Source organism: Kitasatospora sp. NPDC089913, from assembly GCF_044748625.1.
In the GTDB taxonomy this organism is placed as follows: Bacteria; Actinomycetota; Actinomycetes; order Streptomycetales; family Streptomycetaceae; genus Kitasatospora.
The window spans coordinates 1-56,963 of sequence record NZ_JBIVGI010000003.1; the positions used below are offsets into that span (position 1 = coordinate 1).

At 73.3% G+C, this 56,963-nt stretch carries 46 protein-coding genes and 1 pseudogene (1 of these 47 running past the window's edge); 21 read left to right on the forward strand and 26 right to left on the reverse strand.

Annotated features, from left to right (window positions below; all coding sequences use genetic code 11):
• Nucleotides 1–124: 124 nt before the first annotated feature.
• The 8 genes from ACIPYS_RS06595 to ACIPYS_RS06630 all read right to left on the reverse strand — a co-directional run bounded on the left by ACIPYS_RS06595 (nucleotide 125) and on the right by ACIPYS_RS06630 (nucleotide 10,746).
• On the reverse strand, nucleotides 125–4,456 hold the full coding sequence (locus tag ACIPYS_RS06595) for a hypothetical protein (protein ID WP_400744012.1): 4,332 nt from the start codon (nucleotides 4,454–4,456) through the stop codon (nucleotides 125–127).
• A 233-nt stretch (nucleotides 4,457–4,689) separates the two neighbouring features.
• Entirely contained in the window at nucleotides 4,690–5,889 is a 1,200-nt protein-coding gene (locus ACIPYS_RS06600) for an ABC transporter permease (RefSeq protein ID WP_231978922.1), read from the reverse strand.
• A 98-nt stretch (nucleotides 5,890–5,987) separates the two neighbouring features.
• A complete protein-coding gene (locus ACIPYS_RS06605; RefSeq protein ID WP_400744015.1) occupies nucleotides 5,988–6,674 on the reverse strand; it encodes an ABC transporter ATP-binding protein in 687 nt (228 codons plus the stop codon).
• Nucleotides 6,671–8,134, reverse strand: a complete 1,464-nt coding sequence (locus ACIPYS_RS06610) for a peptidoglycan-binding protein (protein WP_400744018.1) — start codon at nucleotides 8,132–8,134, stop codon at nucleotides 6,671–6,673. Before ACIPYS_RS06610 ends, ACIPYS_RS06605 begins: the two co-directional genes overlap by 4 nt.
• A gap of 117 nt (nucleotides 8,135–8,251) precedes the next feature.
• A complete protein-coding gene (locus ACIPYS_RS06615; RefSeq protein WP_400744021.1) occupies nucleotides 8,252–9,208 on the reverse strand; it encodes a hypothetical protein in 957 nt (318 codons plus the stop codon).
• A gap of 127 nt (nucleotides 9,209–9,335) precedes the next feature.
• Complete coding sequence (locus tag ACIPYS_RS06620; protein ID WP_093863667.1) at nucleotides 9,336–9,812, reverse strand: hypothetical protein; 477 nt, start codon at nucleotides 9,810–9,812, stop codon at nucleotides 9,336–9,338.
• 230 nt (nucleotides 9,813–10,042) lie between these two features.
• A complete protein-coding gene (locus ACIPYS_RS06625) occupies nucleotides 10,043–10,330 on the reverse strand; it encodes a hypothetical protein (protein ID WP_093863668.1) in 288 nt (95 codons plus the stop codon).
• The gene (locus ACIPYS_RS06630) at nucleotides 10,327–10,746 is read right to left on the reverse strand and encodes a DUF1622 domain-containing protein (RefSeq protein ID WP_093865382.1); all 420 of its coding nucleotides are present in this window, start codon (nucleotides 10,744–10,746) and stop codon (nucleotides 10,327–10,329) included. The genes ACIPYS_RS06625 and ACIPYS_RS06630 overlap by 4 nt, the downstream gene beginning before the upstream one ends.
• A gap of 122 nt (nucleotides 10,747–10,868) precedes the next feature.
• Here ACIPYS_RS06630 and ACIPYS_RS06635 point away from each other — a divergent pair, with 122 nt between their 5' ends.
• Nucleotides 10,869–11,123, forward strand: coding sequence for a hexameric tyrosine-coordinated heme protein (locus ACIPYS_RS06635; protein WP_093863669.1), 255 nt, complete (start codon nucleotides 10,869–10,871; stop codon nucleotides 11,121–11,123).
• Between the two features lie 175 nt (nucleotides 11,124–11,298).
• Nucleotides 11,299–11,745: a DUF4265 domain-containing protein gene (locus tag ACIPYS_RS06640; protein WP_400744027.1), complete on the forward strand. Its 447-nt coding sequence runs from the start codon at nucleotides 11,299–11,301 to the stop codon at nucleotides 11,743–11,745.
• A 206-nt stretch (nucleotides 11,746–11,951) separates the two neighbouring features.
• Here ACIPYS_RS06640 and ACIPYS_RS06645 read toward each other — a convergent pair whose 3' ends face one another.
• Nucleotides 11,952–12,188, reverse strand: a complete 237-nt coding sequence (locus tag ACIPYS_RS06645) for a hypothetical protein (protein WP_093863671.1) — start codon at nucleotides 12,186–12,188, stop codon at nucleotides 11,952–11,954.
• A gap of 745 nt (nucleotides 12,189–12,933) precedes the next feature.
• On the opposite strand from ACIPYS_RS06645, the gene ACIPYS_RS06650 reads away from it, so the two are divergent.
• Entirely contained in the window at nucleotides 12,934–13,659 is a 726-nt protein-coding gene (locus ACIPYS_RS06650; protein ID WP_400744712.1) for an alpha/beta hydrolase, read from the forward strand.
• Between the two features lie 71 nt (nucleotides 13,660–13,730).
• Nucleotides 13,731–14,285, forward strand: a complete 555-nt coding sequence (locus ACIPYS_RS06655; RefSeq protein ID WP_400744030.1) for a hypothetical protein — start codon at nucleotides 13,731–13,733, stop codon at nucleotides 14,283–14,285.
• 253 nt (nucleotides 14,286–14,538) lie between these two features.
• Here the strand turns inward: ACIPYS_RS06655 and ACIPYS_RS06660 are convergent, their stop codons facing one another.
• The 3 genes from ACIPYS_RS06660 to ACIPYS_RS06670 form a co-directional block, all read right to left on the reverse strand.
• Nucleotides 14,539–15,015, reverse strand: a complete 477-nt coding sequence (locus ACIPYS_RS06660; RefSeq protein ID WP_400744033.1) for a tetratricopeptide repeat protein — start codon at nucleotides 15,013–15,015, stop codon at nucleotides 14,539–14,541.
• A 65-nt stretch (nucleotides 15,016–15,080) separates the two neighbouring features.
• Nucleotides 15,081–16,553: an MFS transporter gene (locus ACIPYS_RS06665; RefSeq protein WP_400744036.1), complete on the reverse strand. Its 1,473-nt coding sequence runs from the start codon at nucleotides 16,551–16,553 to the stop codon at nucleotides 15,081–15,083.
• A gap of 246 nt (nucleotides 16,554–16,799) precedes the next feature.
• A complete protein-coding gene (locus ACIPYS_RS06670) occupies nucleotides 16,800–17,387 on the reverse strand; it encodes a CDP-alcohol phosphatidyltransferase family protein (RefSeq protein ID WP_400744039.1) in 588 nt (195 codons plus the stop codon).
• A gap of 763 nt (nucleotides 17,388–18,150) precedes the next feature.
• Here ACIPYS_RS06670 and ACIPYS_RS06675 point away from each other — a divergent pair.
• The 4 genes and pseudogenes from ACIPYS_RS06675 to ACIPYS_RS06690 all read left to right on the forward strand — a co-directional run.
• Nucleotides 18,151–18,282, forward strand: a pseudogene (locus tag ACIPYS_RS06675) (hypothetical protein); the annotation flags it as partial.
• Nucleotides 18,283–18,319: 37 nt separating this feature from the next.
• Nucleotides 18,320–18,694, forward strand: a complete 375-nt coding sequence (locus ACIPYS_RS06680) for a hypothetical protein (RefSeq protein WP_400744042.1) — start codon at nucleotides 18,320–18,322, stop codon at nucleotides 18,692–18,694.
• Between the two features lie 174 nt (nucleotides 18,695–18,868).
• Complete coding sequence (locus tag ACIPYS_RS06685; protein ID WP_400744045.1) at nucleotides 18,869–19,468, forward strand: hypothetical protein; 600 nt, start codon at nucleotides 18,869–18,871, stop codon at nucleotides 19,466–19,468.
• A 31-nt stretch (nucleotides 19,469–19,499) separates the two neighbouring features.
• Nucleotides 19,500–20,153 carry a hypothetical protein gene (locus ACIPYS_RS06690; RefSeq protein WP_400744048.1) on the forward strand — a complete coding sequence of 218 codons (654 nt, stop codon included), beginning with the start codon at nucleotides 19,500–19,502 and terminating at the stop codon, nucleotides 20,151–20,153.
• Between the two features lie 766 nt (nucleotides 20,154–20,919).
• Here ACIPYS_RS06690 and ACIPYS_RS06695 read toward each other — a convergent pair.
• The gene (locus ACIPYS_RS06695; protein WP_400744050.1) at nucleotides 20,920–21,480 is read right to left on the reverse strand and encodes a kinase; all 561 of its coding nucleotides are present in this window, start codon (nucleotides 21,478–21,480) and stop codon (nucleotides 20,920–20,922) included.
• Between ACIPYS_RS06695 and ACIPYS_RS06700 the strand changes: the two genes are divergently transcribed.
• Nucleotides 21,479–22,087, forward strand: a complete 609-nt coding sequence (locus tag ACIPYS_RS06700; RefSeq protein ID WP_400744053.1) for a trypsin-like serine protease — start codon at nucleotides 21,479–21,481, stop codon at nucleotides 22,085–22,087. The genes ACIPYS_RS06695 and ACIPYS_RS06700 overlap by 2 nt on opposite strands.
• Before the next feature lie 962 nt (nucleotides 22,088–23,049).
• Nucleotides 23,050–24,318 (forward strand): acyltransferase family protein, encoded by a 1,269-nt coding sequence (locus tag ACIPYS_RS06705; RefSeq protein ID WP_400744055.1) that lies wholly within the window; start codon nucleotides 23,050–23,052, stop codon nucleotides 24,316–24,318.
• A 331-nt stretch (nucleotides 24,319–24,649) separates the two neighbouring features.
• Here ACIPYS_RS06705 and ACIPYS_RS06710 read toward each other — a convergent pair whose 3' ends face one another.
• From ACIPYS_RS06710 to ACIPYS_RS06720, 3 genes are all read right to left on the reverse strand, one after another.
• Complete coding sequence (locus ACIPYS_RS06710) at nucleotides 24,650–24,829, reverse strand: hypothetical protein (RefSeq protein WP_400744058.1); 180 nt, start codon at nucleotides 24,827–24,829, stop codon at nucleotides 24,650–24,652.
• Nucleotides 24,830–25,319: 490 nt separating this feature from the next.
• A complete protein-coding gene (locus ACIPYS_RS06715; RefSeq protein ID WP_400744061.1) occupies nucleotides 25,320–27,536 on the reverse strand; it encodes an RICIN domain-containing protein in 2,217 nt (738 codons plus the stop codon).
• Between the two features lie 32 nt (nucleotides 27,537–27,568).
• On the reverse strand, nucleotides 27,569–29,017 hold the full coding sequence (locus tag ACIPYS_RS06720; protein ID WP_400744064.1) for an RICIN domain-containing protein: 1,449 nt from the start codon (nucleotides 29,015–29,017) through the stop codon (nucleotides 27,569–27,571).
• A 578-nt stretch (nucleotides 29,018–29,595) separates the two neighbouring features.
• Here ACIPYS_RS06720 and ACIPYS_RS06725 point away from each other — a divergent pair.
• Nucleotides 29,596–30,870, forward strand: coding sequence for a ThuA domain-containing protein (locus ACIPYS_RS06725; protein WP_400744066.1), 1,275 nt, complete (start codon nucleotides 29,596–29,598; stop codon nucleotides 30,868–30,870).
• Between the two features lie 737 nt (nucleotides 30,871–31,607).
• Here the strand turns inward: ACIPYS_RS06725 and ACIPYS_RS06730 are convergent.
• Entirely contained in the window at nucleotides 31,608–32,327 is a 720-nt protein-coding gene (locus ACIPYS_RS06730; protein ID WP_093863684.1) for an ABC transporter ATP-binding protein, read from the reverse strand.
• Between the two features lie 363 nt (nucleotides 32,328–32,690).
• On the opposite strand from ACIPYS_RS06730, the gene ACIPYS_RS06735 reads away from it, so the two are divergent.
• The 3 genes from ACIPYS_RS06735 to ACIPYS_RS06745 all read left to right on the forward strand — a co-directional run bounded on the left by ACIPYS_RS06735 (nucleotide 32,691) and on the right by ACIPYS_RS06745 (nucleotide 40,043).
• Entirely contained in the window at nucleotides 32,691–36,113 is a 3,423-nt protein-coding gene (locus tag ACIPYS_RS06735) for an FtsX-like permease family protein (RefSeq protein ID WP_400744068.1), read from the forward strand.
• Nucleotides 36,110–38,935, forward strand: coding sequence for an FtsX-like permease family protein (locus tag ACIPYS_RS06740; protein WP_400744071.1), 2,826 nt, complete (start codon nucleotides 36,110–36,112; stop codon nucleotides 38,933–38,935). The genes ACIPYS_RS06735 and ACIPYS_RS06740 overlap by 4 nt, the downstream gene beginning before the upstream one ends.
• Before the next feature lie 115 nt (nucleotides 38,936–39,050).
• The gene (locus ACIPYS_RS06745; RefSeq protein WP_400744074.1) at nucleotides 39,051–40,043 is read left to right on the forward strand and encodes an ABC transporter ATP-binding protein; all 993 of its coding nucleotides are present in this window, start codon (nucleotides 39,051–39,053) and stop codon (nucleotides 40,041–40,043) included.
• 111 nt (nucleotides 40,044–40,154) lie between these two features.
• Here the strand turns inward: ACIPYS_RS06745 and ACIPYS_RS06750 are convergent, their stop codons facing one another.
• The gene (locus tag ACIPYS_RS06750) at nucleotides 40,155–41,078 is read right to left on the reverse strand and encodes a phytoene/squalene synthase family protein (protein WP_400744077.1); all 924 of its coding nucleotides are present in this window, start codon (nucleotides 41,076–41,078) and stop codon (nucleotides 40,155–40,157) included.
• Between the two features lie 194 nt (nucleotides 41,079–41,272).
• On the opposite strand from ACIPYS_RS06750, the gene ACIPYS_RS06755 reads away from it, so the two are divergent.
• Nucleotides 41,273–41,848 (forward strand): helix-turn-helix domain-containing protein, encoded by a 576-nt coding sequence (locus ACIPYS_RS06755; RefSeq protein ID WP_093863689.1) that lies wholly within the window; start codon nucleotides 41,273–41,275, stop codon nucleotides 41,846–41,848.
• Between the two features lie 121 nt (nucleotides 41,849–41,969).
• On the opposite strand, the gene ACIPYS_RS06760 is transcribed toward ACIPYS_RS06755, so the two are convergent.
• From ACIPYS_RS06760 to ACIPYS_RS06775, 4 genes are all read right to left on the reverse strand, one after another.
• Entirely contained in the window at nucleotides 41,970–42,860 is an 891-nt protein-coding gene (locus ACIPYS_RS06760) for a dihydrodipicolinate synthase family protein (protein WP_400744081.1), read from the reverse strand.
• Nucleotide 42,861: 1 nt separating this feature from the next.
• Nucleotides 42,862–43,683: an aldolase gene (locus ACIPYS_RS06765; protein ID WP_093863691.1), complete on the reverse strand. Its 822-nt coding sequence runs from the start codon at nucleotides 43,681–43,683 to the stop codon at nucleotides 42,862–42,864.
• Between the two features lie 281 nt (nucleotides 43,684–43,964).
• Complete coding sequence (locus ACIPYS_RS06770) at nucleotides 43,965–44,150, reverse strand: hypothetical protein (RefSeq protein ID WP_093863692.1); 186 nt, start codon at nucleotides 44,148–44,150, stop codon at nucleotides 43,965–43,967.
• A gap of 150 nt (nucleotides 44,151–44,300) precedes the next feature.
• Nucleotides 44,301–46,049 (reverse strand): AMP-binding protein, encoded by a 1,749-nt coding sequence (locus ACIPYS_RS06775; protein ID WP_400744086.1) that lies wholly within the window; start codon nucleotides 46,047–46,049, stop codon nucleotides 44,301–44,303.
• A 704-nt stretch (nucleotides 46,050–46,753) separates the two neighbouring features.
• Between ACIPYS_RS06775 and ACIPYS_RS06780 the strand changes: the two genes are divergently transcribed.
• Together ACIPYS_RS06780 and ACIPYS_RS06785 are read left to right on the forward strand one after the other, a co-directional pair.
• Nucleotides 46,754–47,386: an AAA family ATPase gene (locus ACIPYS_RS06780; protein ID WP_231978058.1), complete on the forward strand. Its 633-nt coding sequence runs from the start codon at nucleotides 46,754–46,756 to the stop codon at nucleotides 47,384–47,386.
• A 201-nt stretch (nucleotides 47,387–47,587) separates the two neighbouring features.
• Nucleotides 47,588–48,346 (forward strand): thioesterase II family protein, encoded by a 759-nt coding sequence (locus tag ACIPYS_RS06785; protein WP_093863695.1) that lies wholly within the window; start codon nucleotides 47,588–47,590, stop codon nucleotides 48,344–48,346.
• Between the two features lie 158 nt (nucleotides 48,347–48,504).
• On the opposite strand, the gene ACIPYS_RS06790 is transcribed toward ACIPYS_RS06785, so the two are convergent.
• Nucleotides 48,505–48,942 carry a MarR family winged helix-turn-helix transcriptional regulator gene (locus tag ACIPYS_RS06790; RefSeq protein WP_093863696.1) on the reverse strand — a complete coding sequence of 146 codons (438 nt, stop codon included), beginning with the start codon at nucleotides 48,940–48,942 and terminating at the stop codon, nucleotides 48,505–48,507.
• Between the two features lie 176 nt (nucleotides 48,943–49,118).
• Nucleotides 49,119–49,874, reverse strand: coding sequence for an N-acyl homoserine lactonase family protein (locus ACIPYS_RS06795; protein WP_400744090.1), 756 nt, complete (start codon nucleotides 49,872–49,874; stop codon nucleotides 49,119–49,121).
• A gap of 323 nt (nucleotides 49,875–50,197) precedes the next feature.
• Here ACIPYS_RS06795 and ACIPYS_RS06800 point away from each other — a divergent pair, with 323 nt between their 5' ends.
• Nucleotides 50,198–52,045: a S8 family peptidase gene (locus ACIPYS_RS06800; RefSeq protein ID WP_400744093.1), complete on the forward strand. Its 1,848-nt coding sequence runs from the start codon at nucleotides 50,198–50,200 to the stop codon at nucleotides 52,043–52,045.
• A 147-nt stretch (nucleotides 52,046–52,192) separates the two neighbouring features.
• Here the strand turns inward: ACIPYS_RS06800 and ACIPYS_RS06805 are convergent, their stop codons facing one another.
• Nucleotides 52,193–53,008 (reverse strand): DUF4389 domain-containing protein, encoded by an 816-nt coding sequence (locus tag ACIPYS_RS06805; RefSeq protein WP_400744096.1) that lies wholly within the window; start codon nucleotides 53,006–53,008, stop codon nucleotides 52,193–52,195.
• A gap of 383 nt (nucleotides 53,009–53,391) precedes the next feature.
• Here ACIPYS_RS06805 and ACIPYS_RS06810 point away from each other — a divergent pair, with 383 nt between their 5' ends.
• The 3 genes from ACIPYS_RS06810 to ACIPYS_RS06820 are packed head-to-tail and all read left to right on the forward strand — an operon-like array spanning nucleotide 53,392 to nucleotide 56,701.
• Entirely contained in the window at nucleotides 53,392–53,826 is a 435-nt protein-coding gene (locus tag ACIPYS_RS06810) for a hypothetical protein (RefSeq protein WP_400744099.1), read from the forward strand.
• Nucleotides 53,823–55,760 carry a GMC family oxidoreductase gene (locus tag ACIPYS_RS06815; protein WP_400744102.1) on the forward strand — a complete coding sequence of 646 codons (1,938 nt, stop codon included), beginning with the start codon at nucleotides 53,823–53,825 and terminating at the stop codon, nucleotides 55,758–55,760. The genes ACIPYS_RS06810 and ACIPYS_RS06815 overlap by 4 nt, the downstream gene beginning before the upstream one ends.
• Nucleotides 55,757–56,701 carry a hypothetical protein gene (locus tag ACIPYS_RS06820; RefSeq protein ID WP_400744104.1) on the forward strand — a complete coding sequence of 315 codons (945 nt, stop codon included), beginning with the start codon at nucleotides 55,757–55,759 and terminating at the stop codon, nucleotides 56,699–56,701. Before ACIPYS_RS06815 ends, ACIPYS_RS06820 begins: the two co-directional genes overlap by 4 nt.
• 112 nt (nucleotides 56,702–56,813) lie before the next feature.
• Here ACIPYS_RS06820 and ACIPYS_RS06825 read toward each other — a convergent pair whose 3' ends face one another.
• A protein-coding gene (locus ACIPYS_RS06825) for an NlpC/P60 family protein (protein ID WP_400744107.1) crosses the window boundary here: on the reverse strand, nucleotides 56,814–56,963 show its 3' portion. The gene runs 861 nt beyond the window's last position; the window shows 150 of its 1,011 coding nt (coding positions 862–1,011); its start codon lies off the right edge, out of view — the gene reads right to left on this strand; its stop codon occupies nucleotides 56,814–56,816.

Here is a 56,963-nt window from a genome sequence, read left to right on the forward strand (position 1 = left end):
CGAGCGGGGGGCGCGGTGCTGGGGGGCCCCCCCCGGAACGGGGCCCCCCCCCGGGCGCCGGGGCCCCCCCCCGATGGGGGCGGGGGGGGGCCCCGCACCCCCCACGGCACCTTCGGTCGCGGAATCAGGGAAGGTTCGGTGTGCAGGACACGAAGGGATCACACCCCGCATAACCGGGAGTCCCGACGTAGAACCGGTCGTTCTCCAGCACGCGAGCGCCCTTGAACAAGTGCCAGCCCATGGGTGACGCGATCCCGGTGTTGTGCTTCAGTGGAATGGCTCCTCGCCCGCAGACAGCGGTCAGGTACCCGGCCGAGTCCACGGTCGGCAGCGCGAACCGCGGATCGAATGCGAGCTTGTACGGTCCGTTTCCCATCCGGGACGCGTACAGCTGGGCACAGTCGTTGCCGGTGAACCCGGTCGGCGGGTTCTGGCCGCCGCCGCCCTGTTTGCTCGCCGCGAAAGGGTACTCGTCGCAGCTGGGGCTGTCCGTGGCGACAGCGGGGGCCGTCCAGCTCCCGGGGCAGATGACGGCGCGGTTGGCCGTTCTGTTCGCCTCGCTGCTCTCCCGGTTGAGCGGCCGTTTCCACTCGGCGCTGCCGGGGTGGGTCGCCAGGCGCTTCTGCAACCACCAGTACAGCGCGCCCGCCGCAGGATACCTCTTCGTGTTGAGCTTGAGGACCGGCACGACGTCCTTCATCACGCAACCCGGGCGGCGGGCGGGGACCTCATTGTCGCAGCGCACTTCGTAGGCGAGGTTGTTGAGGCCACCGCCCGTGGTCTCGGGGAACTCGGGCACCCGCGGCGAGATCGCGACGCCCATGTCGATGCTGGTGCTGCCGGTCGTACCTGTCGGGACGGTCCACTGGTGGCGCACCCAGGTCTTCGCCGTGTGGTAGTCGCCCGGCACCCACAACCAGCCGCCCTCCGAGCCGGTGACGGTTGTGCTGCAAGCGGGGGCGCACTGGAACGAGAGCATCGGCGAGGTTTCACCCAGTGCCGTGAAGCCCGGCAACGGCGTCCAGGTGTACTGCTCGTCGAAGTAGGTCTCGTTGAACGTGAGTTTCACCATGTGGGTGACACCCCAGACCAGGGTGCCGATCGGTTCCTGGTTCTGCAGGTACGTGAGGGTGACCGTCCGGTTCACGCACGCGTCGAACCGGCTCATGGTCGAGGGCGTGCTGATGCTGGAGACACAGCCCGGCAGCAGGTCGGGGGACGCCGCGGCCAGTCCGGCGCCGGGCGCCGGCTCTCTGCTCCGGGTCTCGGCGACTTGCACGAGTTCCTCCGGCGTCATCGGATCGACGCGTATGCAGGTCTGACGCCCGGTCGATCGATCGATGGGACCGCAGGTGTTCTCCGGAGTGTTGGCACGCCAACCGGCGCCGCCGCCCACACCGAGGTTGATGACCTGACGCTCGTCCTCCAGATAGGAGCTCTCGTACTCGATGTCGGGGGCGTTCTCGTCCGCCTCGGGGAGGTTGAAGTCCGCGAGCATGACGTAGTTGCCCGGGACGAAGGCGACGGCGTCGAAGGCGATGTCTGCGTCCCCGGTACCCCCGGGAACGATGTTCGTCAGCCGGACCTCGGGAACGGTGTTGCCGAAGGCGAAGGCGCCCAGCGGAACCCAGCGGTTCTTGCCGGTCCCTGCCGTCTGGTCGATCGCGACGCGTGCGGGCCCGGCGTCGGTGACCACCTCGTACACGGCCTGCCGGGTCTGCGCGCCGTGGTCGGGGACGTGCACGTAGACCTTGGCCTGCCTGGTTTCGATCGGGCGGTTGAGGCGCCATGATCCGGACGTCCTCAGGAGTCGGCCCTTCGCGTCGTCGGCGCGGGTGTGGGAGAAGAAGAAGTGCCCTCCGAAGCCGGCGCCGAGCTGGTGGAGGTCGGCCTTGGCGGGGAACGTCGCGGCGTTCGGATCGCTGCCGAACGTCATGGTGAAGGTGCCCGCGTTCGGAGCCGGACGCGGGCAGCCAGGACGTACCGAGGGCACGTCGTCGGCCACGTCGTCGATGACCAGCGCGCCCGCCGGCAGGCCGTCCAGGGAACACGCGGGCGGGTAGGCCGTGCCGTCGGGTTCCTCCTTGTACGTGTCGTTGAACCGTACGAGTTCGTTCCCGCAGGAGTAGTCGCAGTCCGCTTTCCAGGTGACCGGCTGGTTCCACCAGCACTTGAGGTCATCGCGCGCGCACGGCCCCTGTCCAGGGCTGTTGCTGGAACCGTCCGAGATGTAGCCCGGCATGCAGTTGTTCTGCGCCGTGCAGAACCAGGACTCCTCCGGCTTCGCCGCCGCCCGGAGGTTCTTGGCACTCCCGGGTGTCAGGGCACTCCCTTCCTTGCCGTTCCACCACGCCTGGCGGTATCCACTCACCATTTTTCCCGGGGACTCAAGACCTTCCAGCGGGTGTCCGGCCCAGCCGATGACCTTCTCCTGGTAGGGCCAGTCCTGCGGATGAGCGGCATCCGAGTAGTCGTCGGTGCCGTCGAGGTGCTCCAGGAAGGGCAGGCGTCCGGCGTCCCACTCGGGGTTGGCGGGGTTGTTGGCCCAGCCGACACCCCAGGGGCCTCCGTCGCCGCTCCGGGGGTAGAACCCGGAGTTGTACGCCCACAGCGCGAAGTACCAGTTCTCGATCTTCGATGCGTAGCCGTTGTTGACGGTCAGTCCGGCGGCGCGGGTCTGGTTCCACTTGTTGGAGAGGATCTGCAGCCCGGCCGCGATGTTGGTGACGTAGTCGAGCGCCACCGCGCGCTGGGTCTGGTAGGGCAGGGCGGTCTCGCCCGGCCGTTCCTTCCCGGCCAGACGCATGCCGTCGGTGACCTGGGTGACACCGTACCCGCAGTCGGCCTTCGACCAGTTGACGTCCCAGTCGTTGGCCGGATTGCCGTCGTAGTAGTCGATGCCGTAGTAGTTGCCGATGAGCGGGTTGCCGGTGACACCGGGAACCGCCGAGCGCGCGGCCTGCCACAGGTTCGATTCCTGTGCGGCGACGCCGAGCATGATCTGTGCCGGTACCCGCCCGTTGCCGTCGAGGATGGGCCGGGGGAACAAGGCCTGCGGCTGGTAGGCCGGCATCCCCAGGTTCTTCCAGTTCGCCGGGCGGACGGTGTTCTGGTTCAAGGTGCCCTGGACGGCTTGGTCGACCGCCCACTCGACCTGGCGGGGCTTGGGCTGGACAGCCTGGTTCCGGGGATCGTTGCGCGGCACCGCGCAGGTGCGCTCGGACTCGACGGTCTCGGTGGGGTCGGCCGTCGTCGCGCCGGGCACGGCGGCACCTGCGGCTCCGGGTGCCGGGACTACCCCGAGTTTCGGCGAAGGAGCCGCACCCTGGGCCCTGTTCGGACTCGGCACGGCGCCCGGGTCTACGGTTCCCGCGCCGATCCGGCCGCCGTCGGTGCGACCCAACGCCACCATGACCGGCCGGGGAGACCTGGCCTCGTCGGGGCCGAGTCGCGAGTCCCTGCCGTCGGCCCACTCGCTGAGGGTGACGACAGTCTCGCCCTTGGTGCTGACCCTGGCCTCCTTCGGTGCCGTGGGCAGCAGCCTGGTGCTGGTGGGCGGCTTCTCCGTGCCCCTGGTCACGGGGCCGGTCACGTACACGGTGCCTGCGGCGTCGCGGGTGAGGCCCGTCGCGGTCAGCGGTCCCCGGGCCAGCTCCGTCGGCCTTGTCCTTCTCACATCGGGTCTCCTGATCAGGTCCCCGGCGACGCGTCCGACCACGGCCGAGTCGGTGGTGCGGCCGGTCCCCGGCCCGTCCACGGACCTGTCCGCAGTGCTCCGGGCGGCGGTATCCGAGTCGAGGAACACCACGCCGCCGTCCTTGTCGGCGGTGAGGCGGAACGGCACACCGACGGTCCGTGAGACCGGGGTGGTGGCACCGCTGGTCTCGACCTTGACGAGGGCGCCCGCGCCCGCGGCGACGACGGAGCCGTCCTTGACCGGGACAGCGGAGGTGAGCTGCCCCTCGGTCTCGATCGGGGCGGCGATCCTTCCCGTCGCTGCGTCGACGCGGATCAGCCGGGTGCCGGCCCTGTCCTCCCCACCGGACTGGGTGAGGACGGCTGTCTCGTCGACGCCGCAGCCCGGGTTGTAGTAGGAGAGCGAGGCCTGCAGGTCCAGCTTCGTCACGGTGCCGTCGGCCAGATCGACGATCGCGGTGAACCCGCCGCGGGCCATCAGCTCGGGCCTGTTGGTGAAGGTCCGCGGCGCGTAGACGACGACGGCATGCCGGCCGGAGCCGGTCACACAGGCGTTGCCGATCCACAGGTCGGTGTCGAAGCCCGGCTCGGACAGCGAGGCGGCGGTGCGCCACGCGTAGCCGTCCCTGGCGTCCGCGACGACGATGTGGAAGCCCTCGGCGTCGCCCGTGGTGGTCCACGCCCGGTCCTCGGAGGACTTCGGCGCCGTGGGTGCCGCGTCCGCCGGGACGGTGTTCGCCGAGAGCGCGGCGAACGCCATGAGTGCGGCGGCGCCGAGCGCTGTCCAGGTGTGACGTGTTCGCAGCCGTTCACGTTTTTGTGCGGTTCTGCCCCGTGGTCGCATGGATTCCTCCCGTGTCCGGGCACAGGTGTGCCCGCCGCCGCGCGTCGACCGGTGGGCCGCCTGTCGCGGTGGTGTGCGAGGCCGCCGCGAAGAGCGGCGGGTGGGAAGTGACGCGGGGAGGGCGTCCTGCGGAGCGGGTCGGACCTGGGCTACCTCCGCAGGGCTTCGACGGGTTCGACGCGGGCGGCGCGCCAGGCCGGATAGAGCCCGGCCAGCAGGCCGGTGGCGAGCCCGATGGCGGGGGCCGCCGCGACCGTGCCCGGCGCGACCACGGGTGTCCACTCGCGCGTGGTGCTGGTCACGATCACCGTGACGACGCCCAGGCCGGTCCCCACCAGCCCGCCGAGCGCGCCGAGTGCCGCGGACTCGGCGAGGAACTGGCCCGCGACGTGCCGTCCGCGTGCGCCGAGGGCGCGCCGCAGGCCGATCTCGCAGGTGCGTTCCATGACCGCGACCAGGGTGGTGTTGGCGATGCCGACGGCGCCGATGACCAGGCAGATGCCGGCCAGCAGGAGGAAGAGCGCGCTCAGGTCGGACGCGACCCCGTTACGCAGGGTGCGCGGATCCGGTGGTGGGACCGGTTTGAAGTAGTCGGGGTGGTCGGGGCGCAGCGCGTAGGGGGCCTCGTCGGCGACCTGCCGGGCGGCGCCGATCCTGGTGGTGATGAGCATGGTGGCGCGCCGGCCCTCCTGGGGCGGCCCCCAGACCCGCTCCGCGGCGCTTCGCGGGACCAGGACGGAGAGCAGCAGGTCCGCCTCGCGGTCGGTGTCGGCGACGATCCCGACCACGGTGAACGGGACGTCACCGACGAAGACGGCGGGCCGGGTCTCAAGAGTGGCGATCCCGAGGCGTGCGGCGACGCCCTGGCCGAGGACCGCGACCTGTGTGGCCCGGGAGTCGTGGAAGGCGTCCCAACCGCGCCCTTCCGCGAAGTGGGCGCCGGCGGCGTCGAGGACTCCGGCGGAGGCGGCGACGACCTGGACGGGCTGGCCGTCCGCGTCCCGGCCGACCGGGGCCGCACGGACGGTCGCGCCGGGCGGCAGCCGAACGGGCCAGTGGACTCCTGCGCCGGTCACGCCGTTGAGTGCGCGTACCCGCTCGTCGGCATCCGGGGTGAACGCGAGTGGCAGCATCGCGGGATCCGCCCCGCCGGTGTCCTCGACGGTCACCTCGGTCGCGGCCAGGCGGTCGAAGCGTTCGCCGATCTGCCCGGTCGCGGTGGCGGTGAGACCGAGAACCGCGACGAACGTGCCCACGCCGAGCACGGTGCCCAGCGCGGTCAGCGCGGAGCGTGCCGGGCGTTGCAGCACGCCGGCGACTGCTTCGGTGGCCAGGTCGCGCCACCGCATACGCGAGCGCGGCGTCCGAGCGGCGCCGTGGTTGCCGGGACGGGTGTCCGGTGGGTCGGCCGAGGCGCTGTGGGGAGTGCCAGGTGGCTCGGCGCGGGTCATCCGGGTGATCCGGCGAGTTCGGACAGGACGCCGTCGCGGATGGCCAGGGTGCGGGTGCCGCGCCGGGCGACCGCGGCGTCGTGGGTGATCAGCAGCACGGTGACGCCGTCCGCGTTGAGCTCGTCCAACAGCGCGAGGACGTCCGACGAGGTGGCGCTGTCCAGGTTGCCGGTGGGTTCGTCGCACAGCAGAAGTGCGGGCCGGGGCGCCAGTGCGCGGGCGATCGCGACGCGCTGTCGTTCCCCGCCCGAAAGTGTGGTGGGCAGGGCGTGGAGGCGGTGGGCCAGTCCGACGCGTGTCAGCGCATCGCGGGAGCGGACGCTGCGCTCCGTTCGGGGGACCGCTCCGTAGAGCATCCCCAGTTCGACGTTCTCCGCCGCGCTGCGGTGTGGCAGGAGGTGGAACGCCTGGAACACGAACCCGATGCGGGCTCCCCGAATTGCGGTGCGCGCACTGTCCTTGAGGGTGCCGGTGTCGGTCCCGTCCAGCCGGTAGGTGCCGCAGGTCGGCCGGTCGAGCAGACCGGCGACGTTGAGGAACGTGGACTTGCCGGACCCCGAGGGACCGATCACCGTGACGAACTCGCCGCGCTCGACCACGAGATCGGCGGGACGCAGGGCGAGAACCGGAGGTGGGCCCGGGTAGGTCAGGCCGACGCCGTCGAAAGTGAGGACCGGCGTCACCGGTCGCCTCCGGTCCCGGTGTCGGTTGCGGCACCGCGCCGGACGCCGACCACCACCCGCTCGCCGGGCCGAAGTCCGACCGGATCGGCGGGGGCGACCTGGATGAAGCCGCCACCGGTCGCGCCGGGTCGTACTTCGACCGGACGCCGGGATCCGTCCGCGGCGAGGACGGTCACCAGGGTCCGGCCATCGGCACCCGCGGAGACCGCGGCCAGTGGGACGACCAGCACGTCCCCGTCCGAGGACGCGGCCTCGACGGTCAGGCGTACGTCCTGTCCGGCCAGCGCCGGGTCCAACGGCACCGTGGGAGTCACCGTCGTCGCGTAGGCCCTGCCTCCTGCGGCGGAGGACCCACCGGGTCCGGCCGCCGGTCCGCCCGCCGGGTCGGGGGTGTCGGCGGTGTCCGGGGTGTCGGCGACCGCGGTCACCGAAGCATCGGCCTGCGCGCCGGTGAGTTCGGACAGTATCCGGACCGGCATCCCCGACCGGACCAGGTCCTTCTGGTGCGGGGCGAGCCGCGCGACGACCAGCAGAGCGCCGGAGGAGAGGGTCACGGCGCGTTCCTTGACCGGCTTGCCGACCACGGCGTTGACGGTGTCCACCCGCGCCATGTCGTCCCGGACCAGGACGACCTCACCGGCCGGGACCATCGCACCGGCGCGGGACTCCAGCTCCGCCCGCTCCTCGCGGGCGCGCTCCAGGTCGGCTTTCGCATACGCCACGGCCCGTCCGGCCGAGTCCGGACCCGACCTCGGCCCGGCCCCCGGCTCCGGCCCGGGACCTGCGGGCGGGACCCCTCCGGCCGCGCGTTCGGCCGAGGTGACCCGCTCCCGGGCCGTCCGGAGCTGCTCCGGTGACACGTCCGGGGACTGCGGTGCGTCGTACCCCAAGCGGCGGTAGAGCTCCTCGACCGCCCTGCGGGTGCCCGGTCCGTACCTGCCCGCCTCGTCCGCACCGGTCTTCAGGCCCTGTCGGGCGAGCGAGCGTTGGAGCTGCTCGACGTCCTTGCCCTCGCTGCCCGGCTTGAGATCCCGGTAGACGGGCAGTTCGCCGGTCAGCACGAACACCGGCCGTCCGGAGACCTCCAGCAGTACCTGACCGGCGCTCACCGCGTCGCCGGGACGCACCCGCACAGCCGTGACCACCGTGCGGCTGCCGGTGTCCTTGCCACCGGCGACGACCTGTGGGGACACCTCGACGCTCTGCGTCGCGGCCACCCTGCCGCGCAGCACGACCGTGTCGACGAGTCGTCGGGACTCCACCGCCGCGGTGATCACCGACGGCGGCGGGGCAGCCGCCTGCGCGGCCCGTTGCCCGGGCGAGGTGATGAACCGCGTCGCGGCCGTACCGCCGATGCCGGCGGCCACGGCCGTCGCGACCAGCGCGGCCAGGAACCGGTGCCCGCGCCGGGGCGCGGGCACCGGTTCCGGCCCGGCGGCATCCGCCACGTGCCCGTCCACTCCGGTCCTCCTGTCTGCGTCGTCTCCGCTGTCCGCTCGACCGCCGGTGGAGAGGCGGAGCGGAGTCGCCCCGTCGCCGGTCGGCCGCCGCCGGTCCGTTGCCCGACCGGCGTTCGATCAGCGTTCGATACCGGCGACGATGTCGGCGGCGGTCCTGATCCGTGCACTGTGGCGGTCCTGGGCCGCTTTGAGTGCCGGGGCGTTCGCCTCGAGTGCCTTCTGTTCGAACACGGTCTCCACCGCGAACCAGATTCCCGGCAGGTTGGCTTCCTGCTTGCACCCCACATCGGCCCTGGCGACCTGGAACTCCTGCGGGGTCGGCTCGGCTGCGGTCCAGCGAGGATCCTCGTTGGCCTTCCAGATGTCCTGGTAGTCGTAGCCCGACTTCTTCATGCACGCGGACCATGCGGCCATCGCCTCCACGACGGGCTTCTCCTGCTTGGACCGTTCGAAGGAATCGATGATCAGTCGTTCCGTGAACCGCTGGTCGTCCGCGCTGCTCGGGCCGCCGCCCCGGTTGAGGAGCCGATTTGCTTCGCCCGCGCAGCCGCCCGCCGGAATGGAGCGCCCCCCGTAGCTCGACTCGCCCTTGCCGAGGAAGACCAGGTTCAGCACCTTCGTGTCGACGTTCCCGCCAGGGCCGCCCTCGTCGCCGGGCCGCTTCTCTTCCGTCACCGGGCCGGGGGCGTGATAGCCGAGGCGTTCGACCTCGGCGGCGTCGATGACCCCGTACCGGCGGCTCTCGCTCGGTGCCGTCGACGGGTCGACGGCATCCCCGGGGGGCACCCGCCAGTCCAGGCCGAACGTGGCCATGCAGCTGCGCACCCGCAGGTTGAACGCCTTCGTCTCCGCGTTGATCTGCGCCGTTGTCGGCAGGTATGGAGTCAGCGGCAGGACGATGTCCTTGCCCCTGGTCACGGGCCTGGCCGAGAACGCGTTGATCCGCAGGATTTCGGCCGCCGCCGGATCCGGACCCTTGGGCGGGCGGTCCGTCGACGGAGCGGAGCCGTTCCCGCCGCTCGCGCAAGCGCACGTGACCGTCAGTAGGGCAACCGCCGCAACACGCTTCATCATTCGAGATTCTCCAGGGCACTCGGACCGGGCAGCGCGCATGGTTGAACAGGGGTGGGTCCGGGAGGACGCCCGTTGCCACCAATGGGGCACGGGGCGGGAAGGGGCACGGGCCCGGGCAGTGCGGCCGTCAGGCGCCGAACTTGTGCGAGTTCATCCGGTCGTTGGCGTTCATGCCGTTGCTGAGCGTGAAGTTGAAGAAATTGGCTTCGCTGCCCGCCTGGCCCGCGGGTCGCAATTGGAAGCTCGGCCCGGAGTGGTTCGAGTTGTAGTAGATCCGCACGGTCTTCGCAGCATCGAAGTTCCGGGCCCAGGTTGCGTTGCGCGGGCTGCCGTCCGTGCCGTTGTACAGTGTCGCGCCCGATGTCTCGAGGTAGCAGTTGAGGCCGTCCGTCGACCACCGCGCGTTCAACCAGGTCGATGCCGAGTAGTAGGTGTCCTTCATGCAGCCGCTGTTGTTGAGGTCCTCCGAGATGCAGATCTCGCCGGTGTTGCAGAGGTTGTTGCCCTCCATGCTGGGATCCCAGGCCATGGCCCGGCCCGACACTCCGAGCAGAGCGACCGCCGACAGTGTCCCGACCAGGACGACACGCTTGCCGATCTTCACGATTCTCCTTGGGATCGAGATGGTGTGCCGCCCCGTGGCGCAGCCGATCGGGAGGGCGTCACGCGAGGGCGCGCCGACGTTGCGGGAGCGACTGCGCGTCCGCCTCTCCTGCCGGCACGATCCGTGGTCCTGTCGAGGCAAAGCCTGCCAGGAGGGCGGCAGCGGAGACTTGTAGGAATGCGCATCGCCGTTTGTGACGAGGACGGGACTACGACGGTCGCTCGGATCGCTCAGCTCGCCCGGGTCGGGGGCGCAGCGGCGTCCTTGCGCGGCCGTCCCGCCAACGCGCGCAGGTCCAGGTCGAGCACGATCCGCAGCGCGCCCACGCTCGCGACCAGCGCCAAGGAGGTCCAGCCGGTCCGTCCGGCGAGGTGGATCAGCCCCGCCGCGAGCAGGAAGTCGGACAGCACGGTCACCGCGGGCCGGACCCGGCGCAGCCGCAGGCCCGCCAGCACGGCCGCGCCGGCCCCGAGCACGGTGACCCAGAGCGCGGCCTGCCGCAGGACGGTGTCGGTCATCCCTCGGTGGTCCGGGCGGCGACGGGACCGGCGGCGGAGCGTTCGATCTCGGCGCGTTCCTCCCGGAGCTCCTTGCCGAGGAAGTAGTTCAGTGCCGTGCGGATCGCGGCGATGGCGCCGAGCTGTCCGATCTCGGTGAACGTCGGCGCGACGGCCGTCCGCAGGATGTCGCCGGCCAGCTGGAACTCCAGCCCCAGGACGAGGAAACGGCCCATCCCCAGCCGGATCCGGGTGAAGTCCCAGAGCGGTCCGGGCTCGGGGGCGGCGGGCCGGGACGGCCGGAACCAGAACAGGACGAAGCGGACGAACGCCCACAGCGCGCCGACGAAGATGATCAGCGCGCCCGCGAACTCGACCAGGCGAACGAACAGGTCGACGATGTCGTGCAGCGTCGACTCGGACAGGAAGTCGTCCATGGAGCCCAGTGTCACCGGGCCGGGCCCGCCCGGCCCCCGCCCGGCCCGCCCCGTCACCCGTGCGGCCGACGCAGACCCGGCGTCCGGCCGCACGAAGGCCGTCGGCGGCCGACAGTGGTGCCATGAACCGCGTACCCGACGAAGCCCTGGTCCTGGTCCCCGGCAACACCCTGATCACCAGCACCCCGGAGGAGGGCCGCGCTCTCGCCCTCACCCTGGCCCGCCACACCGTGCACAACATCCAGCCCGATCTCGACGTGCTCAAGGGCGGCCGGCCGAACTACTCCACCGACCCGGACAGCATCATCGCCGCCGCCCACACCGTCGCCGTCGAGTTCCAGACCATCGCCGCGGCCAACAACTACTGGCGTCCCTGAGCCAGAGCCCGAGCCCGCCCCCCACGGCCGGCCCGTCCGGAGCGCCGCCACCACGACGGCCCTCCGGACGGCCCGAGGGGCGCGCGCGGCTGTCCTCCGTCGTGATGGTCTGCCCACCGTGTGAGGACGCAGGTCGACACTCTTGTCGACACCACCGTGTGACACGATCGCGCTCATGATGGACGAGCTCGACGTCGGTGCCGACACCCACATACGGCTGCTGGCGGGCCGCAACAGTGCTGGGCGGCCTGTTCTCGAGGTACTTCCTGCCCGGGTGCTCGGAGAGCGGTCGTTCGAGTTGAGCGGAAGCCCTGGACTGGTACTCGGATGCGCTGCCGGAGACGTGCTGCGGATCGCCGACGACGGGACGTTCGAGGTGACCGAGCGCGGCGCCAATGTCTGCATCCAGGCCTACCGCGGAGGCCCCTTCTCGTCGGAGGACCTGGCAGACCTGCAGGCCGGCCTCGTTCCTCTGGACGGGCTGGCCGAGGCACCGGCGGACGGGCGGTTCATCGTGGCGACGGTTGCCCGGCAGGTCGGACTCCCTGCCGTCGAGCGGGTCATGAACGACTGGGCGGCCGGCGTGGACAACGCCGAATGGTGGTTCGGCACCGCGGACTGAACGGACGAGGTCCGATCTCGGACCTCGTCGTCGACCTGGCCGAACTCGCTCGGAGAAGGAAACCGTCGCTCAGGGCAAACAGCGCACCCAGGTCCTGCCCTGCCTCGCCCGACGACGGGCCGATGTCTTCTTCGCGATGCTCCGCGACGGACCCTTCCAGGAACCCCGACCTGCAGGAGGCAGGGGACCGCTCCAGGCCCGTCTACTCAGTCCTCCTCCGGCCGAAGCCGTCGGCGAGCGGCCTCGAGCCGCTGGTCATGGTCAGGCGCGAACAGCCCGGGAAGTGACTTGTCCAGCGCCCCGGCGATGCGATGGATCGGCGCCCAGACCGCCGGATCGTCGACAACTCGGCTCAGGTCCGTCATCTGCAGCTTCTCCAGCCAGTCCGACAACACCAGCGCCTCGTCACTCGTGAGCTTGATCGTGACCTGACTATCGCCCATGTGCACTCCTGCGGTTGGCCCCACCCTCGACCACACGAACGTACTGGTCCCCGACCTCGACCGAACAGACAGGGGTACCCCCGCGTTCGCTGGGAGGACCCTTCGCAACCTGCACCGTTCTCGCGGCTTTGCCGTTTTTGACCTGTCTGCCGGGCGTCGAGATCCGGGATGGCCTGTTGAGGTGTCAAGGACCAGCGACGACCGACACGGTCCAGGCCCTGAAGGCCGACGGTGCCGGCTGACCCCCGCGGATAAAGGGACCCTCGACCGGGACTTCGGCCTGGTCGTCTGCGACCCCTGTGACGCCTGTTCTTGTGCCGCACCGCCCGGTGCTGGACCCGTTGCCCCCCAACAGGTCGACAGGCCCAGTTTGGCGCATCGCCGCATATCACAGGCTGTTCTGCGGCTGCCCAACAGCCGCAGAACAGCCTGCGGTGCTGTCCCGCCGGCGATGTCGCCGACTCCGCGCGCACCTCTGGATACGGGTTGCGCCCGGACCGGTCGGACCGGTCCGGGCATCTCGACCGTCCCGGAGCCCGCCCATGTCGAACTCCCCGTTCTCCCGGCCGGCGGCCCGGATGGACCGGTCCCACGGTCCCGGTCGGCAGGAACGCACAGTGGCCGGTCCGCGGGGTGTGGCCGGTTCCGGTCGGTGAGCAGCGCGGGCGCGCCGGCCATCGCGGGACGGGTGCTTCTCGAGAGGCACTTTCGGCGTTTCCAAACGATCGCATTCGTGTCATACCGGATGAGTGCTTGTACGGATGGGGGTCGGCAGGTCACCGCAATAGGCTTTCTGCTGACTGATGAGCTGTCGGGAGGGGAACACAGTGGGCCATCGACGATCGACAGCACAGGGGGCCAGCCCACGCGTGCCAATGACCTTCAGGAGGCCGCGAAAGGGGCGGCGAAGGGGACCGACCGGAAGGTGTCGGTGATCTCGTGGCTCGGCTACGACGCTCCCGAGGTCCCGGTCGTGCAGGCGCCGAACCTTGCGGTCGGCTCGACCAGCAGGGCCACGGACGGGGCGGAGGCGCTTCGCCAGTTCACCCAGGGCACCCGGGCCGCCCAGGGCGACCACCCCAGTCACCTCTCGGTGTTCGGCCACAGCTACGGAACGACGCTCGTCGGTGCGGCTGCCGCCAGCGGGGCGGGACTGGGCGCCGATGAGATCGTCGCTGTTGCGAGTCCTGGCATGACCGTTGAGCGTGCCGACCAGCTGCACATCGACCCGAGCCACTTCTGGACCGGCCGGGCGGCGGACGACAATATCGCTCTGGCTGCGGGACTCACCCTCGGCGAGGACCCGATAAAGGACAACTTCGGCGGGCAGCGATTCGTGGTCGACACCTCCGGGCACAGCGGCTACTGGGACGACGGCAGCCACAGCCTCGCCAATCAGGGCCGCATCATCGTCGGGAAACCGCCGGGCACGGTTCCCCGGACAGCCGTCACCTCACCGGGTCCCCTGTGACCACCGGGCCGGGCCGGCCGCGGCCCGACCGTTCGGTCCTCACTCTCGTTCCAGCCGCAAGGAATTCCACCGTGCCGTTCCCCCTGCCACGCCTCGCCGCCCGCCCCACCGCCGCGCGGCGCCTCGCCGTCGCCGCGCTGGCGCTCTGCCTGCCCCTGATCCTCGGAGGATGCATGTCCACGCCCGGTCCCAACGATCCGCTGCCGGTCAAGGCCCGCCAGGAGGTCCAGGACTGGGCCCAGCACATGACCGAGTACATGGCGCAGAGCGCCGGCCTCACCCTCGACGCCGGCAGCGCCGAACCGTTCTTCAACGACTGCGTCGGCAACAACGACGAGGTCGCCCAGGACGGCCGGTACAAGATGGCGTACGCGGTGTACAGTTCCGCCCCGGTCGAGCAGCACCCCGAGGCAGTCCGCAAGGTCCGCGCGATGCTCGAACAGCAGGGATTCAAGATCGACGGCTACCGGGAGACCACGGACGGCAAGGTGGACACGGTCCTGGATGCCTCCCAGGCGTCGAGCCGGTATCTGATCACCGTCGAGACCACGACCGGAGGGCTGCTGCTCTTCCAGGTCAGGACACCCTGCCTGATGCCCCCGGCCACGTCGGGGCCGTCCAGCTGAAGTGGGCGGAGCGGAACGGGGCTACCGCCCCGCAGCCCGGCGAGGTGGCACCCGCCGCCTGTGTTCTCGGCCCGCACCCTGGTTTCGTTCGCGCTCGCCGGGCGGCCCCGAGGCCAACGCCCTGGAACATCGAGAACCTGCTGCCGGGGGCCGAGAGGGGTTGTGGGCAGGGTGCCTGGGGAACGGGCGGTCAGGCCTGTCGGTGCTCGCCGAACAGGCTGTCGACCTGCGGCTGCTTCCCGGCGGGTCTGCGTCATGGCCGAGGGGGTGGGGTCATGGTCGGCTCCTGTCCGCAGCATCGTCGCCGGGCCTGAATGGTGACCGGAAGTCGGCGGCGGCTTCGGGCTGCCCGTCGGCGTCCAGCACCGCGGCGCAAATCCCGTACGCGGGCGAGCACGGGACCGTACCCGGCCTGATCACCCGACGGGTACGGGCCGACCGCCTGGACCGCTTCGGCCACATCCCGCCACGCGCGCAGCGTGTCACCGGGCAGCAGATCACGCCCCCGCTCGGTCAGCACGGTTGCCAGGTCCACCCTGCACATCATGGTGTCCGGGTGCGCGGGACCGAGAACACGGTCCCGGTGCTCCACAACGGAACGCAACAGACTGGCGGCCTCGTCGGTGCGTCCCGCCTGCCAGTAGGAGGCGGCGAGGTCGGCACAGGCGGTCGGGGTGTCGGGGTGCTCCTCGCCGAGTTCTGTGGCAGACCGGGTGACCCGGGAGGGCATCCGACTGCGACCGGTGCCCCGCCGGGAGGGGCGGGGCACCGGTCGCAGTCGAAGCACCGGAGGGGTCAGGCGGGCTGCTCCTCGGTGCTGTGGGAGTCGGTGAGGGTGAGTGCGCCGAATGCGGTGACCAGGCCGACGATGACCGCCAGCACGGCGTAGGTGATCCGCTCGCCGTGGAAGAAGGAGTGGACGAGGGCGCTGTCCCAGGTGCCGGCGGGGAGCTGGGTGGTGACCAGGGCGGCGATCAGGGTGCCGACGACGGCGGTGCCGAAGCTGCTGCCGACCTCCTGCGCGGTGTCGTTGAGGGCGGTGCCGATCGAGGTGCGGTTCTCCGGCATCTTCTCGACCAGGGCGATGGCGCAGATGGTCATCACGGTGCGCAGGCCGACGGTCATCACGACCATGCACACCGCGATGGCGGCGTAGCCGTGCGAGACGCCCCAGGCGAGGCCGGCCAGGGAGCCGGCCAGGCAGGCGGCGCCGACCAGGCAGGCGATGCGGTGGCCGCAGCGCTTGGCGAGCCACTCGGACAGCGGGGTGGCGGCGAGCATGGTGACGATGATCGGCAGGTTGGCCAGGCCGGCTTTGACGGGGCTCCAGCCGTAGGCGTACTGGAAGTGCAGGATCAGGCCGAACATGACGGCGGCCATGGCGATGGCGGTGCCGATCTGGGCGATGGCGGCGCCGCGGACGGTGCCGTTGGTGAACAGTTTCAGGTCGAGCATGGGGGCGGCGGTGCGGCGCTCGTGCCGGACGAAGGCGAGGCCGGCGGCGAGGGCGCCGAGGATCGAGCCGATGGTGGGGGCGGAGGTCCAGCCGTGGTCGACGCCGCTGGTGAGCGAGTAGCAGGCGAGGCCGATGGTGGCGACGCTAAGCACGGCGCCGGGCAGGTCGAGCCGGTCGCGGGTGAGGTCCTCGGGCCGGTCGGCGGGGACGCCCAGGCGCACGCCGATGGCGGCGATCAGTGCGATCGGGGCGTTGACGAGCAGCAGCCACTGCCACTTGACGTGGGCCAGGGCGGTGCCGCCGAGCAGCGGGCCGAGGACGAAGCCGGACATGCCGACGACGATCATGACGGTCATCGCCCGCATCCGCAGTGCCGCGTCGTCGAAGAGCCGGAAGACCAGGGAGTTGGTGATCGGGGCCATGGCGGCGGCGGCGATGCCGAGGCCGGCGCGCAGGGCGATCAGCTGCCCGGCGCCGGTGACGAGGGCGACGCACAGGCTGAGCAGGCCGAACACGGCGAGGCCGACCAGCAGGACGCGGCGGCGGCCGAGACGGTCGGCCATCGATCCGGCGGTCAGCAGCAGGCCGCCGAAGGTCAGCGAGTACGCGCCGGTGACCCACTGCAGCGCGGTGGTGCCGCTGCCCAGGTCGCGGCCGATGGTGGGCAGGGCGATGGACAGCAGCGTGTTGTCGACCATCTCGACGAAGAAGGCCAGGCAGAGCGCGGCCATCGGGATCCACGCCGCGCGCAGCGACGGATAGGTGCGCGGCGCCGCGGCTGGGGCGGCGGTGGTGGTTTCGGTGCCGGTCATGGCGGCCTCCTCTCGGGACGGGTGTCGGGGCGGGTGTCGGGGCGGGCGTCGCGGTGCATCGATGCCGTCCGCACTGCCGCCGTGGCACTGCCGCCCGTCTCCCCAGAGCCTGCGGGAGCGCGCCGACAGGCCGCTGTCATCCCACTGACAGCGCCGACAGCCCGCCGACAGCGGGGGCGGGCTGTCACCAGGGGTTCTCAGGCGTGCCGTCGCTGGAGACCGTCGACGACGTCATCACCCTGCTCGTCACGGCCGAGGTGCCGATCGCCCCCCTGCCACCTGACCGGGGGCGGGTACCAGCGGTACCAGCCCGGCGATCTGCCGGAAATAGAAGAGAAGTGCGACGAAGTACAGGCTCGAGCCCCAGAGCACGGCTCCCCAGCCGACGGCGTGGGGCACCCAGGCGCCCGGGAAAACGGTGGATCCGAGCAGGACCAACGGGAATCCGATCATCAGGCAGAAGGTGGCCGATTTTCCGACGAAGCTCACCTGCAGCGGCTCGAATCCCTTCCGTCGCACCAGCACGACCCCAGCTGCCATGACCGCATCACGGGCGACGAGCGCAATGACGAGCCAGACGGGAATGAGATCGCGCAGAGTCAGTGCCACCAGCGTCGCCGCAGTGTAGAGACGGTCCGCGGCCGGGTCCAGGATCCGGCCGAGATCGCTCACCTGGTCGAGCCTTCGCGCGAGGTAGCCGTCCAGGTAGTCGGTGATCCCGCTGAGAGCAAGGACCAGAACGGCCCACAGGTCCTGGTTGTCGCGCCCCAGCAAGGGGAGCAGGGCGAGCCAGAGGAAGACCGGAACACCCGCGAGTCGCAGCATGCTCAGCACATTGGGAACCGTCGGGATCCGCACTACCTGTTCTCCTGCCCGCAGGCGCCTCGGCCCCGTTCTCGACTGTGGTGCGTGTGATCAGGTCCGGCGGTTCCGGACGTCGATGGTCGTCACGGCCCGGCATCGCCGGTGTCCCGTGGGCGGATGTCTTGGGAGTCACCGTTTCCGGTGGTTTACCGGCCCACGTCGGTACCACGCCCGACGTCCACCGAGAGTAGCCGCCCCGGTCGCACGGTGTGCGGTGTGGGACCGTGCCTCCGGGGGTGCCCTGCTCGAAGGCGAACACGCGGGCATGGGGTAGGCCGGGGGTGCTGTCACCCAAGTGGTCGAAGCGGTGCGGCCGAGGGAGACAACCGGCGCTGGTCGACGGGGGCGGTGCGCGACCGGCGCCCCGCCCCCGGACCTGAGCCCGGACAACCGCAGAATCAGGGCACCACCGGGCCGCTCCCGGAGCGCTGCGCCGGAGCGCCGGCGTGGCGAGAGGTGAAGGCGCGGTCGGCCTTGGTGGTGTCCAGGGCGCGCCGGCGTCCAGCACCGGGCCGATCGGTCGCGGCCTGAAGGGGCGCCCGTACCGCTCTGCGCGCCGCCCACCAGGCCGCCCGCGCCAACGGCACCACCCCGGCCCCAGGGACCGCCCGCACGGCCCGACCCGCCACCGCCGCAGCCCGCGCGTACCCGAGCCGATCGCGGAGGTGTTCCTCGCCCCGGTCGCCGCCCACGGCTGGACCCTGGGAACCACCGGCGCAGGCCTGCGCGACCACTGGCCCACATCGTCGGCCCCGACGCCGCCACCCACCGGCCCCTCGCCGGCTACGACCGCACCACCCAACGGCTGCGCGTGACCGCAGACTTCCCCTCCTGGGCCGCCCAACTCCGCTACCAGACCCGCCGCATCCTCACCCGCCCTCGACCAACCGCGCCCCGGCACCGTGACCGCCATCGACGTCCGCGTCGGTCCCGCCCCCGCGCCGCAGGCCGACCACGACCCCGACGAGTGGCCCGCTCCCCGCCCCGCACAGACCGGGCCGACCCGCAACCCGCACACCGGCCACACCGGCCACACCGCCTACCAGGAACTACGCCGCCAGATGCGTGAGCACGCTGCCGCCCGCCAGGGTGCGATCGACGAGAGCGCGGCGCAGCGCGAGGCGATCCGGTGTCGGCACGACAACCGGCTGCGAGAACCCGAGGACGCCCACCGGGCCGCGATCGAGGAGGGGGCGACCACGGGTGCGGGCTCGGGTGTCCTGAGTGGCTCGCCGGCGGGGGCCGCGGAACACTGCGACCTGCTTCCTCGGGGGTGAACTCCGCCGGTCTGTAGCGCACATGAGTGTCCGTCCGGGCGCCAGGGCGGGTCTCCCGAACCCGGGCGGTCGACGTTTCCGGGGGAGTGGCTGTTTGAACTCGTCTGAGCGGGAACCCGAAGGGACGGGAGCGGCCGGCCACCGCGGGCCGTGTCGAACCGAAGGAGGAGCGGTATGAGTGTCTGGATCGTTCTGGTGGCGGCCGTGCTGGCAGTCGCGGCGGCCCTCGCCGTGCTGCTGCCGCGGTGGAACACCCGTCGGCTGCAGCAGCGTTTCGGTCCGGAGTACGACCGGACGGTTCGCGCGCACGGCGGCCGCACCAGGGAGGCCGAGCACGAGCTGGCGGGCCGGTTGCGACAGGTCCGGCAGCTGGCGCTCACCCGGCTGCCGCAGCGCCGCGCCGAAGAGGTCGGCAACCGGCTCACTGCCCTGCAGGAGCTGTTCGTCGACGACCCCGCCCGCTCGCTGGAGGAGGCCGTGACCCTGCTCGAGGGCACGCTCGACGAGATCGGCGTCCCCGCCGGGGACCGGATTTCCCTGCTCTCGGTCGACCACGCCGCCCTGGTGCCCGGCTACCGGACCGCGCGACAGGTGCTGGAGCGCAGCCGGTCGCAGCGGGTGGGCACCGAGGAACTGCGGACGGCGCTGCTGGCGGTGCGTGACCTGTGCCTCGAGGTGGTCCGCTCCGGCGGCGACGAGAAGGGCAGGACCGCTCCTACTGGCAACTCCACCCCTGCCGTCCGCCGCTCCGGCCCGCGCCCCGCCTCCCGATGACGCCGACGACCCCGTGAAGGAGAGGACGACCATGTCTCCGTACGGTTCCGCAGCCCGGAACAACCCCGACGACGACGCGCCGGCCCCGGACCCCCGCACCGCTGGGGCCGACCTGGCCAAGGCGGACGCCGTCCGTCCGCACCGCGCCCACCCGGACGCCGCCGCCGGCGCACCCGGCCCGGGCTCCGGCCCGGATCCGGCCGACCCGCAGGCCGCCCGCCCGGAAGCTTCCCCCGAACGAGGCGCCGGCGCAGCTCGCTTCGCCGTCGTACCGGGAGCCGACCGGGCCGCAGAACGGCCGTCCCAGCCCGCCAGGGCCGCCCGGTCCCTGCCGGGCCCCCGGCCCGGCGACCCGCAACCGGCACCGGCGGCACCGGCGGCACCGGCGGCACCTGCGGAGGCCGGATCGGGCGGTTGGCTCGGCGTCGGGCGCACGCAGCGACTGCGGGCCGAATGGCACTCCGTCCAGGCGGGATTCGTCGACGATCCCCGTCAGGCCGTGCAGCAGGCCGACGCCCTGATCGAGAAGTCGGTCGGCCTGCTGACCGAGGCCGTCACCGAGCGGCGCCACCAGCTGCGCGGTGCCGAAGCGGCACCGGACGGCACACCGGCTGCCAGCACCGAGGACCTGCGCCTGACGCTGCGTGAGTACCGCTCACTGCTGGAGCGCCTCCTGGGCACCTGAACCACCAGCACACCCGGAGCGCACGGGGCGCTCGGTCGGCGCGACGCGGCGGCGGTCGCAGCACGGGAGGCAGCGGACATCCGCCTGGACCCCCTGGACGGCATCATCCGCGAGTGGCCGTGGTCGCGCGGACCAGTGGCATCGATGTGCCTCGGGGAAGTTGTCCCCGCAGGCGCGGGCAGCAGCTCCTCCGCACGCTCGGGTCTTCACGCCGTAAAGGATCACCACCGCGGCGCGGGAGGACCGCAGCGCTCACAAGACCTGACCCCTCCTGGCCGGCTGACCTCGGCGGGTGCGGGGAGGATTTTGACCACCGGGTACGCGACAGTCGGGTTCATCGGCTGCCCCCGCGCTTGCAGCGAGGACGCCGTCGGACTTCGCCGTTGGCGCCCCCCGCACGGACGCAGAGAGCGGACCATGGCGTCAGGTTCGGTCGAAGTGGGGGATGTGGTTGCCCGGCTCGCCCCGCAGGGGCAGGGCCCCCAGGTGGCACCGTCTGCTCGGGGGTCAGCCACACACCGACGCGTGGACGGAAGAGGGAAGCCGGTCGATGTCAGCGGGTACAGGTCCGTGCCCCGGCCTTCCCCGCGAGTGCGGGGCAGCCGGTACAGGCGGCGCCCCAGTACCGGTCAAGCTGTTCGAGGGGCAGCCCTGGGTCCGGCCTGGGTGCGCACGGAGTGACTTGCTCCCACGGCACCGGTGCTCACAGCCCCAGAGGCTGGATGCTGCTCTCCAGAAGACCGGCCGGTTCGTTCGGCTGCCGGGTTCAGGGGCGCGGTGTCCAGCCCGGTGGGGTGAGTGCGGTGTCGGTCAGGATCCTGGTGACGGTGTCGTCGAGGGTGCTGTCCTCGCCGATGACGTGTTCGAGGTCGCCGGGCAGGAGGTCCAGCGGCCGGTACCAGTCGGCCATCTGTTCGGCGCTCACCTCGGCGGACAGCGGCCGGGTCGCGTGGCGGCGCACCGTCTCGGTGAAGCCGACGTCGAGGTAGTAGAGGAAGCTGCGTCCGCGGTGGCTGGCCACCAGGTCGGTGAGCATCGCGCCGTACCGGCCGGCGTCGAGAATACCCTCGACGACGGTGTGGAAGCCGGTATCGAGGGCGTGCCGGGCGACCAGGCCGATCAGGGGGATGTTCGCGCCGCCGGCGACGTCCCGCTCGCGGAGCACCTCACGGCGAAGCTGGTCCTGTCCGACGACGGCCAGGCCGCGGCCGTAGGCCGAGCGGAGGCGGGCGGCGGTGCTGGACTTCCCGGCGCCGCTCGGTCCGCGTACCACCACCAGCACCGTGTCGGTGCTGCCTGTCCCGGCCCCGGCGGTGGGGTGCTCCATGCTGTCGTCCACATCGCCGTCCGTACCCACGGCCGGGGGTGACAACTCGGCCTGCACCGGCGCCCTCGTCGACCGCTCGTGGGTGATCACCACGGCCTCGTGCTTCGCCGACGACCCCGCTCGGCCGAGCGCGGTCGGTGGTGCCCCGAAGTGGCGGACCACGGTGACCGTCGGGCGCACCGACCTGAACGCGACCAACACCGGGTTGTCCACCGAGGTGGTGGATCTCGTGGCCCGTGCGGACCGTGCCCTGGTGATGGCGAAGTTGGCATCCCCGGTCGACGGCATCGTGCCGCTGAAGGTCGCGACCGCCGCGCCCGTGCCGGCGGAGAAGCTCAAGGCCCCCGGCCACGGTCGTACCAGGACCGAGTGGATACCCAGCCGGCTGCACGTCGGAGCGTTCACCCTCGCCGGGGTCCGCCCGACCGCGGTCCACACCACCGGCACCGGCGGTTCGGCGATCTGCAAGGGCGACACCGGGGCCCCGGTGGTGCGGGAGGTCGGCGGACGGACCGAACTGGTCGCGGTCGCCTCCCGTTCGTGTCAGGGCAGCTGCCTCGGCGAGAGCGAGAGCCGAACCGGCACCGCCATCACCGGCACCCTCTGACCCACAAACCCGACACAGCCGGGCACGACGGGTTCGGCGCCCGCACGGCGCCGAACCCGTCGACCGGCCAAAGATGTATTGCAGACCAGCCCGGGATTCAGGCGTGCAACGCCTGGAGAGTCCTGTTCCGGGCCGCCACCGGCCGGTATCGGCGCCGATGTCTGCGAAAGAGCAGTGGTACCGGCCCTGCACGCGGCGAAGCCGGCGGGCTCGGTGGCGGGTACGGCCCGGTGACGCCGTATTCCACCTCGGCGTCACCGGGCCCGGGCCACGGGCGACACGGGCCCGCTGGGCGCGGAAGGCAGTAATGACGAATGCACGGCGGGCCGTGTTCGGGTCAGGCCGTGCACGCAGGGTGACGCGGGCGCGGCCGCGGCGATTTCGGCGGATGAGATCTACCGTTCCGTGCCCGCCCCGATGGACGTGATCGCACGCCGGGAAGGACCGGTACCGGGCAGCCGCACGACCCTGTCCGTCCGCGCCGATCGGTGCGACACCCTGGTGAAGCAGCGCCGCAACGCAGTGCGCCGTCCCACCGGCGGTCTCACGACCAGCCACGTGAGGGGGCGAACCCGCCTGCTGGGGGCTACCCGGAGCCTCACCGGCTGAACGAACCTGAGCCAGGTCGCCGTGGTCGTCCGCTCGGGGGGGGCGGACGACCCGGCCACCGGCCCACGGCCGTCGCCGGGGCGGCCACCGGAACTGCTGGAACGGCTCACGAACCGGCCGCATCGGCACCCGGCCCCAGAGGCACACCGGCGACGGGGCAGCGGACGCACCGGCCACTGTGCCTGTGGCGGGGCATCTGAGGATGCCCGAGGGATTCCGCGCGGCAAGGTCGGGATCCCGACCCGGGCCGGCCCACAGGCATTCGACCGCCCTGCTCCAGGGCGAGCGGCGGTCCAGTGTGTGCGGGGCGACGTCGACCCACCCTCTATCCTGAACATTCGGAGCATTTCTGCATGCCCAGTAAGTACGTTCTGCAAGCCGATTTTTTGACCGCCCGGCCATTGTCGGAGGTATTGGGCAGGGAGAACGGGTTCGGCCTCCTGCGGTTGCTGCTCGCGATCTCGGTGATCCTCGCTCACGCCAATCCGCTCGGCATGGGAACAAGCGACCTCGGGGCGGACTGGTCGCACGGGCAGACGGGGCTCGGCGCAGTCGCCGTCGCCGGATTCTTCGTCCTCTCCGGACTTTTGATCACGCGAAGCGGAATGCGACTCAGTACGGCCCGCTTTCTCTGGAGCCGCGCGATCCGAATCCTCCCGGGCCTCTGGGCCTGTCTGCTGCTCACCGCCTTCGTCCTCGCGCCGGCGGTGGCCCGCCACGAGCACCTGCTCGACGGCTTCTGGTCCCATCCGCAGGGGCCGTGGGAGTACGTCCGGGCCAACTGGTCGACCGGTGTGAACCAGTGGTCCATCTCCGGCCTGCTGGCGCACAATCCTCACGCCAGCTCCTTCAACGGCTCCATCTGGTCGCTCGCCTACGAGGCCCTCTGTTACGTCGTGGTAGCCGCCCTCGCCGCCACGGGCCTGCTCCGCCGGGCCCGCTGGGCCGTCCTCGGCACGGTCGCCGTCCTGTACGGCTACACCGTCCACCTCGCGCTGGACTACCCCCAGCTGCGCGCTCCCGGCTATGCGCCGACAGGCCTGCCCGACTGGCGGCTGCCCCTCCTGGGCACCATCAACATGGACATGCTCATACCGCTGGGCCTCCTGTTCGGCCTCGGCGCGGTCGCCGAACTGTACAAGACGCACATACGGATGAACGGGATCGCCGCACTCGTCGCGTTCGGCATTCTCGTGGGGGCCGTCCGCTTCGGCGGATACCTCGTGATCGGGATTCCGGCCCTCGCCTATCTGCTGCTCTGGATCGCTGCCTTCACCCCGCGGCCACTCACGCGAATCGGCAGCAAGGTCGACCTGTCCTACGGCGTCTACATCTACGCGTTCCCGATCCAACAGACCCTGACACTCTGGCACGTTCCCGTACACGGATACGCTGTCTACACCGGCGCCTCCGTCGCCCTGTCGATCCTCGCGGCCTTCTTCTCCTGGTACGTCGTGGAGAAGCCCGCACTGAAACTCAAGAACATCGGCAGCTCCAGGACGCATCGGAGGCCGCCTGTCCCTCACCAGCCGGCCGGCGCGACCGTCTCCGCTCCTCGGGCCGCCTTCGAGAAATCACCGCGCACGGAAGCGACCCGGCCGGAAGCGGCTGACCGGTGGTGAACGACGAGGAAGTGGACGCCGAGCTGCGCGCCGACAGTTCCGCCCCGGCGACTTCGGCAGCCCCGGTAAGCGGGACGGTCCAGCCGGCACCCGCGGACGGGGGTGCCGTTCTCGACGCCGCCGCCCTCGGGGAGGCCGGGTACACCTGCGAGGAGACTCTGGAACTCGCTTCGGTAGTCGGCCGCCCGGTCGAGGCCGTCGCCCGACCGTCCTGACCGCAAGTGCGGGCAGGACGGTCAGGTGTGGTGCTGACCAGCAGGAACCGGCGAGCGAGGTAGTGGATGCGCAGGCGCGGCAGGCGCCGTACCTCTCCGTGCCGCCAGGCGGCTCGCTAGTGGGAGTCGGTCGAGTGGATGTCCACGGTGTACTGGGTGCGCTGGTAGTCGGAGTACCGGTTCTGGTAGTCGTCCACCGCCACTCCGACGCTGCCGTTCCCGTGGGCCGGGCTGGACAGGGTGATGGTGCCAACGGCGACGACGAGGGCCACGAGGGCCCGCTTGTGGATGCTCATGACCCCGTAACCGCTCCGAGTCCGGGGCGGTCACGGGCAGGTGCACAGGACGAGAGCCAGCGGCTCCAAAGGCAGGGGAGCCAGGTCGGTCCACCCACCGGCGTAGTAGATGAACCTGTTGCACCAGAACGGGTCACCCACTCGTGCCGACAGTCCGGCCAGGGCAGCAGAGTGGCTGTGGTGTCGCACAGGGCGTATGCGCCGGGCGCGTCGTCGGGGAAGGTAACAGCGCAGGTGCCTCCGTTGGCCGTGAGTGTGCTGACGGCGGCCGGCATCTGCGGAGTCGGCAGTGCCAGGAAATGGCGTGACGGGCTCCCGACGGGCGGCTGCCGTCGGGTGGCTACGGGCATGAGTGGGCCGAAGGGCGCGTCCGTCGAGTTCTCGAAGCACGCGAGGTGCTGTTGTGACGTTCGGCGGGTGCGTACGCGGTGGCCGCGACCTCCCGTGCGGACGGGAGGTCGCGGCTGCGGCCGGCCGGGGGTGGTGGGGCTTACGGGTAGGCGACCAGGTTGGCGACGTTGGTGGTGGAGTTGGAGGGGCCGCCGGTGGAGTTGATGATGTGGTTGATGGTGCCGGTGCCGCCCAGGGAGACGGTCACCAGGTCGTGGAAGCGGACGCCGGGGCGGTTGGGGGCCTCGAAGGAGTGCTCCTCGACGACGGCGGGGTTGACGTTGAAGTAGGCGTAGGAGCCGAGGCCCCAGGCCTCGTGGGTGGTGACGCCGGGCGCGACCTGGTAGGCGGGGTAGCCGCGGGTGGAGCCGTTCGTCCAGGCGGCCTGGTTCGGCGGGTCGTAGGGGAGTTCGTTCTGGAAGAAGTAGGTGCGGCCGCCGGAGCCGTTCCAGATCACCTGGGTCTGCTGGTAGTGCTCCACGAACAGGCCGTACATGGTGACGTCGGCGCCGTTGACGACGAGTCCGTTGGCGGCGGTGTTGCTGGTCCAGCCGACGCCGCTGCCGTGGTCGGCGCGCCACAGCCACAGGTGGTCGCCGATGACGTGGTTCGAGTTGACGACCAGGGACTGGGTGGCCCGGCCGACGCCCGCGCCGCCGATGCGGAAGAACACGTCGTGCAGGGAGGTGGGATCGGCGCTGTGGTCGACGGCGGTGGGGCCGTCGCCGCCTATCCGCATCAGCACGGGGCTGTTGACGGTGCCGGCGTCGATCAGCAGGCCGGCCAGCTTCACGCCGTCCACGTCGGCGACGTCGACGGCGGTGATGCCGTTGTCGGGCACCAGGGTGGCCAGGCCCAGGCCGAGCACGACGGTGTCGGGCCGGTTGACGCGCAGGGTCTGGTTCAGGTGGTAGACGCCCGGTGTGATCAGCAGGTTCTTGCCCTGGGCGAGGGCCGCGTTCATGTCCGCGGCGGTGGCGCCGGGCTTGACGACGAAGAACCGGTCGATCGGCAGCGAGTCGCCCGCCTGCGTGCCGCCGGCCCAGGTGGTGCCGGTGGTGTCGGTCCGCAGCGCCGGGACGAAGACCTGGTAGGCGCCGGCCCGGTCCACGTAGAGGAAGGGCTTCTCGCGCACCACCGGGGTCCGCGCCACGGTGGTGAAGGGCGGGGCGGGGAAGGTGTTGGCGGGGGCGTTGACGTCGCCGACGAAGACCATGTTCCAGTTGGAGCCGGTCCAGCCGCCCCACTGGGTGTTGCGGGACAGCCACTGCTGCTGGGAGCCGGATTCGACCCGGCCGTCGATCAGGGAGTCGGCGATGAAGCCGCCGGAGGACCAGCCGCCGTCGTCGAGCCGGAGGTTGCCGCGCACGTGCATCCGCCGGTAGGGGGCGGCCTGGGAGACGGCCCAGCGGTCGGCGCCGCCGGTGGGGGTCACGGAGAGGTTCTCGGCGGAGCGCCAGAAGTTCTGGGTGGCGTTGCCCTGGAACCAGTCGGCCTCGGCGTGCACGGCGCCGTTGACGGTGACGTCGTCGGGGGACAGGCCCAGGCCGGCGACCTGGGTGTAGAAGCCGACGTTGGCGTTCACGTTGTAGCTGCCGGGCTTGAAGAGCAGGGCCTGGCGCTGGGTGCCGAACTGGTTGGTCTCCTGCTGGGCGAAGACCTGGTCGAGCTTGGCCTGGATGGCGGCGGTCGGCGTCGAGGGGTCGAACACCGCCACGTTGGGGCCCAGGTCGGGGGTGCCGGGCGGGTTGGTGCCGGTGCTGCCGAAGGTGAAGGACTGGGCGGCGGTGCCGTTGCAGGTGTACTGCTGCAGCCGGACCGCGTCGGCGGTGGAGGCGCCGGGCACGTCCAGGCACTTGCCGCTGTTGCGGTTGACGAAGTGGTGGGCGCCGTTCGCCTCGGCGACGGCCTGCCACTGCTGGTTCGTTCCGCCGCCGTACGTCCAGAGCTGGACCTTGGCGCCGTCGGCGGTGGAGACATCGGTGACGTCGAGGGCCTGCGCGGGGTCGTTCTGCGCGTTGATCCGGACGTAGCCGTTGCCGAGCTCCTGGACCTGCCACTGCTGGGCGCCGGTGCCGTTGCAGGTGTACTGCTGCACGGCGGTGCCGTTCGCGGTGGCCGCCGCGGCGGCGTCGACGCATTTGCCGGAGTTCTGCGACACGAGCGTGGTCGCGCCGGTGGGGACGGCGGCCAGGGCGGCCGGGGCCGGGGTCAGCAGCACCGCCGAGGAGGCCAGCAGGCCGGCCGCGGCCGTCAGCGGGAGAAGGGTCTTCGTGGTCTTCGTGGTTTTCCTGGTCTTCCTGGTCTTCCTGCGCACGGGAGTCGTTCCTTTCGCGGGTCGGCGGGAGGTCAGGCGGGCAGGGTCCACTGCTGGTTCGCGGCGGCGTAGCAGTCCCAGATCTGCAGCCGGGTGCCGTTCGCGGAGGACGGGCCGGTGGCGTCCAGGCAGCGGCCGGAGGCGGGGTTGACCAGGGTCCGGTCGGCCCGGGCCTGCCACTGCTGGGCGCCGGTGCCGTTGCAGTCCCACAGCTGGATCGGAGTGCCGTCGGCGGTGCCCGCGGAGGTGACGTCCAGGCACTTGCCGAGCGCCCGGACGGTGCCGTCGGTGCCGACGGTCCAGGACTGGGCGCCGGTGCCGTTGCAGTCCCACAGCTGGATCGCGGTGCCGTTGGCGGTGCTGGCGGAGGCGACGTCGACGCACTTGCCGCCGTAGCCGGTGATCCGGCCGGTGCGGCCGGTGGGCGGGGTGGTGCCGCCGCCGGTGACGGTGTTGAAGGTCCGCGAGAACTGGTAGGCGGACTGCGGGGTGCCGCTGCAGGTGGAGGACAGGGTGCCGTTGGTGGCGCAGGCCTTGTCGCGTCCGACGGCCCAGAAGGCGAGCAGCTGAATGCCGCGGGAGCGGGCGAAGTCGGTGAGGGTCTGGGCGTTCGCGGTGGTGAAGACCTCGGCCTGGGTGTCGTTGACCCCGATCATCGGGGTGTTGCCCTCCATCGCCCACAGCTGCTCGGAGGTCTTGGCCGTCCAGATCCGGCCGAGTTGGGTGTGCAGGCCCTCGGCGGCGCTGATCGCGGCCTGGCCCATGTCCATGGCCGGGCCGTAGTCCATCGTCATGATGTTCACGGTGTTGACGTTCAGGCCGCGGCTCTTGGCGTTGTTCAGCAGGCTCAGGGAGTCGGGCAGCAGGCCGGTGGGGGCGACCGGCAGGGTGTAGTTGACGTCCAGCCGCTTCCCGGCGGCCGCCTGGGCCTGCTGGAGTTGGGCGAGGGCCTGGTTGCGGCGGTCGTTGGCGGCGGTGTCGGCCAGTGCCCCGCCCTCGATGTCCAGGTCGATGCGGGTCAGGTCGAGTGCGTCCACCACCCGCTTGTACTGGGCCTGGAGCGCGGCGACGCTGGTGCAGGCCTGGCCGAGTTCGGTGCCGGACGCGCCGCCGAAGCTGGCGATCACATCGCCCCCGGCCACCCGGTGCGCGTTGATCGCGCCGGTCCAACCGGCGTCCGTGATCGGGGTGTTGCCGTTGAAGGTGGCGTTGCAGCCGCCGTCGCTGATCACGAAGGCGAGGGTGACGTACTTCAGCCCGGCGCCGTTGCGGGCGTCGGCGAGGGTGGACGGGTTGTTCCAGGTCTCCAGGTACGGCGCCGCGTACTGGGCGGGGAAACCCGGGCCGGCGGTGGCCGCGACCGCGACCGCGGCCTGACCGGCGGTGGCAGAGGCCTGGCCGGCGGCGCCGGAGAGGAGGGCGGCGACGGTGGCGGGCAGTGCCAGGGCGGCCGCGGCGGTGCGGGTGAGGTTGCGAAGCAAGACGGCTCCTTGTGGGGGGAAGTCGGTCGTTCACTCGCATGCTCGTTCAGGAAGTGAACGAGGTGTCAGGTTCGAGGGCGGTGGGGCGGGTTGGGGCCGCGGTGGCCGCGCCGTCGAACCTGACGGGGTCCGGACATTTTTCAAGACGTGAAGTTAGGGGTTGGCCTAGACCACGTCAACCCTCCGTGCGGGGGGATCAGCAGGCCGTGCACGCACGGCCGGGCGTCGGACGCCACGGGGTGCATCGGCCGGCGCCGACCGTCCGTTCATGAACTGAAGGCCTGGGGGTTGACTCATCTGGTTCAGACCTTTTAGGTTCGCGGCACGAAGGGTGACGACGCGCCTGCCGCGACCGGGCCCGGCCGGCCCTCGGCCGACGTTCCCTCGGCCGGTGTTCGCCCGACGGCTGCCCCGGCCCGGCGCCGCCGCTCCCCGCGCCGCAGCTCCCCGCACCCCCCGCCGCCAGTTCCCCGCACCTCGCGCTCGATTCCCCACACCGGCACGTCCGTCGCCGTGGCCGGGAACGCTCCGGCAGTGCCCCGCTCCGGCCGGCCCGCCCCCACCGAAGGAGTAGCCCCATGCCGCGCCACCGTGCCCGAGGACGGCTGCCGCAGGCCGTCCTCGCCCTGCTCGCCCTCCTGCTCGGCATCCTCGCCCCGACCGGCTCCGCCGCCCAAGCCGCCCCCACGGCACCCGACTTCAAGGTGATCGCGTTCTACAACGGCACCTGGGACGCCGCCCACATCGACTTCGACAAGGAGGCCAACGACTGGTTCCCCAGGACCGCGGCGGCCAACAACTTCACCTACACCGCCACCACCGACTGGAACCTGCTGGCCAACGGCGGGGTCGACGCGTACGACGTCGTCCTGTTCCTGGACGACGCCCCGCAGACCGCCGCCCAGCGCGCGGGCTTCGAACGGTTCATGCGCGGCGGCGGGGCCTGGCTCGGCTTCCACGTGTCGGCCTTCACGACCGAGGCCGCCGGCTGGGACTGGTACTACAACCGCTTCCTCGGCAGCGGGAACTTCCGCTCCAACACCTGGGGCCCGACGACCGCCGTGCTGCGCACCGAGAACGGCACCCACCCCGCTGCCGCGTCCCTGCCGTCGACCTGGACCTCCGCGGTCAGCGAGTGGTACTCCTGGGCGAACGACCTCCGCGCCAACCCCGACATCAAGGTGCTGGCCTCGGTCGACCCGTCGGGTTTCCCGCTCGGCAGCGACCCGAACCAGACCTGGTACGGCGGTGACTACCCGATCGTCTGGACCAACACCCAGTACCGCATGCTGTACGCCAACTTCGGCCACAACGCGATGAACTACGCCACCAACACCCGGACTTCATCCACCTTCGCGTCGGCCGTCCAGAACCGGATGCTGGTCGACGCGCTCAAGTGGCTGGGCCGGGCGCCGGCCGGTACCGACCCCTGGTACAGCCTGACCTCGCGGGCCAACGGCCGGTGCATCGACGCCCGCTCCGCCTCGACCGCCAACGGCACCGCGATCCAGCAGTACACCTGCAACGGCACCACCGCCCAGCACTTCCGGCTCGCCGCGACCGACGGCGGCTACGTCCGGCTGGCCGCCCGCAACGACCCCGGCCAGGTCGTCGACGTCACCGGAGTCGCCACGGCCGACAACGCGCCCCTGCAACTGTGGGCCTACGGCGGCGGCGCGAACCAGCAGTGGCGCCCCGTCGCGGAGGCCGGCGGCACCCAGCACTTCGTCGCCCGCCACAGCGGCAAGTGCCTCGCCGTCGCCACCACGGCGGCCACCGACTCCGTGCAACTCGTCCAGCGCACCTGCGACAACTCCGCCGCGCAGAGTTTCCGGCTCACCGCGCAGCCCTGACCGCCGCTCGCGGGGCGGCGGCGGGAGCGGTCCGGATCCGTGCCGGACCGCTCCTGCTGTCGTACCGCACGGATCCGTCCCGGTCACCCCGGTCACCCCGGTCACCCCGGTCGCCCCGGTCGCCCCGGTCGCCCCGGGCGACCGGGCGGGAGCGGCGGGAGCCGTGCCGCACCGGTGACTGCCGAAATACGGGATGCGGCCCGGGGAATTTCGGGGCGCCGTCCCAGGGCGGCGCGCCCGCGAGCGAATTCGCCGAGTGATCAGCGGGAGTTCGTCGGACCTTCGCGAGCCGGATCCTTCGTGCCCGTGCGGAGGAACCGCCTCCGGCCGTCGGCCCGGAACGCGGGCAGGTGCGGGGCCGGTGCCGATCGGACGGTGGCCGCTGTGCCTCCGGCGCGCGCACCGCCGCCCGGCAGTGCGGCCGGGTCGTCGGCAGCGCGGACGGGTGGTCGGCGGACGTGTCGCGCCCCGTTCCCGGTGGGGCCGGCCCGTTCCGGTTCCCCCTGCGCCGGGCGCCTTCGGAGCGTGTTCCGGGGAATCCCCGGAGCGCGTCCCGGAGAACTCGCGGGGAACGCGCCGGGAACCCGCCCGGGAATTCCCCGGCGCATTCCCGAAAGGCGTTCCCCGACGCGCTCCCGCCGGATTCCCCGGGATTTTCCCGGTCGGCCCTCGGTCCGCGGGCAATCGCCGCCGACCGGGATGCCGCAGGGGGGCAGCTGGACACTGCGGGAGGACGCTCAGGCGACGGTGGCGGGCTCCTCGACCACGCGGCCGTCGCGGAGTTCGACCACGCGGTCGGCGAGTTCCATCAGGTTGGGGTCGTGGGTCGCGACCAGGACGGTGACGCCCTCGCTGCGGACCACCGCGCGCAGCAGCTCCATGATCGAGCGGCCGGTCTCGGAGTCCAGCTGGCCGGTCGGCTCGTCCGCGATGATGAGGTCGGGCTCGTTGGCCAGGGCCCGGGCGATGGCGACGCGCTGCTGCTGGCCGCCGGAGAGTTCCCCGGGGCGCTGGTTGGCGTGGTCGGCCAGCCCGACCAGGGCGAGCAGGGTGCGGGCGCGCTCCTCGCGCTGGGCGGCGGGCACCTTGCGCAGCCGCATCGGGATGCCGACGTTCTCGGCGGCGGTGAGCACGGGCAGCAGGCCGAAGGACTGGAAGACGAAGCCCAGCCGGTCCCGGCGCAGCGCCAGCCGTCCGTCCTCGTCCAGGCCGCCGAGGTCGGTGCCGTCCAGGGTGATGGTGCCGCCGGTCGGGGCGTCGAGACCGCCGACCAGGTTGAGCAGGGTGGTCTTGCCGGAGCCGGACCGGCCCTTGAGGGCGGTGAGTTCACCCCGGCCGATGGTGAAGGAGACGCCGCGCAGGGCGTGCACGGCGCGCTCGCCGGTGCCGAAGCTGCGGTGGACCTCGGTGACGGCCACCATGGGCGTGCTGTCGGTGCCGGCCGGTTGCTGAGTCATGCGGCGTCCCCCTGGGAGTTCCCCGGCGGGTTCTGCCGACGGCCGGCCGGGGTGTTCTTCGCGGTGTTCTTCAGGCGTCGTACTTGAAGTGTTCATGGCTTCGCGGGAATCGCGGGCCGACGCACCGTCGGCCGTCACGGTGCGGCGCTACGGATGCGATGCGCAGCATTTGCTCATTACTTACATCCTTCGCGCAAGTCCCTTCCCTTCCTTGACCGGATCTGAAAGCATCGTCCGCTATCCGGTGATCAAGCGCCGGTGATCACCATGACGAAAGCGCCCCGGGGGCCCGTCCGCGCAGGCGAGACACCTGCCCGGACCGGATGCGGCGCGGACACCATTGACGACCGGGGGAGGATCGGGATGCTCGGCTTTGTCATGCGCCGTCTGCGCGGGCGACTGCCCCTGGCCACAGCCGCCCTGCTCACCGTACTGATCACGACGGCGGTGCTCACGGCGCTGGTCGCCTTCCAGCGCACCGTCGGCGAGATCGGACAGCGACAGGCGTTGCAGGGCACGGGCCACCCGCGGACCACGGTGGTGGTCAACTCCGAGCACGGGCTGGACCGGAAGGGCAAGGACGACGCGGCGGTCGCCGACTACGCCCGGACGCTCTTCGGCGACCTGCCGGCCGAGACCCGCGGCCTGTCCCGCAGCCGCTCCTACGGCCTTCCGGCCGGACCGGCGGGCGGCGCGCAGGCTGCCCCGACGGGCAACCCGACGGGCAATCCGGTCGGCAGCCCGACGGGCACTTCCGCCGCCCCTTCCGCCGCCCCGACGGCTGCCGCCCCTTCCGCCGCCCCGACGGCTGCCGCCCCGACGGCCGCCGGCGCACAGCCGGGCGGCGCCAGTGCCGACGACCTCACCCTGCTCGCGGCCGTCGACCGCCAGTACGTCCAACTCCTCGCCGGTAGCTGGCCCGCGGCCGCGGCCCCCGGTGCGCCGGGACCGGTCCAGGCGGCCGTCCCGAGGTCCGTGCTCACCCGCCTCGGCCTCACCCCCGAGGCCCTGCCCGCCGAGGTCCGGCTCACCGACCGCTACGGCGGCCCCCCGCTGGTGGTCCGGGTCACCGGCGCCTACCGGGCCAACGACCCCGCCGACCTCTACTGGCGGCTCGACCCGGTGCAGGGCCGCGAGATCCTCTCCGGCGGCTTCACCACCTACGGCCCGCTGCTCGTCGACGAGACCGCCTTCGCCGCCGGCGGCATCCCCCAGAACGGCCGCAGCTGGCTGATCGACGCCGACTTCACCGGCGTCGGCACCGCCGCCGTGGACGCCGTCCGCGACCGGGTCGCCCCGGCCGGCGACACGCTCAACCGGAACGCCGGACTCATCGCCCGTACCGAACTCCCCGACCTGCTGCGGGAGCTGGACTCCGGCGCGATGGTCGCCCGGTCCACCCTGCTGATCGGCGCGCTCCAACTCGTCGTACTGGCCTCGGCCGCCCTGCTGCTCGTCGTCCACCTCATCGCCAGCCGCCAGCAGGCCGAGAACGCCCTGCTCGCCGCCCGCGGCGCCTCCGGGACCCGGCTCGGCGGCTACACCGCCGTCGAGGCGCTGCTGCTCGCGCTGCCCGCCGCCCTGCTGGCACCCCTGCTCACCCCGCCGCTGCTGCGCGTCCTCGGCGGCTTCGGCCCGCTGCGCCACGTCCCGCTGGACACCTCGCTGCACTGGACGCTGTGGCCGGTCTCGATCGCCTGCGCCCTCGGCTGCGTCCTGCTCGCCGCCGTCCCCGCCCTGCTGCGCGGCGCCGGCGGCGCCGTACTGCGCCGGGCCGGCCGCCGCCAGGCCATGGCCGCCGGCGCGGCCCGCTCCGGCGCCGACCTCGCCCTGCTCGGCCTGGCCGTCCTCGCCTACCAGCAACTCTCCCAGTACAACGGAGGGCTGTCCCCGGACTCCGACGGCCGCCTCGGTCTGGACCCGGTCCTGGTCGCCACCCCCACGCTCGCCCTGGGTGCCGGCACCCTGCTCGTGCTGCGACTGCTGCCGATCGTCGCCCGGCTCGGCGCCCGGCTGGCCGCCCGCGGCCGCGGCCTCGGCCCCGCCCTGGTCGGCTGGCAGCTCGCCCGCCGGCCCGGCCAGGCCAGCGGGCCCGTCCTGCTGCTGGTACTCGGCGTCTCCACCGGCGTCCTGGCACTCGGCCAGCACGACACCTGGAACGCCTCCCAGCAGGACCAGGCGTCCTTCGCGACCGCCGGCGGCCTGCGGATCCACGGCGCCCACACCGCCGCGATCGGCCAGGGCAGCCGCTTCACCGCCCTGCCCGGCGGTGACCGGATCCTCCCGGTCGCCCGGCAGGAGCAGTCGCTGCCCGACGGCACCCACGGCCAGGTCCTCGCCCTGGACGCCGCCGCCTTCGCCGCCCGCGTCCCGATCCGCTCCGACCTCCTCGACGGGCAGGACCCGAACAGGCTGTTCGCCCCGCTCGTCGACACCCCGGCCGGCGGCGCGCCGACCGGGATCACGCTGCCCGGACGCCCGCAGCGGATCGACGTCGACGTCACCTTCACCCCCGCCCCGCGCCCCGCGCCGGGCCCCGACGACCTGTTCGACACGGCACCGCCCCCCAAGGCCCCGGAGGTCTGGCTGCTGCTCCGCGACGGCCACAACCTCTCCTTCGTCGCCCCGGTCACCGGCATCCCCGGCACCGGCGACGGCCGCGCCACCGTCGACCTCGCCCGACTCACCGACGGCGGCCTCAGCTCGGTGTCCGCGCCGCTCTCCGTGATCGGACTGACCCTCGCCCTCGGCCCCAAGGACGCCGGCGAACTGACGGTCCGCCGGCTCGCCGCCGCCGACCGCCCCGCCGACCCCGGAGTCCCGGCCGCCGTCCCCGCCGGCCTCGACTGGAGCACCGGCGACTCCGCCGCGCGCCCCGTCGGTGTGGACGTCGTGCCCGGCGGCTCCGACGACCGGCGGCTGCTCGGCGTGCGCTTCGGCGTCGGTGCCGACGCCCTCAACAACCGGCGCGCCGTCATCACCCCGGCCGCGGCCGTCCCCCCGGCCGCCATCGCCGGCGTCGCCACCCGCGGCTACCTCACCGCCACCGGCTCCGCCGTCGGCGCGACCGTCCGGGTGCCGTTCGGCCTCACCACGGTGCCGGTACGGATCACCGGAGAGGTCGCTTCGCTGCCCGTCGTCGGGGACAACGCGGTGCTCGTCGACCTCGGCACGGTCGGCCGGGCCCTCGCCGCCGACGGCCGGGAGACACCCGCCCCCGCCGAATGGTGGCTGCCCGCCACCGGCCCGGACGACCGCACCCCCGCCCAGGCCGCCGCCGCACTGCGCGCCGCCCCCGGCGCGCCCGGGCTCCAGCTCCGCGACGAGGTCGCCGCCGACCTCCTCGGCGACCCGCTCAGCGCGGCCCCGCAGAACGCCCTCGCCGCCATCGCCGTCGTCACCACCGTGCTGGCCGCGATCGGCTTCGGTGCCGCCGGTGCCGCCGCCGCAGGCCAGCGCTCCCGGGACTCCGCGCTGCTGCTCGCCCTCGGCGCCCCCAGGCGCCGCCTGGTCCGCACGGCCGCCGCCGAACAGGCCGTCCTGGTGGGTCTCGGCAGCGTGGTCGGGCTCGCCCTCGGGGCCCTGATCGTCCATCTGATCGTGCCCCTCGTCGTCCTCACCCCGGCGGCCCGCCGCCCCGTCCCGGAGGCCCTGGTGGCCCTGCCGCTCGGCACCGCCGCGCTGCTGGCCGTCGCGATCTCCGCCGTCCCCCTGCTGTCGGCCCTGCTCGGCGGCCGCCGTCGCCGGGACGTCGCCCAGCGCCTGCGGCACCTGGAGGAGATGTGACCGGCCCGGCCGCCACCACCGCCCCCCGCCCCACCGGCACCGGCCACGGCACCGGCACCGGGACCGGCCACCGCCCGGCCCCGTGGGTCCGCACCCGGCTGCGCGCCACCCCGCTCGCCGCCCTGCTCACCGCCGTGCTCGCGCTCGGCACGGTCTTCCTGGCCACCGCCTTCCCGCGGGTCCTCGACCGGGCCGCCGACCAGGGCCTGCGCGACTACCTCCACGACCGGGGCACCGTCGCGACCAGCATCTACGCCTCCGCCACACGCTCCGGGGGAGCCAAGGGCCTCGACGACGCGGCCGGCCTGCTGGCCTCCCACGTCGGCCCCACCCTCGCCGTCGCCCCGGGCGGAATCGTCTACGGCGCTCGCAGCGGCAAGACGCGAACCCTGACGGACCCCTGGCTCGCCCGCCCCGAACACGCCGACCCCGAGATGGGCCTGCTCTACGTCCAGGGCCTGCGCGAGCACACCACACTCGCCGAGGGCCGCTGGCCGGAGGCTCCGAAGAGCGGCGGACCCGTCCCGATCGCGCTCGTCCGCGAGGTCGCCACCACCCTCAACATCCGTCTCGGCGACGTCCTCAACACCCCCGACGTCCTCCAGGAGGACCGGGCGCCCAAGGCCGAGGTGGTCGGCATCCTGGACGCCGTCGACCGCGACGACCCGTACTGGACCGAGCTCTCCTGCCCCGTGCAGGCCTGCCTCGACTTCACCAAGGGCAAGCACCCCGAAGCCTTCTGGCGCTTCACCGCGCTCGTCGACGGCAGCGCGCTCGACGCGATCCAGGCCTGGCAGACCGGTGCCCAGGACTTCTGGCGGATCCCGGTCGACGTCGACCGGCTGCGCGCCGACCGGCTCGCGACCACCGACCGGGAGCTCGCCTCCTACCTCACCGGGCACACCGCCAACGAACTGGCGAAGGTCACCGACCGCGTCGGCCTGCAGATCACCTCCCCGCTGCCCGGCGTCCTGGAGAAGGCCACCGCCCGGCAGCAGGCCACCGCGCCGCTCGCCGCCATCGGCCCGGCCGGTCTGGCCGGCGTCGGTCTGGTCGTGCTCGGCCTGGCCGCCGCCCTCGCCGGCGACCGTCGCGCCGCCGAACTGCGCCTGCTCCAGGCCCGCGGCGGCTCCCGGACCGGCGTCGTCGGCCGACTGCTCGGTGAGGGCGTCGTCACCGTGCTGCTGCCCGCCGTCCTCGCCGGGGTGCTCGCCCTGTGGCTGCTGCCCACTCCGCGCTGGGGCGGCGCCGTCCTGGCCGGCACCGCCGTCGCGCTCTTCTCCCTGCTCGCCCTGCCGCTGCGCGCCGCCCGGCTCTGGTCCCGGCCCCGGGCCGGCAACGGCCGGCGCCGCCTGGCCGGCGAACTCGCCGTCCTGGCCCTGACGGTCACCGCCGTCGTCGAGGTCCGCCGGCGCGGCGTCGCCCCGGCCGGGGCGGACATCGACCCGCTGCTGGTCGCCGCGCCCCTGCTGCTCGCCCTCACCGGCGGACTGCTGCTCGCCCGCCTCCAGCCGCTGCTGCTCGGCGTCTTCGCCCGGATCGCCACCCGGCGCCCCGGCGCCATCGGCTTCCTCGGCCTCGCCCGCGCCGCCCGGGGCGGCACCGAGGGGGCCCGCCCCTCCGTCCTGCCCCTGATCGCCCTGCTGCTCGCCGTCACCACCGCGGGCTTCGGCTCCACCGTGCTCGGGGCCGTCGACACCGAACGCGTCCACGCCGCCCGGCTGACCGTCGGCGGCGACGCCTCCGTGGTCGTCCCGATCGGCGTCCCGGTCTCGGAGGACTTCGCCGCGGCGGCCGCGGCGCTGCCCGGCGTCCGCACCTCCACCCGGGTCTGGGCCGACACCGAGGTGTTCGTGATCGACGGCAACGGCTCCACCCGGATCTTCGCCGTGGTCGCCGACCCGGTCGCCTACGCGGAGATCTCCCGCTCGCTCGGGCGGGGCGCCTTCGACCCGGCCGCGCTCGCGGGCGGCACCGGCGGAGCGGACGCCCCGGTGCCCGCCCTGGTCTCCGGCGCGCTCGCCCGCAAGCTCGGAGCGGGCGACACCCGCCGGATCCGGCTGCCCAACGGCGGGGAACTGCTCGCCCGCACCGCCGGCGTCGTCGACGGCACCCCCGCGCTCCAGGGCGACGACCGGATGTTCGTCGTCCTGCCGGCCGGTCCGGCCGTCACCGTCGCCCCCGAACTCGGCCGCGCCAACCTCTGGCTGGCCACCGGTGACATCGACCAGGACCGGCTGCGGGGCCTGGTGCGCGAGAAGATCGCCACCGACGCCCAGCGGGCCACCGCATTCCCCGTCGCGACCGACCGGGGGAGCGACGGACTGCCCCTCGGCTACAGCGTGCGCACCAGCGCGGCCCTGAGCGCCGAGCTCGCCGCCGACCCGCTCCAGGCCGCCGCGGCCCGGCTGTTCTGGACCGCCGTGCTCGGGGCCGGCGCGCTCGCCCTGCTGGCCGTCCTGCTCACCCTGGTCCGGGCCGCGCCCGAGCGCACCGCGCTGCTGGCCCGGCTCCGCACCATGGGCCTGCGGCCCCGGCAGGGCCTGACCCTGATCCTGATCGAGACACTGCCGCAGACCCTGGTCGCGGCCGTCGGCGGCGGCCTGGTCGCGGTCTCCGCGGTCGCCCTGCTCGGGCCCGCCTTCGATCTGTCGATCCTGGTCGGCGCCGACATCGCGCCCGGGCTGCGGATCGCCGTCCCGCCGGTGCTGGTGCCGACGGTCGGCCTCGCCGCCCTCGTCTCCGCGGGCGTCGTCGCCGAGGCGCTGATCGCCGGCCGCCGGCAGATCGCCACCGAACTCCGGGCGGGGGACCAGCGATGACCCTCCCGCCGCGGACCGGGGACACCCCCGGAAGGCGGGCCGCAGCCACGCCGGCCGCACCCGCGCCGACCACGCCCACGACCACGAGGCCCCGCGCCGACGAGAGGAGCACGCGGTGAACGGCAGCGCCCAGGACCAGAGGACCGCCCCGGCCCCCACCTTCCAGGAACTCCAGGAGCGCGCCCGCGCCGCCGCGGCCGGCCCCGCGGCGCACAGCGCGGACGCGGCCATCGTCTGCGACCGGCTGGTCCGCATCTTCAGCGCCCAGGGCGTCGAGGTGCAGGCCCTCCAGGGGCTCGAGCTGACGATCCGTCAGGGTGACCTGGTGGCCCTGGTCGGCGCCTCCGGCAGCGGCAAGTCCACCCTGCTGACCATCCTGGCCGGGCTCGACGTGCCGACCGCCGGCACCGCCACCGTGGCCGGCAGCGACCTGCTGGAGATGTCCCCCCGCGAACGGCTGCGCTACCGCCGCGAGGTGGTCGGCTTCATCTGGCAGCAGACCGCCCGCAACCTGCTGCCCTTCCTCACCGCCGCCGAGAACATCGCCCTGCCGATGCAGCTGCGCGGCGGCCGGTCCTCGCGCGCCGCGTCCCGGCAGCAGGCGGCCCGGGTGGCCGAACTCATGGAGGCGCTGGACATCGGCGAGCTCGCCCGCCGGCGCCCGACCGAGATGTCCGGCGGCCAGCAGCAGCGCGTCGCCATCGCGGTCGCCATGGCCAACAACCCGCCGGTTCTGCTCGCCGACGAGCCCACCGGTGAGCTGGACTCGGAGACCGGGGCGAGCATCTTCGAGGCCTTCCGCACCGTCAACCGCGAACTCGGCGCCACGGTGGTGATCGTCACCCACGACCCGATGGTGGCCGGGGAGGTCCGCCGCACCGTCGCCATCCGTGACGGCCGCACCAGCAGCGAGGTGCTCCGCCGCACCCTCACCGACGAGCACGGCGAGGAGTCGGTCAACGAGACCGAGTACGTGATGCTGGACCGCACCGGCCGGGTGCAGCTCCCGGCGAAGTTCCTGGAGGCGCTGGGAATGGAGCACCGGGTCGCCGTCGAGCTGGCGCCCGACCACATCGCCGTCCGTCCGGACGACCTCGAGGGCCACTGAGGGTCCCGCCGCCGACGGTCCCGCCGCCGACGGGCTCACCGCCGACGGGCCCGGTTCCGACGGGTCGGTGCCGATGGGGCGCGGCGGCGCGTTCCGCCGTCGGCCGGCCCGTCAGCCGCGGTCCTGACGGGCGGCCCGGCGGAACCGGAGGTACTCCCGGCCGAGCAGGCGCAGCGCGGCGGGCTTGGCGGGGCTCGCGGACCGCCGCAGCAGCGCGCCGAGATCGGCGCGCGCCGCCGCCCCGGTGAGCTCCTCGACCCCGACGATGCAGCGGACCATCGGCCGGTGGACGGCCGGGACCAGCCCGATCACGGTCCGGGCCTCGGCCAGGGTGCGGTCGGCCTCGTCCAGCAGGCCGCCGAGCAGCTCCCGGACCGCCGGCAGGTCCCGGGCCTGTTCCAGATCGGCCCTGGTGACCCCGTACCGCGCCAGCCGGTCCCGGGGGACGGTCAGCCGGCCCTCCGCGAGGTCCTCGGCGAGGTCGTTGACGAAGTCGAGCCGCTGGCTGCCGTCGATGAAGGTCCGGCACGCGGCCCGGTACTCCGACTGGTCGCCGGCCGGGCCGAGCAGCGCGGCGACGACCATGAAGCCGGGCAGCGAGTACCCGTCCACGTAGCGCTGGTAGTCCTCCTCGGTGTCGAAGCCGGTGAAGTCGAGATCCGCCTCCGCGGCGGCGAGGTGGTCCAGCACCCGGTCGCGCAGCTCGGGGTGGGCGGCCGCGCTGTGCAGCAGCGGCCGCAGTTCGGGGTCGTCCGTCCGGCCCTCGTCGAGGCCGCGGGTCACCTCGCGCTGCCAGCGGTCGGCGGCCGCGCGCCGTTCCGCGAGCGGGCCGCTGTCGAGCAGGGTGTCGGTCCGGTGCATGAACGCGGCCGCCGCGATCACGTGCGGGACGGTCCGCTCCGGCAGCAGCAGCCCGGCCGCCACCGCGACCTCGCGCCGGTACCGGGTCACCTGCTGCCGCTGCCGACCGTAGTCGGCCCGCAGACCGGCATCCCGCACCCCGGCCGCGTCCAGCGCCCGTTCCCACCTGCCCACTCGGCTCACCCGTCCCTCTGCTCGGAGGGACCGAGCCTATGGCGTGTGCGTCGGGCCCCGTGGCCCGGGCCCCGGGAGCAGGCGGACGGGAGCGGGGCGGTGGGCGCGGGGCGGTGGGCGCGGGTGGGGAGGCCGGACCCGGGTGGGATACTGGACCGGTCCATTCCGCGGCGGCAGGTGGTGAGGGGCGGCACATGAGCAGCCGGGTGCGGGTGCTGAGGAAGCAGAACCGGCTCAGCCTGGAGGCGCTGGCGGAGCGGGTCGGGGTGACCAAGAGCTATCTGTCCAAGGTGGAACGCGGCCTGAGCGACCCGTCGATCTCCACTGCGCTCAAGCTCGCGCACGCGCTGAACGTCGATGTCGGCCGGCTGTTCTCGGACGAGGTGGAGCCCGAACTGATCACTGTGGTCCGGGCCGACGAGCGGACCCCGATGGGTGCCGGAACGGGCCCGGGCGACACACGCTACGAGGGCATCGCGACCGGTCTGACCGACAAGCGGATGGTGCCGTTCATGATGCACCCGCCGACGGATCCCGCCGACCCGCCGTTCAAGTCCCACGCCGGGGAGGAGTACCTCTTCGTCCACGAGGGCACCGCCGAGCTGGAGTTCCCGGAGCGCACCGTGGCCCTGGGGCCGGGCGACAGCGTGTACTTCAACTCCGCCCTGCCGCACCGCTGCCGCTCCACCGGCGGGCGGCCCGCCGCGATCCTCGTGGTCATCCACGACGAGCCGTCCGGTCCGGCCGACCACGTCCCGACCCTGCCCTGACCCGGACCTGCCCTGACCCGGACCTGCCCTGGCGCGACCCCTGCCCGACGCGCGCCCTCCCTCGCACACGCCGGCCCCGGTACCGCCGGGGCGGTACCGGGGCCGGCGCGGTCCTGGCGGCTCAGCCCGCGGCGGCGAGCAGTTCCGCGAGGCGTGCGGTCCCGGTCGGGTCCAGCGGCAGCAGCGGTCGGCGCGGCTCGCCGACGTCCAGACCGAGCAGGGCCAGACCGGCCTTCACGGTGGTGGGCAGGCCGCCGCCCAGGATGAACTCCAGCACCGGGAGCTGGCGCTGGAAGACCTCCAGGGCGAGGTCCCACTCACCCGCCCGTACGGCGCGGTGGAGTTCCAGGACCGGTCCGGGGATCAGGCAGGGCGCGGCGGTGCACCAGCCCGCCGCGCCGGCCGAGAAGGCCGCCAGGGCGAGCGGGTTGCTGCCGTTGTAGAACGGCAGCGCGCCGTCGGTGAGTTGTGCGAGCCGGTGCATCCGTCGCACGTCGCCGCTGCTCTCCTTCACCATGGTGATGTTCTCCACCCGCTCGACCAGCGAGACCATCAGCTCGGGGGAGAGGTCGACCCCGCTGGTGGCCGGGTTGTTGTAGAGCATCACCGGGACGCCGACCGCGTCGGCCACGGCCGTGAAGTGGCCGGCCACCTCGCGCTCGTCGAGTTTCCAGTACGCCTGCGGCAGTACCATGACGGCGTCCGCGCCCGCCTGTTCGGCGAACCGGGCCCGCCGGACCGCGGCCCGGGTGGTGAGGTCCGCGACACCGACCACGGCGGGCACCCGGCCGGCGACCGCGCCGAGCGAGGCCTCGGCGGCGGTGTACCACTCCTGGTCGTCCAGGTAGGCGCTCTCGCCGGTGGATCCGAGCGGGGCGATCGCGTGGCAGCCGGTGTCGATCAGCCGGTCCACCAGCGCGGTGAGGGTGTCGACGTCCACGCCGCCGCCCTCGCCCGGGGTGAACGGGGTGACCGGGTAGGCGATGATCCCCTCCAGTTGGAGCCCGTTCATCTCAGGCACCACCCTCGGAGGTCGTGCCGGCGGTGCCGGTGCCGAGCGCGTCGCCGTGCCCGGCCCGCAGGGCTCGCCGGGCGTAGTAGGCGAAGTTGGCCTGGCTGCGCTTGGCGGTGGAGGTCCAGTCGTGGGCCTCCCGGGCGAGCGGCGCGGGTATCTCCCGGATCCGGCCGGCCGCGGAGGCCAGCAACTGGAGCCGGGCGGCCCGCTCGAAGAGCACGGCGAGGGTGCAGGACTCCTCCACGCCGGCCGTGGCGACCAGCATGCCGTGGTGGGCGAGCAGCAGGGCCCGCTTGTCGCCGAGCGCGGCGGTGATGATCTCCCCCTCCTCGTTGCCGACCGGGATGCCGGGCCAGGACTCCAGGAAGGCGCAGTCCTCGTAGAGCGGGGTGAGGTCCATGTGCGAGACGACCAGGGGCGTCTCCAGCATCGACAGGGCGGAGATGTGCGGCGGGTGGGTGTGGATGATGCAGGTGACGTCGGGGCGGGCCCGGTAGACCCAACTGTGGAAGCGGTTGGCGGGGTTGGCCATGCCGTCGCCCTCCAGGACCTCGAGGTCCTCGTCGACCAGGAGGAGGTTCTCCTCGGTGATCTCGTCGAAACCGAGGCCGAGCCGCTGGGTGTAGTAGGTGCCCGGCCGTTCGGCGCGGGCGGTGATCTGGCCGGCCAGGCCGGAGTCGTGGCCGGCCTCGAAGAGGATGCGGCAGGTGAGGGCCAGCTTCTGACGGGTGGTCCAGTCGTTGTCGGGGATCGCGGTGCGCATCCTGCGCTGCGCGAGGTCGACCAGGTCCGCCTTGGCGGTGGTCAGGGTCTCGGCCATGGCCGGGTGCTCCTTCGCTCGGGGGCGTGGCCGCGGCGGCGCGCGGCGGTCCGGTGCCGTGTGCCGGGCGCACCGGCAGGACACTGTGTTCACCATAGGACACATCGTGTCCTGGCGTCGACGGTGATGCCGGTGTCGATGCCGGTGTCGGTGTCGACGGCGATGCCGAGAGCGGTGCGGAGAGCGCTGCCGAGAGCGGTGTGCCGGGCGTGAGGCCGACGGCGGTGCCGGGCGTGAGGCCGATGGCCCCTGCGGTCGGAGCGGAGGCGGTCGCCGGGCCGTCAGCTCCCGTCGGTCATGCGGCGGATCAGCCCCGAGCGTTCGGCGTCCGAGCGCAGATCGCCGTCGGGGTCCCCCCGGTCGATCCGGTCACCCCGGCCGGCGGCCGTGCAGAGGGCGAAGACGAGCAGGGCGCTCGCCGCCGCGGCGAGGATGCCGACGGCGGTGAGGACGCGGAGCCAGGTCACGGGAGGTGCCTCCAGGGGGACGGCGCGAGGGAGTGCCGCCGGGGATATCGGCAGACCGGCCGACGAGGTCGAGTGTCCACGGGCGGTTCCGCCTGCCGACCGCCCGCGCACGGTGGCGCACGCGGGCGGTCGAAGCACGAACGGCGTGCGCTACGCCGGGCCGTGCGCCCCTGGCGCCGTCGGCACAGGTGCCGCAGGTGGCGGCGGTGTTGTGGGCGGCATCGGTGACGTGGCTGCTGCGGCTGCTGCGGGTGTTGCGAGTGCGGAAGGTGCCGCAGGGTCGGCCGGGTCCGGTAGCAGGGCCCGGAGCGCCCCCAGGTCCGGCTTGCCGGTCCCGGACAGCGGGATGTCCGGCAGCACCAGGACCGTCGCGGGCTCGCACGCCGGCCCGCCCCGCTCCCGCACCCAGCGGCGCAGTTCGGCCGTCGTCACGGCGCTGCCGGGATCGACCGTCACGGCGGCGTGCGCGTGCTGGAGCCGGTCCCGGTCGGTGGTGGTGAACATGACCGCCTCGCGCACCGCCGGGTGCGTCAGCAGCGGCCCCTCGACCTCCCGGGGGAAGACGTTGTGGGCGTCGACGATCGCCACCGGATCGCGCCGCCCGGACACCGTGAGATACCCCGCGCCGTCCAGCGAGCCCAGATCACCGGTGTCCAGCCAGCCGTCCCGGAGCACCCTCGCGGTCGAACCGGGATCGCGCCAGTAGCCCTGCATCACGGTCGGCGTGCTCACCCAGATCCGCCCGACGCCGCCGGTCGGCAGCGGGCGGCCGTGCTCGTCCAGGATCCGCACGCCGGTGTCCGGGAGCGGCCGCCCGGCCGTGGTCAGCAGCCGGGGGTCGAGGTGCTCGTCCGGGGTGAGCCGGGTCACCGGTCCGCACTCGGTGAGGCTGTAGGTCTGGTGCAGCACCCGGCCCAGCCGGCGGGTGGCCTCGGCCAGCCGCTCCGGCGCCGCCGGGCAGCCGGTGTAGGTGATGCGGCGCAGGCTGCCGGTGTCGGTCCGGGGGAGCGCGGGGTGGTCGAGCACCCGGTACAGCAGGTGCGGCGGAAGGTAGACCCGGGTCACCCGGTACCGTTCGATCGCCGCGAGGACCTCCTCCGCCGCGAAGCCGTCCTGCAGTACCACGGTGCCGCCCGCCGCGAGGGCCAGGTCGGCCGTCGTCCCGCCGCCGTGGCAGAGCGCCGTGCAGAGCAGGAAGACCGATCCGGCGACCAGCTCCGGGCGCGGCGGCCGGGCGAATCGGCGCAGCACCCCCTTCGGTCGCCCGGTCGAGCCGCCGGTGAAGCGGATCGCCATGACGTCCTGCGGCCGGAACCGGGGCGCCACCGGCTCGGGCGACAGCGGTTCGGCCAGCGCCGTCAGATCCGTGCCGAGCGGGCCGGGACCGAGCCGGCCGGGGCTGAGTGGGCCGGGGCTGAGTGGGCCGGGGCTGAGCGGGCCGGGGCCGAGCGGGCCCGGACCGAGGGCCAGCAGCCGGGCCGACGGCAGCGCGGCCGCGACACCGGCCGCCGCCGCGCCGCACCCCGCCGGGTCGAACACGAACGCGTCCGTCCCCGCCGACCCGGCCAGCGCGATCAGCTCCGCGAGCGGCCGGTCGGTGGGGAGCAGCGCCACCCGGCAGCCGATCAGATTCGCGGCGAGCCGCACCAGCAGTGCCTCCGGCCGGTTCCCGGTCAGCAGGGTGACGCCGTCACCGCGCCCCAGCCCGGTGGAGCGCAGCGCCCGGGCGAGCCGGTACACGTCCGCGAGGCAATCGGCGGCCGTCCACGACCGCTCCCCGTACCGCAGCGCGACCCGCCCCGGATCCCGGGCCAGCCCGGCCAGCACCAGCCCGGTGTGCGTCGCGTCCGCCGCCCCGGCATCCGCCCCGCCCGTCCCGGCCCGCAGCGTCTCTGTCACGTACAGCCCTTCACCCGTCCCGGAGGGGGTCCGGGAATCTGACGGTGCATCATGAACGGCGACCACCATAGGACCCGGGGCCGTGCCGACCGCCACCGGGCGGGGCCGTTCGGGGGCGCCGGGGTCGGACGGCTCGCCCCGGGCGGAGGCCCGCCGCCGGGCCGGGCGAGGCGGTCGGGGGTTCGGCGACGAAGTTCCTGCAGATCGTCGGGCGTCCGCGACGGCGGACCGGCCGCGCGGCTCGGCCGGGGTGAACTCCTGGTACCGGTCGTCCGGCCCGGGGTCGGGCGAGCTCGCTCAGTGCCCGGAAGGCCCGGGAGGAGCAGGCCGGGGCGGGCGTGCAGCTCGGCGACTGCGGCGGTGTCCTCGGCCCGGCAGTCGGGGCCGAGTGCCACGACGGTGATGGCGGACGCCCGGTCGTCCGTCTCCGGGCCGCACCGGGCCGTCCGTCTCCGGGCCGTGCCGGACCGTGCCGGACCGGCAACGGGGGTCGGGGCCGGGAACCGCGGCGGGAGCCGGCGGCGTGGATTGTTATCGTTCCAGGTCGGGCACGGACGGGACGGGTGAGCGGTATGGACGGGTCGGCCATCGTGGGCGGAGCGAGGGCGGTCGTGCCGGGCGTGGGCGGAGCGAGGGCGGTCGTGCCGGGCGCGGGCGGAGCGAGGGCTGTCGCGCCGGGCGCGGGCCGGACGGCGGAGGCGGGGATGGAACCGCGGGGACCGGTGGACCTGCGCGGCGTGACCGGCGAGCCGTTCGTCGTGCACTACCCGGCCGACGCGGTCGTGGTGGTGTCAGGGCTGCCCGGCAGCGGCAAGAGCACCCTGCTGCGGCGCTGGTCCGCCCGCGCGCCGCAGGCCGCGACCGTCGACCCGCGCGCCGTGCACGAGGCCTGCGCCGCCGTCATGCCGGACCGCCTGCCGTACGCGGTCTACCGTCCGTGGGCCCGGCTGGAGCACTTCCGGCTGCTGCGCCGCTCGCTGCGCCGGGGCGGGCCACTGCTGGTGCACGACTGCGGCAGCCGGGCGTGGATGCGCCGCTGGCTGGCCCGCGAGGCCGCCCGGCAGGGACGGGAGCTGCACCTCGTCCTGCTCGACGTCGGGGCGGCGACCGCCCTGGCCGGTCAGCGGGCCCGCGGCCGCTGGGCCTCGAACCGGGTCTTCGCCCGCCACCGCCGGGGCCTGGACCGGCTGCTCGCGGCGCTCACCGCGCACACCCGGGGCGCCGCGGGGACGCCGGTGCCGGAGGCGGCTTCGGTACTGCTGCTGGACGGCCGGTCCCGCTCGCGGGCGGCCGAGGCGCGCTTCGGCCGCGGCGAGGCGGTGGCGGCCGGGGGCTGACCGAAGGATCGCGGGGGTCGGCCGAAGTGCGGGAGTGTCGAAGCGCTGCGGCGGCGGACTTCCGGACCGGCCGGGGAGCGCCGATGGGCCGTGGCCGGACGATCCTCCTCCGGCGGGCGGTTGACGTGGGTGCGGGTCGGCCGGGGAGACTGTGCGGGAAGACCGTCCTGCCGATCAGTCAGTCGCGAGGGAGCGCACCCTATGCCCGGCCCCACCGCCGTCACCGACAGCCTCTGGTTCCGCCGTTTCCACCCGTTCGACACGGCGCCCGCCCGGGTCGTGATGTTCCCACACGCCGGTGGCTCGGCGGGCTTCTTCCGGGACTGGTCGGCCGAGCTGTCGCCGTACGCGGACGTGCTCGCCGCCCAGTACCCCGGCCGGCTGGACCGGATCGACGAGCGGGCGCTCGACTCGCTGCCCGAGCTGGCCGACCGCGTCTACGCCGCGCTCCGGCCGTGGGCGGACCGACCGCTGGTCCTCTTCGGGCACAGCATGGGGGCGGCGATCGCCTTCGAGGTGACCCGCCGGTTCGAGCGCGACCAGGTGGCCGGCCCGGTGCGGCTGTGCGTCTCGGGCAGCCGGGCGCCGTCCGAGCCGCGCGACTCCGCGGTGCACCTGCTGCCCGACGAGGGGCTGCTCGCCGAGCTGGCCAGGCTCGGCGGCACCGACGAGCGCCTGCTGGCCGACCCCGAGTTGAGGGAGATGATCCTGCCCTCGCTGCGCGGCGACTACACGGCCATCGAGACCTATGTGGCCGCGCCGGAGGACACGGTCCGGGTGCCGGTGACCTCCCTGACCGGGGACAACGACCCCCGGGTGACCCTCGACCAGGCGGGCGACTGGGCCGCTCACACCACGGGTGATTTCGACCTGAAGGTCTTTCCCGGCGGCCACTTCTACCTGACCCACGAGCGGACCGGCGTGCTGGACGTGGTGAAGGCCCACCTGCGCGCCCTCTGAGGCGGCCGTGGGGCGGGGGGGGGGGGGGGGGGGCCCCCCCGCCCCGCCGGCCCCCCCCCCCCCCCGCCCGGCTCGGGCCGGCTCCCGGCCGACCCCGTCGGAGCGCCGGGCTCGGGCCAGGGCTCGGGGCAGGTTCAGGGTCGGTCCCAGGGCAGGGTTCAGGGTCGGGCGAGGGCCTGCTCGAGCAGCTCCTGGAGCGCCAGCCGTTGCTCCGGCCCCAGCCCCGCCAGCGGTGAGTCTGCGGCGAGCAGGGCCAGCAGCCGCTCCCGCAGGCCGGTGCCCGCGGGAGTGAGGACGAGGTGCCGCGCGCGCCGGTCGGTGGGGTGGGGGCGCCGTTCGACCAGCCCCTGCCGTTCCAGGCGGTCGACGACGAAGGTGGCGTTGGAGGGCTCGCAGCTCATCCGCCCGGCGAGCTCACGCATCGTCAGCGGCCCGTGCAGCTCGCGCAGCGCGGTGGCCTGGGCCGCCGTGAGGCCGAGCCCGGCGGCGTGCTCGCGCAGATGGTCGCCGATCCGCTGGGCGAGTCCGTTCACCAGGCCGCAGAGGGCCCGCTCGGCCCGGACCCGTTCGTCCGGCACATCCGGGGGCGGTGTCATGCGGTCATGCTACCCAGGGAACAAGCTTCAAGATGAAGCAATGCAAGCTTGAAGTATCTCGCCGGTGAACTCCTGTGCCTTCCGGTCGGCCGGCCTCCCGGTCGTCCAGCCTTCCGCCCGTCGCAGCCGCAGCCGCAGCCGCAGGCGAAGTCGCAGTCGCCGTCGCAGCTGCGGCGTCAGTCCCGTTCGGGGTGATGCGGAAGGGGCCGGGGCGGGTGGTCCCAGCTGCCCGGGCGGGGTGGTTCCCAGACCGAGCAGTCGTGGGCGAAGAGGACGCGCCGCGGGTCGAAGTCGGCCAGCCGGTCCAGCCAGGGCCGGTAGCCGGGAAGCGGCGGTTCGACGCCTTGGCCGGCCGCGTGGCGGGCCAGGTGGTCCGAGGAGAATTCGGACGCGAAGTCGTAGGCCTGGCCGGCGAGGAGCACGGTCCCGTCGTCCTGTCGGACCACGAGCGACTGGTGCCCGTCGGTGTGCCCGGGGGTGGGGAGGATCCGGATCCCGGGCAGGACCTCCGCCTCGCCGTCGACCACCCGGTAGGTCGCGCCGGGGAAGTCGACCAGTTCGTCGACGGTGTGTCCGCCCCGGCGGGCGGCGGCCAACTCCACGGCCTGGACCAGGATCGGCGTGCCGCCCAGCAGTGGGTTCCCGCCGCAGTGGTCGAAGTGGAGATGGCAGTTCACCACCAGGGAGATGTCCGCGAGGGTGACACCCGCGGCGGCGAGGGCATCCTCCAGCGGTCTGCGCCGGGGCCGGTAGTGGGCCTCGGTCCCGGGGTCGACGGCACCGATGCCGGTGTCGAAGAGGACCAGCCCCCGGTCGTGCCGCACCAGGTAGGCGAGCACGGGTTCGACCCGCGGTCGGGGACCGCCGGTCTCCGGGGCGGGTCGGACGAAGTAGCCGAGGTCCAGTCGACGTACTGCCGCGTGAGTGCCCATCCGCTCATTCTGGCGCCCGGACGGGGTCCGTTCCGGGGGCGTCCGCCGAGAGCGGATTCGACCGCCCCGACGGTGCGGTGGCCGCGGCTCGCCCCGGCGGGTGGAACCCGTGCCGATCGCTGCGGCCGGGCGTGCCGGCTGCCCGGGTTCCGCGCAGGTGGGGATGACCGGAATGACAGGGGCAATCGGGGAGACATCAAACGTTGACACGTTTGTGACAACAGGTCACGCGTAAAGCCTTCCCCAAATGCTTGCTGTTCTGGCATGTTGCGTTCAACCCCCGTGTGATCCCCTCACGCACGGGCCCCGATCGGAGGACGCACGTGTCACCCCTGATATCCCGGCGGGTCGGCCGCCCCACCGCCGCGCTCGCCCTGCTGGCCGCCGCGGCCCTGGCCACCCCCGCGACCCTGGCCGTCGCGGCGCCCGCCGCGCCCGCCTCCGCCCCCGTCGTCCAGGCCCCGGCCGCCCCGGCCGCCCCGGCCGCTCCGCAGAGCCAGGCCGCCCCGCAGGCACCGGCGGTCGCCGCCGCCTGGGCCGCCGGGACCCGCGCCTACCTGGTGATCAGCGCCCCCGCCGACGTCGCCGCCGCCAAGTCCGCGGTGACCGCCAACGGCGGCACCGTCTTCGCGAGCTACGACGCGATCGGCGTCGTCGTCGCCCACTCCACCGGCACCGGCTTCGCCGCCGCGGTGCGCGGGGCGGCCGGCGTCCAGCAGGTCGGCGCGACCCGCACCTCGGACGTTCCGGCCGACGCCTACAACCCGGCGCTGCCCGCGAACCCCGCCCAGTCGGCGACCACGCTGACCGAGTCCAACCGCTGGGACATGACCCAGATCAAGGCCGACCAGGCCTGGGCCGTCTCCACCGGCTCGTCCACGGTCAAGGTCGGCGTGCTGGACACCGGCGTCGACGACCAGCACCAGGACCTGGCGCCCAACTTCGACGCCGCCGACTCCGCCTCCTGTGCCTACGGCAAGGCCGACACCCGCACCGGTGCCTGGCGCGACGTCGACACCCACGGCACCCACGTCGCCGGCACCATCGCCGCCGCCAAGAACGGCAAGGGCGTCATCGGCGTGGCCCCCGGCGTCAAGATCGCCTCGGTCCGGATCGCCGAGCCGACCAGCACCCTGTTCTTCGCCGAGAACACCGTCTGCGGCTTCGTGTGGGCCGGTGACCACGGCTTCAAGGTGACCAACAACAGCTACTACACCGACCCGTGGCAGTTCAACTGCCCGGACAACCTGGACCAGGCGGCCATCATCGAGGGCGTCCGCCGGGCCCAGGCCTACGCCGAGGGCAAGGGCTCGCTCCAGGTCGCCGCGGCCGGCAACTCCAACTACGACCTGGCCAACAAGACCACCGACAGCGACAGCCCCAACGACTCCACCAAGGTCACCCGGACCATCACCAACGCCTGCATCGACATCCCGACCGAGCTGCCCGGTGTGGTGACCGTGTCGGCCATGGCCAGCGGCACCGGCAAGGCCTCGTACTCCAACTTCGGCCGGGGCGTCATCGACGTCGCCGCGCCCGGCGGTGACGGCGCCACCGGTGTGTACTCCACGCTGCCCGGCGGCAAGTACGGTACCAAGAGCGGCACCTCGATGGCCTCCCCGCACGTGACCGGTGTCGCGGCGCTGATCGCGAGCGCCAACCCGACGTTCACCCCGGCCGACATCCGCGCCCGCCTGGCCACCCAGGCCAACGACGTGGCGTGCCCCTCCGACAGCCGCTGCACCGGCACCACCGCCAACAACGCCTTCTTCGGCGAGGGCCAGGTCGACGCGCTCAAGGCGGTCGGCGGCGGCACCCCGCCCACCGGCAAGTACTTCGAGAACCTGACGGACGTGGCGATCACCGACAACGCGACGGTGGACAGCCCGCTGGCCGTGACCGGGGTCGGCGGCAACGCCCCCGCCGCGCTCAAGGTCGGTGTGGACATCAAGCACACCTACCGCGGTGACCTGGTCCTCTCCCTGGTCGCGCCGAACGGCACGGTCTACCTGCTGGAGGACTTCACGGACAGCGACAGCGCCGACAACGTGGCCAAGACCTACACCGTCAACGCCTCCGCGAGCCCGGCCGACGGGACGTGGAAGCTGCGGGTCAAGGACGGCGCCTCCGGCGATGTCGGCACCGTCGACGCCTGGAACCTGACCTTCTGACGGTCGCCCCGTCCGGTGGGCAGTGCGGACGGGGACCGGAACGGGCCGCGGCGGCGGGAGCGATCCCGCCGCCGCGGCTTTCCCGTTCCTCGTGCTGCTCCGGCGCGCTGCTCCGGCGCGCTGCTCCGGCTGGGAACGGTCGTGCCGTCAGCGGGACGACGACCCCGGGAGGACGGGACCGGGGAGCAGGGGGCCGGTGACGTTCTTGACCTCGTCGTCGTCATCGTTCACGGTCGTCGTGACCGAGCTGGTCACCCCGGAGGCCAGGCCGAGGATCAGGAAGAGCACCAGCAGCCCCCGGCCCGCGCCGCTCATGACCAGCGGCCGGGTCGCCGACACCGTCCCCTCGGGATCCGAGCCGGGCTCGTCGCCGAAGAGCCGCTTCGGGTAGGCCGAGGTGAGCATCACCAGGTAGGCCATGTACCGCATCCGGTAGCGCAGCACCGCGGCGGTCGCCTCGAACAGGGGCTGCGGCATCCGTCCGAGGACCAGCACCACCAGCCAGCTGATCCAGCCGACCACCCACCAGCCCGCGTAGAGCAGCCCCTGCACCACGGCGGCCGGGACGACCAGCACGATCCGGAACAGCACCGCGAGCCGGTTCAGCTCCCCGGGCCTGAGGCCGACCTGCACGGGGTGGTCGGGGACGCGGAACGCGAACGGCGGATAGCTGCCCGTCGTCATCATCAGGTACGCGTTCACCCGGGTCTCGTACGGCACGTACGCGCAGAGGTAGTCGGCGGCGAAGACCGGGAGCCGGCCGAGGACGAGGGCGCCGAACCAGCCGATGACCGTGACCACGAACGCCACCACCGACAGTACCCAGAGCACGATGAACTGCGGGATCAGCAGCAGGAGCCGGAACAGTACGGTCAGGCGGTTCTGCGGTCCGGGGGCGGGCACGTCGAGCGCGGGCAGCCATTCGTTCGGGTAAGGGGCGGCGGCGGGGGGAGCCTGCCACATCGGGGCCTCCAGGGCTCGGCACCGGGGCGCGCGGTGGACCCGCGCGTGCTCCGAAGATCGCAGCCGACCGGGAAGACCGCGCGCTGCGTTGCGCCACCCGGGCGATGTACCCGACCGGTCGGGATCGGTCGTTCTGGCGGGTTATCTGATAAGCAATCGATCGCAAAATGACGGCCAGGTCATGGCGAGGCGGTCGTGATCGATCGATTGTGGTCGAAGGTTCTCCGGGGGCCGGCAACGGGGCAGCATCGGTTCCGGGACGATCGGGAGTGCGCCCGATCGGCCGTCGGACGCGGAGCGCCCACCCGGCTGTCATGTCCGGGACGTGATGCGACGTGATGCGACGCGACGTGATGCGACCTGCTCACCATGGGGGTGCCGGCTTGCCAGGGTTCGACGACTACCACCACCGCCTCTCGGGACCGGTCGCCGAGGGTCCCGATCCCGGAGCCGGGACCGACGAGCCGGACCGCGCGGCCCACGGCTTCCCCGCGTCGGGCGACCTCCTGGAGCTGACCGACTTCGCCGACTTCCTCCGCTTCTCCGCCGAACTCACCGGCTTCGACGAGAGCGAACTGCGCGACACCGGCATGGCTCACGAACACCACCGCACCCTGCTCGCCCACCGGGTCCGCGACGAGCACGCCCTGGTCCACCTCTGGTACGTCGGTGCCTGGCCGGACGAGCCGCCCGCCTCGCCCCGGGCCCACGAGCGGGGCCTGATGTGGCGCACGTTCCACGGCGCCGCCCCCGGCAGCACCGCCCCGGGCCACGGCAGCTGGGCCGAGCCTCCGCGGGACGGCGGGGCCGGCCGATGACCCGGGACACCCGGCGGCACTGGGACGTGATCGTGGTCGGCGCGGGCTTCGCCGGTTCGCTGGTGGCCCACCGCCTGGGCGGGCACGGCCACCGCGTCCTCGTCCTCGAAGCGGGCCACGACGTCCCGGACGCCGCGACCACCGCCGCCGCGTACCTGGCGGCCGGCGGCGGCACCCCCACCTCGCCCTACCCCCGCAGCGCCGACGCCCTGTCCCCGGACGTCGACGACCTGACCGGCCGGCCCGACGGCGGGTCCACCGCCACCGGACACCTCCGCCAGCACGGCCCGCTGCCCTACGCGAGCGGCTACCTGCGGGCCAACGGCGGCACCGGCCTGCTCTGGACCGGCCTCACCCCGCGCATGCACCCCGAGGACTTCCGCACCGCCGACCTCGGCCACGGCCGCAACTGGCCCATCGGCTACCAGGACCTCGAGCCGTACTACCGGCAGGCCGAACACGAGCTCGGCGTCGCCGCCGACGCCGACCAGCAGCGCACCGCCGTCGGACTGCCCATCCCCGCCGACTACGCCTTCCCGATGCGCGCGATCCCCGCCACCCACCTGGACCGGACCCTCGGCCGCGCCCTGGACGGCCGGACCGTCCGCGACCCGGCCGCCGACGAGGACGCCCGACTCGAGGTCAGCACCACCCCGCACGCCCGCAACGGCCGGCCCACCCGACCGGAGCACCCGGCCGGACCGCTCTGCCGGGGCGCCGCCTCCTGCGTGCCGGCCTGCCCCAGCGGCGCCAAGTACACCCCGCTGCGCACCCAGGCCCGCTGGGCGCCCGGCGTCCGGCTGCGCACCGACGCCGTGGTGAGCCGGGTCCTGGTCGACGGCACCGGCCGTGCCACCGGCGTCGAGTACCACGCGGACGGCGACACCCACCGCGCCCACGCCGACCTGGTCGTCCTCGCCGCCCACGCGATCGAGAACGCCCGGCTGCTGCTCCTCTCCGGCCTCGCCAACCGCAGCGACCAGGTCGGCCGCAATCTGATGGACCATCCGGCCCTGCTCACCTGGGGCCTGCTGCCGGGGCCGACGGGGCCCTACCGGGGGCCGGGTTCCACCAGCGGACTGGAAGCCTTCCGCTTCGGCCGGGCCCGGGCCCGGCGCGCGCCGTTCCGGATCGAGATCGGCAACTGGGGCTGGTCCTGGGCCGGTCGGCCGCCCCAGGTCGAGACCGCGGCCCTGCTCCGCACCGGGGTCCGCGGCAAGGACCTGCGCGACCGCCTCGGCGACCGGCTCGGCCGTCAGTTCTCGCTCCAGTTCGAACTGGAACAGCCGGCCGACCCGGCCAACCGGGTCACCCTCGACCACAGCCGGCCGGACCGGCTCGGCCTGCCGCGACCGGCCCTCCACTACGACCTCTCCGAGTACGTCCGGCAGGGCATGGCCTCCGCCCGGGCCGTCTCCGACCAACTGTTCGCCCTGCTCGGCGCCGAGGACCACACCCACTACGAGGCCGGCCCCGGCTGGCCCGGGCGGCTCGAGCACGACGGCCGGCCCTACGGCTACCGGGGCGCCGGCCACGGCGGCGGCACCCACATCATGGGCGACTCGTCGGCCACCTCGGTGGTCGACCAGTGGCAGCGCTGCTGGGACCACCCCAACCTCTACGCCGTCGGCTGCGGCTCGATGCCCTCGCTCGGCACCTCCAATCCCTCGCTCACCATGGCCGCCCTCGCCCTGCGCAGCGCCGACCGGGCCCACCACGATCTGACGGTTCTCCGCGGTCCGGCGGTGCTGCACGGCCCGGCGGTGCTGCACGGCCCGGCGGTGCTCACCGCGCCGCGTCCGTCCGTGCCTCCTCCGGCTGTTCCTTCCGCCGTTTCCCCGCCTGTCCCCTCCGCGGGCCTCTTCGCCGGCCCATCCGCCGGCCCCTCCACTGTGCCCGCGCCCTCACCGACCTCGCCCAGGGAGCCCTCATGACCGGCCTGCCACTGCCACCCGTGCCGGAGCCGTACTACCTCCCCTTCCACTACGGAGCCCTGCACAACATCGGTGTGGACTACCTGGTCGACCCCGGCCCCGTCCAGGAACTGCTCGCCGAACGTCACCCCGCGCTGGCGGCGGCCGACTTCGGCGGCCGCGCCTGCGTCTCGCTCAACTACCAGCTGTACTTCGCCCAGTACCCGACCGGCGGCGGGATCACCGAGGAGGTGGAGATCAACGTGATCGCCCACCCCCGGTCCGCCGCCGACCGGCTGCCGGCCGTCGACTACGGCCAGTACGCCCGGGGCCACGACCAGACCAGGCTGCTCGGCATCGCCCGCCTCCACGTGCTCTGCGACAACCCGCTCGCCATCGACGCCGGCACCCGGCTCTACGCCGAGCCCAAGCACCCCGGCTGGTTCACCGCCGTTCTGCCCTCGCTGAACGCGGCCGCCGTGCACGACCGCTGGTCCGTCGCCTGCCACCGGGCCACGCTCGGCCCGGACGGGCTGCGCCGGCACGAGGAGGAACTGTTCGCCGTCGAGGCGGACCTGGCCGGCCTCGACAGCGAACCGGTCGTCAACACCCCCGTCACCGGGTACGGCACCGACGAGGAGGGCCGACTGCTGGCCGGCCCGCTCACCGTCCACCAGCCCTACCGCTTCCACCCGTTGGACGGCCGCACCGCCGACCGGGTACGCCTCACCCTCGGCGAGCGCGGCCCGGGCGGGACCGGTTCGACCGGTGTGGCCGGTCCGGGTGGTGCGCCTGGTCCGGGTGGTGCAGTCGCTTCGGGGGGTGCGCCCGGTTCCGGTGGGTACGCGCGGGAGGCCGTCGCCGATCTCGCCCGCCTGGTCGGCGACGCGCCCGCGGCCGGGGCCTGGACCTACCAGTCCGCACCGGTGGCCGCCCACCACCGTCCTTACTACATCCCCTGACCCCCCGACCGCGGCGGGGCTGCGGCAGGACGACGGCAGCAACCCGGCCGGACGACGCCGAGGACCGCCCCGGCCGGACGGCGGGGGCGGTCCCGGGAGGGGCTCGGTCGGGTCAGGAGCGCAGGGCCGGCTGGGGCTTGCACTCCGGGACGTCGGTGAGCCAGGCCGGCCCCTGGAGGTAGATGTTGCTGATCCAGCCCCGGTAGTCCGGCAGATAGGACCAGGCGTCATTGGTGTAGCCCTCGGCGGTGACCGACTGGCC

What these genes read in the sequence shown, in the direction of transcription:
- ACIPYS_RS06690 (WP_400744048.1), top strand. Translation starts at nt 19,500, where the DNA reads ATGTCTCCGTACGGTTCCGCAGCCCGGAACAACCCCGACGACGACGCG.
- ACIPYS_RS06640 (WP_400744027.1), top strand. Translation starts at nt 11,299, where the DNA reads ATGATGGACGAGCTCGACGTCGGTGCCGACACCCACATACGGCTGCTG.
- ACIPYS_RS06815 (WP_400744102.1), top strand. Translation starts at nt 53,823, where the DNA reads ATGACCCGGGACACCCGGCGGCACTGGGACGTGATCGTGGTCGGCGCG.
- ACIPYS_RS06630 (WP_093865382.1), bottom strand. Translation starts at nt 10,746, where the DNA reads ATGGACGACTTCCTGTCCGAGTCGACGCTGCACGACATCGTCGACCTG.
- ACIPYS_RS06820 (WP_400744104.1), top strand. Translation starts at nt 55,757, where the DNA reads ATGACCGGCCTGCCACTGCCACCCGTGCCGGAGCCGTACTACCTCCCC.
- ACIPYS_RS06615 (WP_400744021.1), bottom strand. Translation starts at nt 9,208, where the DNA reads ATGATGAAGCGTGTTGCGGCGGTTGCCCTACTGACGGTCACGTGCGCT.
- ACIPYS_RS06595 (WP_400744012.1), bottom strand. Translation starts at nt 4,456, where the DNA reads ATGGCGTTCGCCGCGCTCTCGGCGAACACCGTCCCGGCGGACGCGGCA.
- ACIPYS_RS06625 (WP_093863668.1), bottom strand. Translation starts at nt 10,330, where the DNA reads ATGACCGACACCGTCCTGCGGCAGGCCGCGCTCTGGGTCACCGTGCTC.
- ACIPYS_RS06705 (WP_400744055.1), top strand. Translation starts at nt 23,050, where the DNA reads ATGCCCAGTAAGTACGTTCTGCAAGCCGATTTTTTGACCGCCCGGCCA.
- ACIPYS_RS06795 (WP_400744090.1), bottom strand. Translation starts at nt 49,874, where the DNA reads ATGGGCACTCACGCGGCAGTACGTCGACTGGACCTCGGCTACTTCGTC.
- ACIPYS_RS06645 (WP_093863671.1), bottom strand. Translation starts at nt 12,188, where the DNA reads ATGGGCGATAGTCAGGTCACGATCAAGCTCACGAGTGACGAGGCGCTG.
- ACIPYS_RS06665 (WP_400744036.1), bottom strand. Translation starts at nt 16,553, where the DNA reads ATGACCGGCACCGAAACCACCACCGCCGCCCCAGCCGCGGCGCCGCGC.
- ACIPYS_RS06710 (WP_400744058.1), bottom strand. Translation starts at nt 24,829, where the DNA reads ATGAGCATCCACAAGCGGGCCCTCGTGGCCCTCGTCGTCGCCGTTGGC.
- ACIPYS_RS06735 (WP_400744068.1), top strand. Translation starts at nt 32,691, where the DNA reads ATGCTCGGCTTTGTCATGCGCCGTCTGCGCGGGCGACTGCCCCTGGCC.
- ACIPYS_RS06600 (WP_231978922.1), bottom strand. Translation starts at nt 5,889, where the DNA reads ATGCGGTGGCGCGACCTGGCCACCGAAGCAGTCGCCGGCGTGCTGCAA.
- ACIPYS_RS06635 (WP_093863669.1), top strand. Translation starts at nt 10,869, where the DNA reads ATGAACCGCGTACCCGACGAAGCCCTGGTCCTGGTCCCCGGCAACACC.
- ACIPYS_RS06780 (WP_231978058.1), top strand. Translation starts at nt 46,754, where the DNA reads ATGGAACCGCGGGGACCGGTGGACCTGCGCGGCGTGACCGGCGAGCCG.
- ACIPYS_RS06805 (WP_400744096.1), bottom strand. Translation starts at nt 53,008, where the DNA reads ATGTGGCAGGCTCCCCCCGCCGCCGCCCCTTACCCGAACGAATGGCTG.
- ACIPYS_RS06760 (WP_400744081.1), bottom strand. Translation starts at nt 42,860, where the DNA reads ATGAACGGGCTCCAACTGGAGGGGATCATCGCCTACCCGGTCACCCCG.
- ACIPYS_RS06700 (WP_400744053.1), top strand. Translation starts at nt 21,479, where the DNA reads ATGCTGTCGTCCACATCGCCGTCCGTACCCACGGCCGGGGGTGACAAC.
- ACIPYS_RS06650 (WP_400744712.1), top strand. Translation starts at nt 12,934, where the DNA reads ATGAGTGCTTGTACGGATGGGGGTCGGCAGGTCACCGCAATAGGCTTT.
- ACIPYS_RS06685 (WP_400744045.1), top strand. Translation starts at nt 18,869, where the DNA reads ATGAGTGTCTGGATCGTTCTGGTGGCGGCCGTGCTGGCAGTCGCGGCG.
- ACIPYS_RS06695 (WP_400744050.1), bottom strand. Translation starts at nt 21,480, where the DNA reads ATGGAGCACCCCACCGCCGGGGCCGGGACAGGCAGCACCGACACGGTG.
- ACIPYS_RS06660 (WP_400744033.1), bottom strand. Translation starts at nt 15,015, where the DNA reads ATGCCCTCCCGGGTCACCCGGTCTGCCACAGAACTCGGCGAGGAGCAC.
- ACIPYS_RS06765 (WP_093863691.1), bottom strand. Translation starts at nt 43,683, where the DNA reads ATGGCCGAGACCCTGACCACCGCCAAGGCGGACCTGGTCGACCTCGCG.
- ACIPYS_RS06790 (WP_093863696.1), bottom strand. Translation starts at nt 48,942, where the DNA reads ATGACACCGCCCCCGGATGTGCCGGACGAACGGGTCCGGGCCGAGCGG.
- ACIPYS_RS06755 (WP_093863689.1), top strand. Translation starts at nt 41,273, where the DNA reads ATGAGCAGCCGGGTGCGGGTGCTGAGGAAGCAGAACCGGCTCAGCCTG.
- ACIPYS_RS06785 (WP_093863695.1), top strand. Translation starts at nt 47,588, where the DNA reads ATGCCCGGCCCCACCGCCGTCACCGACAGCCTCTGGTTCCGCCGTTTC.
- ACIPYS_RS06730 (WP_093863684.1), bottom strand. Translation starts at nt 32,327, where the DNA reads ATGACTCAGCAACCGGCCGGCACCGACAGCACGCCCATGGTGGCCGTC.
- ACIPYS_RS06725 (WP_400744066.1), top strand. Translation starts at nt 29,596, where the DNA reads ATGCCGCGCCACCGTGCCCGAGGACGGCTGCCGCAGGCCGTCCTCGCC.